Below are 57260 nucleotides of genomic sequence, written 5' to 3' on the forward strand. Positions count from 1 at the left end.
CGTAGTGCCCCTCGGGCAACACGTCGGCGTGCCGGGGCCCTGCGGGGTGCGCGGAGCGACTCATGACTGGGAGATCCCCTCAAAATCGTTCAGAGGTGTTCGGGAGCGGAGATGCCGAGCAGGCGCAGGCCGTTGGCGAGCACCGTCCCGGCGGCCTCGGCAAGGGCCAGCCGGGCACGGTGCACGGCCAAGGGTTTCTGCTCCCCGACGGGCAGCGGCGGGCAGACGTCGTGCCACCGGAAGAACGCCTCCGCGGTCGTTTCCAGATGCCGCACCGCACGGTCCGGCGCCCGCAGCCGCGCGGCGGCTTCGATGACGGAGGGGTAGGTGGCGAGCAGAGTCCTGAGGGCCTGCAGGGCCTGGGGACCCGGGAGGGACGAAGAATCGGTTGCGCCGCGCACCGGGGCCTGCTCCGGCGCGGGATCCGCGGAGGACGAGCCTCCGGCGACCGCCGTCGACGACGGCCACACGTCCCCCGGCTCGCTCACCAGCCCAAGATCCCCCGCGTTCCGCAGCAGCGCCCGCACCCTCGCGTGGGCGTACTGCACCTGGAACCGCGGATTGCTCTCCCGCTGCACGGGCCGCTCGGGCACCCGTACCTGATCATGCGCGGCGGGCCGCAGGAGCACCCAGCGCGCTTCGTCGGAACCGAGGCGGGCGGTGAGGGTGGCGAGGTCGTACGGAGCGGGCACGAGAGCGGGGTGCCCGCCGGCCTCCCGCCCCGAGATCCCGGCGACCGCGTCGATCCGCGCCAGCACCTCGGCGACCACGGCCTCCCGGGCCCCGAGCGCCACGGGCCCGTTCGCCGCCGGCCCGGCCACCGCGTCCGCGGCGCCGGGACTCCGCCCGGCGCTCGACGCGCCGTACTCCTCGCCGCGCGCCAGCACCTCCCGTATGAGCGCGACCAGCGCGCCGTCCCCGAGGGTGAAGTTCAGAAAACCCGGCCCGGCGATCTCGACCCGGGCGATTCCGGCGCTCCCGGCCAGCCGCTTCCGCAGGATCTCGGCGACCTCCCGGGCGGGCCGCCCCGCCGGCCCCGCGAGCTGCAGCGCGACATTGGAGGCGTAGTCCCCGCACCCGGGCCGCGGAGGCGGCCCGACGACGATCCGCGCCGGCACGGGCACGGAGAGCTCCTGCTCCTCCACCGCACCACGCACGGAGCGCAGGACGGTACGGGAGAGCTCAGCGGGGGTCACAGGACAAGCGTATGGGAGACCGGGGGTACCCATGCGACCCGGTTTCGCCCTGTGGACACTCGACCCGCCGGCGGACACCCCGCCCGCGGACACCTCGCACGGGGAACCGGGCCGACCGCGGCGTCCGCTCGACCCCGGTCCCGGCATACGTCTCACGACAAGCCCGGCCGGATCCGTCCCCTGCCTGCCTACTCCCCGCCCGCGTCCACCACGCCGACCCCGCCGGACGTCGCGACCCCACCACCGGACGAGGCGCCACGCCCCGCCACTCCCCCGTCGCTCTCCCCGTCCTCGTCCTCGGCCCCGCCCCCGGGCCCACGTTCCCGCTGGCGCCGCTCGCGCACCAGCATCCCCACGGTCCGCACCAGTTCCGCCGGCTCGAACGGCTTCGCCAGAAACGCGTCCACCCCGACGGACTCGCCGTTGTCCACCTCGGCCTGCGTACACGCACTGACGATGGCGATCGGGATGTCCCACGTCCGTGGATCGGAACGCAACCGCGCCGCCGTGTGCAGACCGTTGAGCCGCGGCATCACGACATCAAGGGTCACGACATCAGGTCTCACGTGGTGCACGACATCCAGACATTCGGCACCATCAGCCGCGGTCACGACCTCGAAGCCCTCCAGCTCGAGATTGACCCTGATCAACTGCCGGATCACCTTGTTGTCGTCGACGACAAGGATCCGACCGGACAAGCCAGGCACACCATGAGACTAGGACGCCGCCCGAGACTGCGTCCCGGTTTTCCCCACTTCCGCCCCCGTGCGAGGGACCTTTCCCCGACCGCCATCGCCGCTCCGCCACGATGCGCTACAAGCTCCCGCCCCGCTTTCCCGGCACCTCCCCCGCCGCCCGCGAAACCTGTTCATGAACACCCCATCAGAGCTGGTAGTGTTCTACCCGTCGCCGCGAGAACACAGGCGGCAACGCCCCCGTAGCTCAGGGGATAGAGCAACGGCCTCCGGAGCCGTGTGCGCAGGTTCGAATCCTGCCGGGGGCACTCGCCGAAGCACTTACCTCACGGGGTGGGTGACCGGAGCGGATGCCTGCAGAAGAGAGCGGGACCCAGTCTTGACGGGTCTCGCTCTTTTTCTCGTTCTTCTCTCGTTATTTCCCTTGGCCCGAACGCCGTCAGTCGACGAGGCGTGTGCGGGCGAAATGCTGACGCCGGCGGCGGTGAGGAAGACGACGGCGTGCTGCGTGATCAGAGGTGACCCGGCGCTTTCCGGCCCGGGCCTGCCGGCTCCCTGCGCCTCACCGCCGTTGCGAGGCTGACCGCCCGCGCTCATTTTTCTCCGTTTCCTCGGATTCGGCCCCAGTGGAGCGCGCCCGGCGCAGCGACCGGAGCCGGGCTCCGGTGGCATCCACGGCCCAGAACGACCAGCCGTTCCGGTGGGGGCGACCTCCGGGTGGTACGCCTGCAGGACCGCGGCCGCGGTGCCGCTCGGCGACTTGTAGCGGCCCTGGGGGTGCGCGTGGGCGGGCCGGGCAGCAGAAGACCGGGCACCCGGCCCATTGGCCGCGTGCCCGGTCAGAGGGGGCGTGGAGCTGGGGTGGTGGTCAGCCGTTGAGGTGGACCGGCAATGACTCGATTCCGTAGACGATGGAGAGCTTGCGGAATTCGAGGTCCTCGGGATTGGCGGCGAGGCGCATGTTCGGGAAGCGGCGCACCAAGGCGGGGTAGGCGGCGCGGAGTTCCATGCGGGCCAGTTCGGCGCCCACGCAGCGGTGGATTCCGTAGCCGAAGGCCAGGTGGGAGGGGACGTTGCGGGTGGGGTCGAACTGTTCCATTTCCGGGCCCAGTTTGCCGTCCCGGTCCGCACCGCTCAGGGAGCACAGCACCACATCTCCGGAGGCGATCTGGACGCCTCCGATTTCCAGGTCCTCGCGGGCGAAGCGCGGGAAAGCGACCTGCACGACGGTCAGATAGCGGAGGAGTTCCTCGACATAGCGGTCCACGACGTCATCGCCGTCGTGGAGGGCCGCGAAGTGCTTGGGGTCCTGCAGGAGGACCAGGGCGCCGAGGGCCAGCATGCTGGCGGTGGTCTCGAAACCGCCGGTGAGGACGCCGTCGGCGAGGCCCGCCAGCTCTTCGTCGCTGACCGAGTCGCCGTGTTCCTTGACGATCATGCCGAGCAGTCCGTCGCCCGGGTTTTCGCGCTGCTTCTTGACGATGTCCCGGAAGTAGGAAAGGGATTCGGATATGGCACCGAAGGAGGCATTGGCGCCGCTGAAAAGGTCGAAGCGGGCGGCGCTGAGGCGTTCGAAGTCGGCGCGGTCCTCATAGGGGACGCCGAGGAGTTCGCAAATGACGAGGGAAGGGATGGGGAGGGCGAAGGAGTGGACGATATCGACCGGGTCGCCGTTCTTTCCCGCCTTTTCCATGGCGTCGAGGCGCTCTTCGACGATCTCGTGGATGCGCGGGGTGAGCCGGCCGAGGCGACGCATGGTGAATTCGGGCGTCAGAAGACGGCGGAGGCGGGTGTGCACCGGCGGGTCGGCGAATCCGAGTCCGCCGGGATTCTGTTCGGCACCGGCGCCGGCCTTGCCGACGAGGTTGGTGAAGTCCGAACTGAAGGAATTCGCCTTTCCCAGTACCGCCTTGACCTCGTCGTAGCCGGTGACCAGCCAGACGTTGGCGGCTATCGGTACGGGAAGCTTGCTGATGGGCTCCCGCTCCCGGACGGCGGCCAGCTCGTCCACAGGGTCGAGCCCTTCGCGCCGCAAGGGCATCAGGACGGACTCGGGCAAGAAAGACATTCGAGACAGGTCGAAGCCCTTCTTCTGTGTTCTCGCCAGATACAAACGGCCGGCCCAGGCGATGATCCGGGAACGGAGAGTCGTCATGACGCTAATACTGCCTTTCGTCGAGGGGGACGGTCACGCGCGCTCCGCGGCCCACGGTGGCCCGGACGGCGCGGCACCTCCACTCGGCGTGCACGGGTGTGACGTACGCCATAGCCCCTCGCTTGCGGTGGTCATGGCGCAGGTCCATGCCGGCGACCGATGTCTTCGGTCGTCCGCATCGGCGTGACGAGCTCGGCCTCGGCCCTCTTCTTCTATTCGGTCTGGACGAGTTTACAAAGTGCCATTGGGCGCGTTCACGGAACAACCCGGAACGCCCCTGAGCGACCCCTGAGGCGCCCCTGATTCTCCCCTTGAGTGCGCCCGTGCTGTGCACCGACCAGGAAGACCGAAGTTTCCCGTCGGGCGTTCCCCGTGTTGCGGAAGTGTGCGGAAGTGGCCGAGTTGCGCGGCGGCTTGGGCGAACGGGCGCCAATGAGGCTTTGACGGGGGTGCGTTGAGGGGCATCGGGGGCCGTCGAGGGACATCGGCGAGCCTCGGCGGGCGTCGGTAGGCGCCACCGGCATGCCGATGTGGCGCCGAGAGGGCGGCGACGGGGGGCCGGGCAGAGGTGGAGGGAAGGGCGGCGGCCGGGCATCGGCACGCCCCGGCTTCGTCACCTGTCGTGACGAGTTGCGGACTCTCCGGGGTCTCTCTAGCGTGAGAGGGGAGCGAAGCAGGCGGCAGGCCCGGCGCGGTGCGAGAGAGCGGCGCGGCAGAGGGAAGCCGCACAGAGGGCGGCCACACTCGCTGCCGGAAGGGCGCGGCGGACAGCGCCCGTACCGACGGGGCGCCGGCACCGCACCCCTACCGTCAAGGGCGCAGGCCCGGACCGTCCGTCCGGTGACGCCCGGCGGCTTCGCTCACCTCACCCCGCAGGGAATCCCCTGGGACTCTCCCCTTCGCAGGAGGAAGCGCATGTTTCCGCAGTCGAAGTCCGGCAAGTTCGGCTTGCTCGCTCTGTGTGCTCTTTCCGGTGTGCTGGCCGGGGTGTTCGCGGCCGGCCCCGCCATGGCGACCGACGGCAGCGAGGGCGACAACCTGGCCGCGTACGAGGCCCGTGTGGTCGCCGAGGACGGGCTGGTGCTGCGCATCGGCCCGAGCACGCACTACCGCGTGGTCGGTTCGAAGGAGTACGGGTCCGTGGTGGGGATCGTCTGCCGGGTCAAGGCGGAGCGCATCGAGGGGAACCCCGTCTGGTACAAGCTCTCCGACGCGTCGTACGTCTGGTCCTCTCGGCGGGACATCGTGCGCGACGGGGAAGAGCCCCGCTGGTGTTGAGGCCGGCGGGCGCCCCGTAGGGCGGATCAGGGCCGGGCCCCCGCCCGCGCGGGGGCCCGGCCCTGATCCGGAGCCCGTCCCGGGCCGGGCCTCGTCCCGGACCGGCCTCAGGTCGTGGCGAACCTGGCGACGTACGTGTCGAAGGGCTCGATGCCGGCCTCGGCCCGCAGGGCGTCCATGCGCCCGGGGTCCTCGCAGGGCCACGGGACGGGCGAGCCCTCCTCGACCCCGGCGATCTGGGTGCCGTAGATCTGCTCGCGGCCCTCGTTCACCAGGGTCCGGTCGCGCAGGAAGGCCAGCTCGCGCGGGCTTGCCGCGCCCGCCGCCACCGCCTGTTCCAGGAGCCGGAGCGCACGCCGCTGTACGTCGAGCTGCCGGTCGGCGTGCTGGGCGATCAGCCAGGCGCCGCGGGCGGCCTCGTCGCCGACCAGCTCCGCCGTGGGCCAGCCGTGCGCGTCCATGATCTGGTCGAGCCGGTCGCCGTGGCGGGCGGTGAGGCGGCGCCAGGCCAGTTGTTCCGCGAAGTCCGCGCTGTTCGCGGTGGGTGCGGCCGCGTGGTCCTCCTCGGCCATGCGGATGAGTTCCGCGGCCAATGCCGCTGTGTCGTTGTCGTTCGTCACGCTTGCCCCCTGGGTCGTTCGTGGTCCGCCTGCGTCGGTTCCGGCCCACCACGCTAGGTGCTCTTCGCGGCGTGAAGATCCTTCCGGAGGAGGGTGACGGGGAGGGGTGAGCCGGGAGAGGATGGATCTACGCCGGGACACGTCGGGCAGCGCGCCGCCGCGCCACGTGCCACGTGCCGCCCGAGGCCGAGGGGCGGGCACGCCGCGAACGCGTGGTGTCCTCCCGGGGCGTACATGCCGGGCCGGGTCGTACGTGCCGGGCGGACGGGCCCCGAACGTCGTATCCGACATAACGGAAATACCGGCCGCTGCTTGCTACGTTGCCAGGCATGACGGCAATGGCAAGGGCGGCGGCCGCCGCGCGCCCGGCGGACTCTCCCCCACCCTCGCCGTCACTGCCCCGGCGGCGCGGTGTCGAACTGGCCCTCCTCGTAGGCGCCGTCGTCATCAGCGTCTGCGGCTATGTCGTCGTGGGGCTGGCCAGGTGGCATGCGCTGCCGGGCGGGGCGCTCCGCTACGGTGCCGGGCTCGGCGCCCTCGCACTGCTCGCGCACCTCGCCGTGCGCTTCCGCGCCCCGTACGCCGATCCGCTGCTGCTGCCCACCGCCGTGCTGCTCAACGGGATCGGGCTGGTGCTGATCTTCCGGCTCGACCAGGAGACGCCCGGCGACCATGCCGCGCCCACCCAGCTGCTGTGGTCGACCGTCGGGGTCGCGCTGTTCACCGCGGTGGTGGTGCTGCTGCCCGACCACCGCATGCTGCAGCGGTACGCCTATGTCTGTGCGGCGCTCGCGCTGCTGCTGATGGCGGCGCCGATTCTCTTCCCCGCCGTCAACGGCGCGAAGATCTGGATCCGGTTCGCCGGATTCTCCATTCAGCCGGGCGAGTTCGCCAAGGTGCTGATCACGGTGTTCTTCGCGGGGTACCTCGCGGCCAACCGCGGCGCGCTGGCGCACACCGGGCGCCGGATGGGGCGGCTGCGGCTGCCGACCGGCCGGGTGCTCGGGCCGATCGTCACGATCTGGCTGGTCAGCGTCGCCGTGCTGGTGCTGGAACGCGACCTGGGCACCTCGCTGCTGTTCTTCGGGATCTTCGTCGTCCTGTTGTACGTGGCCACCGGGCGCACCGGCTGGATCGCGATCGGGCTCGTCCTGGCGGGCATCGGGGCGGCCGCCGTCGGCACGCTGGAGCCGCATGTGCACAGCCGGGTCGAGGACTGGCAGCACCCGTTCGCCGGGATCGCGGCGGGCAAGGGGCCGGGGCAGCTCGCCCAGTCGCTGTTCGCGTTCGCCGCCGGCGGGATGTTCGGAACCGGTCTGGGCCAGGGCCACTCGTCTCTGATCGGCTTCGCCATGAAGTCCGACTTCATCCTGGCGACGTACGGCGAGGAGCTGGGGCTGGCCGGGCTGACGGCGCTGTTCCTGCTGTACGCGCTGCTGGTGGCGGGGGGTTACCGCGCCGCGGTCGCCGTGCGGGACCCGTTCGGCAGCCTGCTGGCCGTGGGGCTCGCGGCGCTGCCCGCCATCCAGGTCTTCGTGATCGCGGGCGGGGTGATGGGGCTGATCCCGCTGACCGGGATGGCGATGCCGTTCCTCGCGCAGGGCGGGTCGTCCGTCGTCACGAACTGGATCATCGTCGCGCTGCTGCTGCGGATCAGCAACGGGGCGCGGATGCCGCGTACGGAGGGGGCGGGTGAGGGCGGGCGGCGGGCGGGTACGGCGGGGAGGGCCGACGGGCGCCCCGCGGCGGACGAGGCCCGGAGCGGCAGAGCGCAGACGGCGGGGAGCGGGGCCGCGCCCGGTGGCAGGAGCAGCGCGGCGAACCTCCCCGGCCGGGGCGCGGGGCTCGGGGCCGGGAGCTGGGTGACCGGGTTCCTGAAGCCGGCCGTGCCCCGGACGCCGGAGGCGGAGCGCGGGCCCGGGGAGCAGGGCCGGCCCCGGGAGCGGAGCGGGACCCGTAAGGAGCAGGATCGGTCCCGGGGGCGGAGCGCGGCGCCCCGGACCCCCGGCGGGCAGTCGGCCGGGCCGCCGCCGGCTCCCGCCGATGACGCGCCCTCCCCGGAGGCCGGACGTTGATCCGCTGTATCCGGCTGACCGCCGCCTTCTCCTTCCTCCTGCTCGTGGCGCTGCTGGTCAACGCCGGGCGGGTGCAGGTCTACGAGGCGGAGAACTACGGCGCGAGCCCGGCCAACCGCCGCGGGCAGATCGTCCGTTACGCCCAGCCGCGCGGTGCCGTCCTCGTCGCCGGCCGGCCGGTCACCGGATCCCGGGACAGCGGGGGGCGGCTGCGCTACGAGCGCACCTACACCGAGGGGCCGCTGTATGCGCCGGTCACCGGCTACGCGTCGCAGACCTACGGGACGTCCCTGCTGGAGCGCGCGGAGGACGGCATCCTCTCCGGCGCCGACGACCGGCTCGCCACCTTCCCGTGGTGGGACCGGCTGACCCGCACCCACCGGCGGGGCGGCAGCGTCCGCACCACCATCAACCCCCGGATGCAGCGCGCCGCGTTCGACGGGCTGGGGGACAAGAAGGGCGCGGTGGCGGCGATCGAGCCGGCGACGGGGCGGGTCCTGGCGCTGGTCAGCACGCCGTCGTACGACCCGGGTGAGCTGTCCGGCAACGACGCCGCGGTCGGCGCGGCCTGGCGCCGGCTGAACGGCGCCGAGCAGCAGCCGATGCTCAACCGGGCGCTGCGCCAGACCTATCCGCCCGGCTCCACGTTCAAGGTCGTCACCGCGGCGGCCGCGCTGGAGAGCGGCCGGGTCACCGACATCGACGCCCCCACCGATTCGCCCGACCCCTACCCCCTGCCCGGCACCGACACCCGGCTCGGCAACGCCGCGGAGGGGTGCGAGGACGCGCCGCTCAAGGACGCCTTCCGGGCCTCGTGCAACACCGTCTTCGCGCGGCTGGGCGCACGGATCGGGCTGGCCGGCCTGGCCGACACGGCCCGGAGGTTCGGCTTCAACGACCGGATGCTGCGCATCCCCTCGCCGGTGGCGCCGAGCAACTTCGACACGCGGATGGACGCCTCGCAGGTCGCGCTCTCCGCCATCGGCCAGTACGACACCGCCGCCACTCCCCTCCAGATGGCGATGGTCGCGGCGGCGGTCGCCAACGGGGGCCAGCTGGCGTCGCCGTCGCTCGTGGACGAGGTGACCGATGCCCGCGGTGTCGTGGTCGCGGGCGGTCCGCGCCGCACCACGCGCCAGGTGACCGGTCCGGTCACCGCCCAGCAGCTCCAGGAGATGATGGTCGATGTCGTCGAGCACGGCAGCGGACGGCCCGCCGCGATCAAGGGCGTCACGGTCGGCGGCAAGACCGGCACCGCGCAGCACGGGGTGCGCAACGAGGGCACGCCGTACGCCTGGTTCATCTCCTGGGCGCGGGCGAAGGACAGTTACGAGCCGGCCGTGGCGGTGGCCGTGGTGGTGGAGGACGCGGCCGCCGACCGGGCGGACATCAGCGGCGGCGGGAACGCGGCCCCGATCGCCCGCGCGGTGATGGCGGCGGCGCTGGGCTGAGCCCTTCGCGGCGGGCCGGGCGCGGGCTGCACAATGGCCGTATGGCTGATGCGATCCCGCCCATGGAACCTGCTCCGCCCCCGCTGTTGTCCCTGGCCGAGGTGGAGGCGCTGGCCCGGCGCGCGCACTCCGGGCAGACCGACAAGGCGGGCCGCCCGTACGCCGAGCATCTGGCCGCGGTCGCCGCCGGGGTGCGCGAACGGGGCGGCAGCGACGAGCAGATCGCCGCGGCCTGGCTGCACGACGCCGTCGAGGACGCGGCGCTGACCCGGGAGTGGCTGGCCGGTGCGGCGCTGAGCGAGGCGACCAAGGAGATGATCCTGGCCGTCACCAAGCGGGCGGACGAGCCGGTCGAGGAGTACACCGCACGCATTCTGGCCACGCCCGGGGCGCTGCTGGTCAAGGAGTCCGACCTGGCGCACAACGCCGATCCGGCCCGGCTGGCGGTGCTGGACGCGCCGACCCGGGAGCGGCTGACGGCCAAGTACGCGCGGGTGCGGGAGCTGTTGGGGTTGGCCTCGGGACCCTCGGGGACGTCCGGGGCGTCCGGACAGTAGCGGCCGCCGGGGCACGGGCTGTCGGTGGCATGGTGATCGCGCCGTCCTTTCCGCTCGCCCAGGGCCCGCCGGGGTCCGCACATCGGACACCTCCGCAGAAAGGTGTCGTACACAGCTACCCTGCGGCGATGAGCCCCTCGCAGCCTTCACAGCCGCAGCCCGCCCCCGAAGCAGCCCGCGTGATCGCCGCCCTGGAAGGCGTCGGCGTCCGCCGGCACGCCACCGGCCAGGTCATCCTCGACGCCGTCGACTGGCGCGTACGGTCCGGTGAGCACTGGGCGCTGCTCGGCGCGAACGGCGCCGGCAAGACCACCGTCCTGCGTCTCGTCGGGGCGCTGATGTTCCCCACCGTCGGCACCGTCGAGGTGCTCGGGCACCGGCTCGGCTCGGTGGACGTCCGTGAGCTGCGCGCCGTCATCGGGCTGGTCTCCGGCGCGCAGAAGGTGCCGCAGGACGCGACGGGGCACACGGTCGTCCTGACCGGGGCGAGCGGCACCGTGCAGCCGCTGTGGCGCACCTACGACGCGGCGACCCGTGAGCGCGCCCATGAACTCCTCGCCGAACTGGACTGCAAGGAGCTGGCGGAGCGGCCGTACGGGGTGTGCTCGGGCGGCCAGCGGGCCAGGATCCTGATCGCCCGCGCGCTGATGGCCGACCCCCGGCTGCTGCTGCTCGACGAGCCGTTCAACGCGCTCGACCTGCCCTCCCGCGAGGACCTGATCGATGCCCTGCACCGGCTGGCCCTGGGGCGGCCGGAGTTGGCGACCGTGACGGTCACCCACCACCTGGAGGAGCTGTCCCCGTCCGTCGGCCACGCCCTGCTCCTGCGCGAGGGCCGGGTGCAGGCGCGCGGCCCGGTGGGCGAGGTGCTGACCGGAGAGCGGATGACCGCCTGCTTCGGCCGTCCGATCGAGGTGTCCCGGCACGAGGGCCGGTGGCTGGCCCGGTCCGGCAAGCGGTAGGTCCCGGCGGCCGTATCGCCCCCTAAGTGCCCAGGTACGCCGCAGGGGAGAGGGGCAGGAGGCCGACGACACCCCCTAGGGCCTGTCGTTTGGATCAGGCCGGATCAGGGAGCGGGGTCTGGTGCGTGCAGCTGCAAGGCGGAGGAGGGAGTCGACGCGGAGCGTCGGCGAGTGACGACAACGCCGCAGATGCGCGTGCCAGACCCCGCGAGCCCGGCCTGATCCAAACGACAGGCCCTAGCCCTCCCCCGCGGCGTCCCGCACCCCGCTCAGGAACCGCCGGACCGCCGCCTGTTCCCCGGGCTCGAAGGTGGCGAGGAGGTCGATGGTGCGGTCGATCAGCGGGCCGAAGAACGACCGGCCCAGGGCGACCGCGCGCTCGTCGACCTCCAGCAGGACACGGCGCCGGTCGCGGGTGTCGCGCACCCGCCGGATCAGGCCGAGCCGCTCCAGGCGGTCGATCAGCGCCGTGGTGCCGGCGGAGTTCAGCCCCAGTTGCTCACCGAGCCGTCCGGGGGTCGACTCGGTGCCGGCGCGGGCCGCGTCGAGCAGGCCGATCAGGGCCCGGAGGTCGGTGGGGTGCAGGCCGTTGCGGCCGGCGAACCGCGCCCCCGCGAGGTCGAGCCGCACGGTCACCTCGCGCAGCAGATGGACCAGGTCCATCCCCTCCGGCTCCTCCGGGCTCCCCGGCTCCCCCAGTTCCACCGGATTCCCCGGTTCTCCCGGTCCGCCGGGCTCCACCGCGCCGCCGGGCTCCACCGCGCCGCCGGGCTCCACCGCTCCACCCGGCTCCTGCCGCTTCGCCATACGCCGTCGCCTCTCTGCTCTCGCCCGCACCCGTGCTCGTGCCCGCGCCAGCCGTTCCGGTACTCGACGCCTTCCGACGCCCCTCGGGCACTCCGGAACTCACAGCGCCCTGCCCGGAATCCTGCCGTCGACATCCCGGAACTTCCCCGGAACGGCCCCGGAACTTCCCGGGGCTTTCCCGGACTCGGCCATTATTACCTCGCTCAGCGAGATACTTGCCGAGCGAGGCGATGCCCGAGCGTCTCGTTCCGCCGCTTCTCCCCGTCCCGGAGGTGCCCATGACCGCAGCCCCCGCCCCGCAGACTCCCGCGCACGCCCCCTCCCCCGCCTTCCGTGACGCCTACGAGCGGGCGATGGCGCGCTGGCCGGTTCCGGTGGAACGGCTCGACCTGGAATCGGAGTTCGGCACCACCCGGGTCACCGTCTGCGGTCCGGCCGGCGCCCCGCCACTGGTCCTGCTGCACGGCGGCGGCACGACCTCGGCCGTCTGGTACGCCCAGGCCGCCGCGCTCGCCCCCACGCGCCGGGTCTACGCGGTGGACCAGATCGGCGCGCCGGGGCTCAGCGTGCAGACGGGACGTCCGCTGCGGCGCCCTGAGGACCTGTACGTCTGGCTCGACGGTGTGCTCGACGGGCTCGGCCTGGAGTCGGTCGCGCTGCTCGGGCATTCGTACGGCGGCTGGCTCGCGCTGGGTTACGCCGTGCACGCCGCCGCGCCTCACCCCTCCGGCACCCCGGGGCCGCAACGGGAGTCCCCCCGCGCCTCGGCACCCCGGGGGCGGGTGGCGCGGCTGGTCCTGCTCGATCCGACCCAGTGCTTCGCCGGGTACCGGCCGTCGTATCTGCTGCGGGCGCTGCCGCTGTTCGTCCGGCCCGGCGAGCGGAGCACCCGGCGGTTCCTGGCGTGGGAGACGCGGGGTGCGGCGCCCGCGCCGGAACTGGTGCGGCTGATGGGCCTGGGCGCCGCCGAGTTCCGCGGCGCGAAGGTGGTCACGGGGCCGCGCCCGGACGTCACCCGGCTCGGCGCCGCGGCGCCGCCCACCCTGGTGCTGCTGGCGGAGCACAGCCGGGCGCACGACCTGCGCCGGGTCGCCGCACGGGCCGAGCGGACGCCGGGCGTACGGCTAGCGACCGTGCCGGGCGTCACCCACCACTCCATGCCGTACGACCGGGCCGGCGAACTCGGCCACCGGGTGCTGGACTTCCTGGAGGCGGGGCTTCCGGACGGGGCCTGACGGGCCCGGCCGGCCGGCGCCTCGTCGGTCCCGGCGCTCAGCCCTCGGCCGCCCCGTCCGCGATGGCCGCCGCGACCTCCGCCGTACGGGCCTCCTCCTCGGCCGCGAAGCGCTCCGCGTCGAGTTTCTCGGCGAGTTCCTCGTCCTCGGCCATGAGGAGGTCGAGGTTGGAGTCGCCCATCTCGAAGACGCCCATGCCCACGTAGGCGCGCTGGAGGCGTTCGCCCCACAGGCCGATGTCCTTCACGCAGGGCACGATCCGGCTGAAGAGGAGCTTGCGGAAGAGGTGCAGGAACTCGGAGTTCTCGGTGAACTCGGCGGCCTCGTCGTGCGGTATGCCGAAGTTCTCCAGGACTTCCAGGCCGCGCAGCCGGTCGCGCATCAGGTAGCAGCCCTCGATGACGAACTCCTCGCGTTCGCGCAGTTCGGCGTCGGTGAGCTGCTTGTAGTAGTCGCGCAGCGCCATCCGCCCGAAGGCGACATGGCGGGCCTCGTCCTGCATGACGTAGGCGAGGATCTGCTTGGGCAGGGGCTTGGTGGTGGTGTCGCGGATCATGCCGAAGGCGGCCAGCGCCAGGCCCTCGATCAGGACCTGCATGCCGAGGTAGGGCATGTCCCAGCGGGAGTCCTTGAGGGTGTCGGAGAGCAGCGCCTGGAGGTTGTCGTTGACCGGGTAGAGCATCCCGATCTTCTCCTGGAGGAAGCGGCTGTATATCTCGGCGTGCCGCGCCTCGTCCATGGTCTGGGTGGCGGAGTAGAACTTCGCGTCGAGGTCCGGGACGGACTCCACGATCCGCGCCGCGCAGACCATGGCGCCCTGCTCGCCGTGGAGGAACTGGCTGAACTGCCAGGAGGTGTAGTGCTGACGGAGTTCCCCGCGGTCCTTCTCGGTCATTTTGTCCCAGTACTTCGTGCCGTACAGGGACATGGACTCGTCGGGGGTGCCGAGCGGATCGCGGGGGTCGACCTCCAGGTCCCAGTCGATCCGCAGGGTGGCATCCCACTGCTTGTCCTTGCCCTTCTGGTAGAGGGCCAGCAGCCGGTCGCGCCCGTCGTCGTAGTCCCAGCTGAAGCGCGCCGCACCGGAGGCGGGCACCTTCCACACGGACTCACCTGGGTCCTGTACGTAGAGATCTCGGGTCGACACGGGGCCTCCTGGGCTCGCCAAACGCCCTGTCATGGGCGGTCGTTGGCAGGCTCACACGTTTCTTACCGAAGGGTCAATAAGTCGTGCGCAGGGGATTGACGTCCTTGCTGACAAGCAGTCTCATAAGTTTTGACCGCGGGTAACCCACTAGCGAGGTAGCCACAGCCATGACGAGCGCACCCACCGACATGACCGTGACGGACACCGACGTCCTGCGGGACGCCCTCGGTCTGCTCAAGGACCGGGAACAGGTCGCCGAGCGGTTGCTCGACTCCTCCGCCAAGCACTCCTTCGACCCCGACACCGAACTCGACTGGGACGCGCCCCTCGAAGAGGGCAAGTGGTTCTGGCCGCCGGAGCTGGTCTCGCTCTACGACACCCCGCTGTGGAAGAAGATGTCACCGGAGCAGCAGCAGGACCTCTCCCGGCACGAGGCCGCCGCCCTCGCCTCGCTCGGCATCTGGTTCGAGATCATCCTGATGCAGCTGCTGGTCCGGCACATCTACGACAAGCCGGTGACCAGCGCACACGTCCGCTACGCGCTCACCGAGATAGCCGACGAGTGCCGGCACTCCAAGATGTTCGCGCGCATGATCCAGAAGGGCGGCGCACCCGCGTACCCGGTCTCCCGGCTCAACCACAACCTCGCCCGCGTCCTCAAGACGGTCTCCACCACCCCCGGCTCCTTCGCCTGCACCCTGCTCGGCGAGGAGATCCTCGACTGGATGCAGCGGCTGACGTTCCCGGACGAGCGGGTGCAGACGATCGTGCGCGGGGTGACCCGCATCCATGTCGTCGAGGAGGCCCGGCATGTGCGCTACGCCCGCGAGGAGCTGCGCCGCCAGATGGTGACCGCGCCGCGCTGGGAGCGGGAGTTGACCCGCATCAGCTCCGGCGAGGCGGCCCGGGTCTTCTCCGTCGCCTTCGTCAACCCGGCCGTCTACACCCAGGTGGGGCTGGACCGGCGCGAGGCCGTCGCCCAGGTCAGGGCCAGCGGCCACCGCCGCGAGGTGATGCAGTCCGGCGCCCGGCGGCTTACCGACTTCCTGGACGAGATCGGCGTACTGCGGGGCGTGGGCCGCCGGTTGTGGCGCAGCTCGGGCCTGCTGGCCTGAAGCGGACGGCCGTGCGCCCGGCATCCCCCGAGCACCTGTACGAGCCGACATCCGGGCCGGTTACGCTGCTGTTCATGAACGGCAGCGGCACCGCCCCAGCAGTACCCCGACCCGCCTACCGCAGGCTGAGCGTGGAGCAGCGCCGCAGCCAATTGCTCACCGCCGCGCTGGACCTGTTCGCCCAGCGCGCCCCCGAGGACGTCTCCCTGGACGACGTCGCCCTGGCCGCCGGGGTCTCGCGGCCACTGGTCTACCGCTACTTCCCCGGCGGCAAGCAGCAGTTGTACGAGGCCGCCCTGCGCAGCGCGGCCGACATCCTGGAACGCTGCTTCGCCGAGCCGGAGACCGGGCCGCTCACCCGCCGGCTCTCGCGCGCGCTCGACCGCTATCTGGCCTTCGTCGACGAGCACGACGCGGGCTTCAGCGCGCTGCTGCAGGGCGGCAGCGTCGTGGGGACGACCCGTACGACCGCGATCGTGGACGAGGTGCGGCGCGCCGCCGCCGACCAGATCCTGCGGCACCTGGGCGAGCCGGAGCCGGGCCTGCGGCTGCGGATGACCGTCCGCATGTGGATCACCGCCGTCGAGGCCGCCTCGCTGATCTGGCTCGACGAGGACAAGCAGCCGTCCCTCGACGAGCTGCGGGACTGGCTGGTCGACCACTTCGTGGCGCTGCTGGCCGCCACCGCGGCCACGGACCCGCAGACCGCCCGGGTGACCCGGGCGGCACTGAAGCTGGAGACCGCCGAGGGCCCGGCCGGCGACCTGGCCCGCCGCATCCTGCCCGTCGTGGGCGACGCCACCCACCTGCTGTGACCCGGCGCCCGCGCGGCGGCGGTGTGACACTGAGGACGTGAGAAGCGAGAACACCCTCTTCGTCGGCGGCCCGCTGGACGGCAAGGTCCTGCCCGTCCTGCTCGGCGCAACCGGCCGGCCACCGAAGACGTACGAGGTCCCCGTCCCGCACGACGACGGCCGGCCACCGACGGTGCACGTCTACCGCCGCGCCCCCGCCCTGGTGAACCGCCTCGGGCTCCCCAGCGGCTGGAAGTACGAGTACGCCCCGGAGGGCAAGGACCCGGACGAGGGCCCCAAGTGGCCTTGGCGCAGGCCCCGCTGAACGGCCCCGCGCCACGAGCGAAAACCGCACCCCTCCCCCCACGGACAGCCGCCGCACCACGCGAGGGGACGGGCCTCCGGGGGTGGGTGCGGGACGTAAAGCGAAGCAGTCCCGCACCCACCCCCGGAGGCCCGTCCCCGGCACCACGACGCACCCACGCCGCGGCGGCAGCCCGCAAAAAACACCCCTCCCCACCGAAGGTGGGGAGGGGAGAGGCACGGCGGTGCCACCCGCCCACATGGGAGGCCAGCCCCCGCCACAGGCGGCTACCCCATCAACGACCCCAGATACGCATTCGTCTTCTCCGGCTCGTAGAAGAAGTTCTCGAAGTCGGACGGGTCGTTGAACCCGTTGGCGAAGCGGTCGGCGACGGGCTGCAGCTGGCCGGCCGCGCCGATGAGGTTCAGGATGTGCTCCGGCGGCGGCGCCAGCATCGCGTTCGTCCACTTGGTGACGTGCTGGGCGGTGTTCCAGTAGCGGTCGAAGGCGGTCTGCATCCACTCCGCGTCGAACGGCCGGTCGCCGTGCTCGACGATGGAGGCCAGGTAGGAGGCGGCGCACTTGGAGGCCGAGTTGGAGCCCTGGCCGGTGATCGGGTCGTTGGCGACCACGACGTCGGCGGCACCGAGCACCAGGCCGCCGGAGGGCAGCCGGCCGATGGGGTGCCGCACGGTGGGGGCGTAGCGGCCGGCCAGCGTGCCGTTGGCGTCGGTCAGTTCGACCTTGGTGGCGCGGGCGTACTCCCAGGGCAGGAACTTCTCCATGAGCTCCAGCGTCAGGGCGAGGTGCTCGTTGGGGTCCTTGACGCCCTGGAAGACGTCCAGCGGACCGCCGGGGATGCCCTCCCAGAAGAGGATGTCGGCGCGGCCGGAGGTGGTGAGCGTCGGCATGACGAACAGCTCGCCGACGCCGGGCACCAGGTTGCAGCGCACCGCGTCGAACTCGGGGTGCTCGGGGCGCGGGCCCATGCCGTGGACGTAGGCGACGGCGAGCGCGCGCTGCGGGGTGTCGTACGGGGAGCGGGAGGCGTCCCGGCCGAACATGGACACCAGCTCGCCCTTGCCCGCCGAGACCAGCGTCAGGTCGTAGCGGCTCGCGAAGAAGTCCAGGTCGGAGACGGCCGCGCCGTGGATGACGAGCTGGCCGCCGCGCTGCGCGAAGGTCTCCATCCAGCCGGCCATCTTCACCCGCTGGTCGACGGACTGGGCGTAGCCGTCCAGCTTGCCGACCCAGTCGATGGCGCGCTGCGAGCCCTCGGGCGACTCGTGGCTGCCGGGGGCGGCGACGGAGACGCCGAGGCCCTCGATGCGCGGGGCCTGGTTCTCCCAGAAGTTGATCTGGAGGTCGCGCTCGTTCTGCAGCGCGGTGTGGAACATGCACTGCGTCGACATGACCCGGCCGGCGCGGATCTCGTCGGGGGTGCGGTTGGACATGAGGGTGACCTCGTAGCCCTGGGACTGGAGGCCCAGGGCGAGCTGGAGCCCGGACTGGCCGGCTCCGACGATGAGTATCTTCCGCATGGCGGCACTCTTCTCTGCTACTGCTGGTGTTCGGGGAGGGGACGTGGGGGGTGCGGTGGCCCGTAAGGGACCGTGGCCCCGTACGGGGGCCGGTTACTCGGGCGCGGTCTCCAGGGCGTGGCCGACCAGCGCGAGCAGCGACTCGATCACCGTGACCCGCTTCCGCGCGTCCATGATCACGACGGGGACGTGCGGCGGCACGGTCAGCGCGTCGCGCACATGCTCGACGGCGAACGCCTCGGTCCCCTCGAAGTGGTTGACCGCGACGACGTACGGCAGCCCGCAGCTCTCGAAGTAGTCCAGTGCCGGGAAACAGTCCTCCAGGCGCCGGGTGTCGGCCAGAACGATCGCACCGATCGCGCCGCGCACCAGGTCGTCCCACATGAACCAGAAACGCTGCTGCCCGGGCGTGCCGAACAGGTACAGCACCAGCTCCTGGTCGAGGGTGATCCGCCCGAAGTCCATGGCGACCGTGGTCGTGGTCTTGTCCGGGGTGGCGGTCAGATCGTCCGTGTCCGCGCTGGCCTGGGTCATCACCGCCTCGGTCTGGAGCGGGGTGATCTCCGAGACCGATCCGACGAAGGTGGTCTTTCCGACGCCGAAACCGCCCGCCACCACGATCTTGGTGGCGATCGGCGCCCGCGAACGGTCCGTCTGCCAGCTCTGCAGCCCCGCGTCGGCGGCCTGGGCCGCCGGGTCGGACGGGCTCACGGAACCGGGGCTCGCCGTCGGCCCGGCCGATATCGTGTCAGAGCCTGTGAAGTCCACTCAGCACCCTTTCGAGCAGCGCGCGGTCGGGCCGGCCGGAGCCGTGCCCGGTGCCGTAGACGCGAATCTTTCCCTGGTCGGCGAGGTCGCTGAGCAGTACACGGACCACGCCCAGCGGCATCTTGAGGAGTGCGGAGATCTCCGCGACCGAGCGCATCCGTCGGCACAGTTCGACGATGGCGCGCATCTCCGGCATCACCCGGTCGCCCCAGCCGCCGGACGTCAGCTCGCGGCGCTCCTCGGGCGCCTCCAGCGCGGCCACGAACGTCTCGACGAGCAGGACGTGGCCGAATCGCGTCCGGCCGCCGGTGAGCGAGTACGGCCGCACGCGCGAGGGTTTGCGCTCCCCGCCGCGCACGGGGAGTTTGCGACTGCTGCTCATGCCGAAACCTCGCTTCGTCCGCCCTCGCACTCGCTCGGCGCGCACCTCTCCACGGTCCGCTCACTACGTTCGCTCACTGGGCGTTCTCCATCGACTTGCGCAATTCGGTGCGGAGTTCGGGGGTGAGGACATGTCCGGCCCGGCCGACGAACAGCGCCATGTGGTAGGCGATGACGCTCATGTCGCAGTCCGGGGTGGTATGCACCCCGAGCAGCGAGCCGTCGCTGATCGACATGACGAACAGGCTGCCCTCGTCCATCGTGACCATCGTCTGCTTGACCGCCCCGGCGTCTATCAGCTTCGCGGCCCCCTGGGTGAGGCTGCCCAGCCCGGACACGATGGTGGCCAGGTCCGCGCTGGATCCCCGCGGCCCGTCACCCTCGCCCGGCCTGGCCGCCGCCTCCGCCCGTCCGGGGTCGGACGACAGCAGCAGCAGGCCGTCGGAGGAGACCACCGCGACCGAGTGGATTCCCGGTACCTCGTCGACCAGATTGGTCAGCAGCCAATGCAGATTCCTTGCCTGACTGCTCAGACCTTGTCCGTAAGCAGTGGGTGCTTGCGCCTTCAATCGCGTGCCTCCTCGACAACGTGGCTCTCTCCCGGGGCCCCCGCTCCGTCGGTGTCCGTCTGTGGGGTGGTCAGCTCCGCTGTACGTTCCGCGATCTCGGCCTCGACGTCACGCCGACCGCTTCGCGCTCCCGCCTGAAATCCGCCGAGCCGGCGCCGCAGCGCCTCGGCGTTGGCCGCTCCGCTCTTGCGCGGGGCGGTCGGCGCCTGGTTCTGCGCCACGACCTTCGGGGTGCGCTTGGGCAGCCCCATGGAGGTCGTCCGTCGCTCCCCCGCGGGCGGGGTGGCGGCGGGCTGTGGGTCGGCCGGTGCTTCGGCCGGGGACGCGCCGTCGGCCGCGTCCGTGGGGATGGTGCCCGCCCCGGAGGGCGCTCCGGCGTCCGCGGGCCGCGGGGGCTCGCCGGCGCCGCCGGTGGCGGCGGCGTAGGGGCCGGGCGACTGCGGTCCGTACGGGCTCGGTTCGGACGCCGCGTGGGTGGTGGGACCGGCCGGCTGCTCCGCGGCGGAGGCCGGTTCGGCCGGGGCGCCGAGACCGGCCGCGTCGATCGCGCGCTCCGCGGCGGCGACGAACGGGTCGGCGGCGGGGTCCGCTGCCGGGGTGCCGTCGTGGCCCGGCGCGGCGGCCCGGCCGTCGGGCTGCCCGGCGGGCGTGGGCGCGGCCGGGGCCGGGGCGGCGGCGGCCGTGGGTCCGGTCACCGCCGCCGGGTCCCGCCGCGCCCCCCGGGTCGGCAGCGCGTTGGAGTTCGCCTCGGCGACCGAGCCGGGCAGGGTCGGGGTGTGCGCCACGTCCTGGGGCTTGCTCGCCGGGGAGGCCACCGGGGCCGGGCGGGTGGGCAGGATCGAGCCGGGCAGCACGATGACGGCGGTGACGCCGCCCTGCTTGGCATCCCGCAGCTGGACCCGGACGCCGTGCCGGGCGGCCAGCCGCACGACCACGTACAGGCCCAGGCCCAGGGCCTCGTCGACGGTCTCGGAGGACGAGGCGGCCTCGACGTCGGCCAGCCGCTCGTTGAGCTCGGCCATCCGCTCCGAGGTCATCCCTATGCCCTCGTCCTGGACGGAGAGCATGACCTCGCCGCTCTCCAGCAGCCAGCCGGAGAGCTCGACATGGGCGTCCGGCGGGGAGAAGGCGGTGGCGTTCTCCAGGAGTTCGGCGACCAGGTGGCTGACGTCGTCCGCGGCGAACCCGGCGACCTGGGAGTGCGGCGGCAGCGACTGGATGCTCACCCGCTCGTAGCGCTCGATCTCGCTGATCGCGGCGCGCATCACGTCCAGCAGCGGCACCGGCCCCTGGTGGTTGTTGCTGTACTGCTCCGCGCCCGCCAGGACGAGGAGGTTCTCGCTGTTGCGGCGCATCCGCGCGGCGAAGTGGTCCAGCTTGAAGAGGGTCTCCAGCCGCTCCGGGTCCTGCTCGCTCTCCTCCAGCGACTCGATGACGCCGAGCTGGCGTTCCACGAGGCCCAGGGTGCGCAGCGAGAGGTTGACGAACCGGCCGTGCACACCGGACTGCAGGGCCGCCAGCCGCTCGGTGAGCTCGGCGATCTCCTCCCTGAGGGACTCGCCCTGGTCCTGGAGCACCTCGCGCTCGGCGACCAGCCGCTGCCGGCCGCCGACCAGCCGCTTGCGCTCGCCCTCCAGTTCGGAGGTGCGCCGCGCCAGCTCGCCGACCTGGGCGTGCAGCGCGTTGACGGACCGCACGGCGGTGGCGAACTCGTCGTTGCGGCCCTTGTAGCCGATGGGCTCCTCGTGCGCCGGGTCGGCGGCCAGGCGCTTGGCGCCGATCCGCAGCGCGGCGAGCGGCTGGGTCATCGAGCGGGCGGCCCAGATGCCGGCGCCGACGGCCAGCAGCAGGCACAGCCCTTCCAGGCCGATACGGATCTCCAGCTCGGTGACGTCGTCGTCGCGCAGGACGCCCAGGTGCTGGATGTCGCCGGTGGCCATGGCGGATTCGACGCCGCGCATCAGGCCGATGCGGCTGGTCAGCGTCTCCTGGACCCGCTGGCGGTTGAGCCGCAGGTCGGTGGCGTCCAGGCGGGGCTGGTCGGTCAGCCGGGCCAGGTAGCGCTCGGCGGTGTTGACGTCGGCGCCGTTGACGGTGCGGACGTAGCGGTCCCGGGCGCTCTGGCTCGCGGTCTGCTGGAAGTCGCCCAGCGCGCCCTGTTCGCGCAGGTGCGCGACCTGGGCGAGGGTCGCGAGCCGGGGCTGGCTGCCGCCCGCGCCGAGCGCGGCGAGCAGCAGGGCGCGGGTGCCGGCGGCCTGTTCGGCGGCCCGGCCGAGGGCGGGCAGCGCGCGGGTGTCGGCGGCGGCGGAGTCCGCGCGGGCGGGCAGGCCGCGGGCGATGTCGTCGCTGATCGCACCGAGTGCCTGGATCGCCTGGGTGTAGGCGTTGTAGACCTGCTCGGCCGATCCGGCCCCGGACAGCGCCTTTTGACGGGTTTGCGGCAGGGCGGCCAGGAATTTCGCGGCGGTCTTGTAGACCGCGGTGTCGTCGGCGGTGCCCTGGGCCGCGGAGCGCAGCTCGCCGATCTGCCGGTCCACCCGGGCGCGCTGCTCGCGGGAGGCGGTGGCGTCCGTCGCGGCGCTGCCGGCGGCGTTGGCCGTGGTGTTGGCCGTGGTGTTGCCCAGCCCCTGGGCCGTACGGCTGCCGCCGCGCCCCTTGGCGGCGTAGGCGGTCATCCCGTCGCGTTCGTCGGCCAGGGAGTGCGCCAGCGCGACGGCGTGCGCGTTGACCTGGGCGAGGTCGACCAGTTGCTGGCTGTGGGTGGCGTGGTCGGCGGTGGCCGACAGCCCGGGGGCGCCGGCGCCGAGCACGGCGGCGGCCACCACGGCGACCGCCCCGACGAGCCGGTTGCGCACACGCGCGGGACGCCGTCCCGCACCGCCCTCCGTTTCGCCCGGACCCTCACCAGGACCCGAGCCCGTGCTCGGTCCCGAGACCGAACCGGCCGGTGAACCCGGCTTCCTTGCGCCGCCTCGAAGCCGCATCTTCCGCACCGCTGCTCGCATTCCTGTCTCGCCTGTCCACGCCATATGGCGTCGCGGACCCGGCTCGCTCTCCGCTCACGGGGGCGGACCTGCGCGAAGAACGCAGCAGCACACACTTCCGCGAGGGGAAACAGCCCGGCTCTGCGCGTCGCGACGAACGTCCTGGCCCCGCCCCTTGACCGGGCAACGACCCTTCCACCGGCGCCGCGCAGTGGCTCGGCAACACATGCCCGGCCACCTGAAGGAGTGAACATCAATCGGAGTTTGACCATCAACTTCCGTGCGCCAAGGTTTTCGGCCGCCACCGCGCCCCGCCCGGGAACGGGTTTGGAGATGCGTGCCGCTCCTGGAAGGATGCGCGCCCGCACGCCGCCGGGTCCGCGGTCCTTACCTCCGGTACGCCCTTGCCCCCGCCGCGCTCCGGTACCGCCGCGCGCCCCGGTGGCCGGGGGCGGAACCGGAGCCTCCGGCAGACTTGCCGCCATGCGCATCGAACTCGCCACCGAGCCGGGCGACGCCCAACACCCAAACGAGGACTACGCATCGGTAGCCCTGCCCGCCTCCGGCGACGGCGGAGCCTTCGTCCTGCTGGACGGCGTGACGCCGCCCGAGGAGGACTACGGCTGCGTCCACACCGTGCCGTGGTTCACCGCGCGGCTCGGTGGCGCAATGCTCGAACTGTCGGTTTCACACCGGGATATGACGCTCGCTGAGCTTCTCTCGGCAGCCATCTCCAGGACGGCCGATATCCATCGGGCCACGTGTGACCTTTCTCACCCCCGCACTCCGCAGGCAACCGTCGTCGCCGCACGGTGGTCCGGGGCCACCGTCGAGTACCTCGTCCTGTCCGACTCGGTGCTGCTGCTGGAGCTGGCGGACGGCTCGGTGCACCCGGTGCTCGACCGGCGGCTGGACGAACTGCCGTCCGCGGTCCGCGACCGGCGCGCCGCCGTGCGGGCCCTGCCGCGCGGCTCGGCGGAACGGGCCGCGGCGGCCCGGAAGTACGTCCGCGCGGTCGAGGCGCTGCGCAACGCGGAGGGCGGCTTCTTCACCGCGGCGGCCGATCCGACGGTGGCCGCGCGTGCGGTGTCCGGCAGCGTGCCGCGCGCCGGACTGCGCTCGCTGACCGCGCTCAGCGACGGTGCGAGCCGCTGGACGGAGGTCTTCCGGGAGGGCTCCTGGGCCGACTGCGTGGCCCAGGTGACCGGGCACGGCCCGCAGTCGCTGATCGACAAGGTCAGGGCGGCGGAGGCGGCGGACCCGCGGGGCACGGCGTACCCGCGCGGCAAGGCGCGGGACGACGCGGCGGTGATTTTCGTGGCGCCGTGATTTTTGTGGTGCCGTGACAATCACGGGCGGACGGCGGAATTTCCGCCGGCGCGGGGGAACGCCACGGCCGCCGCGCGGGTCCGGGGGCGGACGGCGGCGCCGGACACCCCCGGGGACGAAAACGCGCCCCTATGCCTCGTCGCTCTCCTGCTCCGCGTTCAGCCGGTGCAGGAGACGGGCCAGTTCGGCGACCTCCGCGCGGTCCCAGGAGGCGAGGCGGCGGGCGTACTGGGCGCGGCGGCCGGTGCGGACGCGGGTGAAGCGGTCGCCGCCCTCGTCGGTCAGGCGCACCAGGACGGCGCGGCCGTCGGCCGGGTCCGGCTCACGGGCGATGAGTCCGAGCTTCTCCAGGGCGTGCAACTGGCGGCTCATCGTGGCCTTCCCGACGCCGAAGAAGCCGGCCAGGTCGGTGGCCCGCTGGGTGCCGGCGTCGGCCAGCCGGACGAGCAGGCCGTACGCGGAGGGCTCCAGGTCGGGATGCACCTCTCGGGCCAGTTCGCCCGACGAGGCGCGGGCCCGGCGGAGAAACACCGCCAATTCGCGTTCCAGCGCCAGAAATACGTGGTCCACACCCATCGGTTCGCCGTCCGCCGTCGTCCCGCCGGCTCCGGTGTTGTGCACGTCAGCGCCCATGCCCGCTTTCCCTCACCTGAAAGTTTCCGCCCTCGGCGGCCGAAGCCGCAGCTCGGCCAGTATTTCGCAGGATTAGACCAACGGCAGCCCTCGGCCCCTCTTCTGCCCCCTCGTTCTACGCGCGTATCGTCATTTCTGGCATGGCCATACCAAATGGCCTCCGGTGTCCGCGGTCCCGCCGCGCGCCTCGCACGTCGCACCGCCGCCTCCGCACGCCCGCGCCATGCCGTCACTCCTCCCCCCTCAGGTGATCCACCGAGATCTTCGGAGGCACGTATGTCCGTGCTCAGATCCGGCTCCCCCCACCGACCCGCACGGTCCCTCGCGGCCGTGGCCGGGGTCCTCCTCGCGGTCCTCTCCCTCCTGCTCGGGCTGCCGGGCGCCGCCGGCGCCGCGGCCACCCGGCACGCACCCGAACCCAGCCACCCCGGCCAGGACTGGGCCGGTTCCCAGATCGCCCGGCACGAGGGCACCGCGGCCGGGCTCCCGCCGGCCGCACCGTCCCTCGCGGCGTCCGTCGAGGGCGTGGACGTCAGCAGCCACAACGGCAGCGTCGCCTGGTCGACCCTCTGGAACAGCGGTGTCCGCTTCGCCTACGTGAAGGCGACCGAGTCCACCAGCTACACCAACCCCTCCTTCGCGCAGCAGTACAACGGCTCCTACAACGCCGGCATGATCCGGGGCGCGTACCACTTCGCCACCCCGGACACCTCCAGCGGCGCCGCCCAGGCCACCTACTTCGTCCAGCACGGCGGCGGCTGGTCCCGGGACGGCAAGACGCTGCCCGGCGCGCTCGACATGGAGTACAACCCCTACGGCGCCACCTGTTACGGGCTGAGCGCGGCCGGCCTGGTCAACTGGATGAAGGACTGGTTCGCCACCTACAAGGCGCGCACCGGCCGGGACGCCGTCATCTACACCTCCACCGGCTGGTGGAAGCAGTGCACCGGCAACTCCACCGCCTTCGGCGCCGTCAACCCCCTGTGGATACCGCGCTACGGCTCCTCGGTCGGCGAACTCCCGGCCGGCTGGGGCTTCCACACCGTCTGGCAGTACACCTCGTCCGGCCCGACGGTCGGTGACCACAATCGCTTCAACGGCGCGCTGGACCGCCTCCGGGCCCTCGCCAACGGCTAGCGCGCCCCCGCGCACACGGCGGCGGCCGGCCCGGTCCCTCCGCGGGAGCCGGGCCGGCCGCCGTTGCCTCACGCCGCGAGCGGCACCTGCGCGGCGGCCCCGTTCGAGGCCGGGGTCAGCGCCAGCTCCAGCACCTGGCGGACGTCCGCCACGGCGTGCACCTGAAGGGTTTCGAGGATCTCGGCCGGCACCTCGTCCAGGTCGGGTTCGTTGCGCTTGGGGATCACCACGGTCGTGATCCCGGCGCGGTGCGCCGCCAGCAGCTTCTGCTTGACGCCGCCGATCGGCAGCACCCGCCCGGTCAGCGAGACCTCACCGGTCATCGCCACGTCCGGCCGGACCTGCCGGCCCGACAGCAGCGAGGCCAGCGCCGTCGTCATCGTCACGCCCGCGCTCGGCCCGTCCTTGGGGACGGCGCCCGCCGGTACGTGCAGATGCACCCCGCGCTCCTTCAGGTCGGCGACCGGGAGCTCCAGTTCCGCGCCGTGGGAGCGCAGGAAGGACAGCGCGATGTGCGCGGACTCCTTCATCACGTCGCCGAGCTGGCCGGTCAGCTGGAGCCCGGACGCCCCGGTCTCCGGATCGGCGAGCGAGGCCTCCACGTAGAGCACGTCGCCGCCGGCACCGGTGACCGCGAGACCGGTGACCACACCGGGCACCGCGGTGCGCCGCTCGGCCGGGTCCTGCGCCGACTCGGGGGTGTGGTGCGGCCGCCCGATCAGCGGGCGCAGCTGGTCCGTGCCGACCGTGAACGGCAGCTCCTGCTGTCCCAGTTCGTGCTGGGCGGCGACCTTGCGCAGCAGCCTGGCGACCGTGCGCTCCAGGTTCCGTACGCCCGCCTCGCGGGTGTACTCGCCCGCCAGCTTGCGCAGCGCGGCGTCCTCCAGCGTCACCTCGCCGCTCTCCAGACCGGCCCGCTCCAGCTGGCGCGGCAGCAGGTGGTCGCGGGCGATGACGACCTTCTCGTCCTCGGTGTAGCCGTCCAGGCGGACCAGCTCCATCCGGTCGAGCAGCGGCTCGGGGATGGCTTCGAGGACGTTGGCCGTGGCCAGGAAGACCACGTCGCTGAGGTCGAGTTCGACCTCCAGGTAGTGGTCGCGGAAAGTGTGGTTCTGCGCCGGGTCGAGGACCTCCAGGAGGGCGGCGGCGGGGTCGCCGCGGAAGTCGGAGCCCACCTTGTCGATCTCGTCGAGCAGCACCACCGGGTTCATCGACCCGGCCTCCTTGATCGCGCGGACGATCCGGCCGGGCAGCGCGCCGACGTAGGTGCGCCGGTGGCCGCGGATCTCCGCCTCGTCCCGGACGCCGCCGAGCGCGACCCGGACGAACTTCCGGCCCATGGCGCGGGCGACGGACTCCCCGAGCGAGGTCTTGCCGACGCCGGGCGGGCCGACCAGCGCCAGCACCGCGCCGCCGCGGCGGCCGCCGATCAGCCCGAGGCCGCGCTCGGCCCGGCGCTTGCGGACGGCCAGGTACTCGGTGATCCGCTCCTTGACGTCCTCCAGGCCCGCGTGGTCGGCGTCGAGGATCTCCTTGGCGCCCGCGATGTCGTAGGCGTCCTCGGTGCGTTCGTTCCAGGGCAGCTCCAGGACGGTGTCGAGCCAGGTGCGGATCCAGGAGCCCTCGGGGCTCTGGTCGCTGGACCGCTCCAGCTTGTCGACCTCCTTGAGGGCGGCCTTGCGGACGTCCTCGGGCAGGTCGGCGGCCTCCACCCGGGCGCGGTAGTCGTCGCCCTCGTCCTCGGGGTCGCCGTTCAGCCCGGCGAGTTCCTTGCGGACCGCCTCCAGCTGCCGGCGCAGCAGGAACTCCCGCTGCTGCTTGTCGACGCCCTCCTGGACGTCCTTGGCGATGGATTCGGCGACGTCCTGCTCGGCCAGGTGCTCGCGCAGCGTCTCGGTGGCGTACTTCAGGCGGGCGACCGGATCGGTGGTCTCCAGCAGCCGGACCTTCTGTTCGGTGGTCAGGAACGGCGAGTAGCCGGAGTTGTCGGCCAGCGTCGGGACGTCCTCGATCTGCTGGACGCGGTCGACGACCTGCCAGGCGCCGCGCTTGCGCAGCCAGCTGGTGGCCAGCGCCTTGTACTCGGTGACGAGTTCGGCCACCGCGCGGGGCAGGGGGTCGGGGACCGTCTCCTCGACGGTCGTGCCCTCCACCCAGAGCGCGGCACCGGGCCCGGTCGTGCCGGAGCCGATCCGCACCCGGCCCAGGCCCCGGATCAGCGCCCCGGGGTCGCCGTCGGACAGCCGCCCGACCTGCTCGATCCGCCCGAGGGTGCCGATGCCGGCGTAGGTCCCGTCGACGCGGGGAACGAGCAGCACCCGCGGCTTGTTGCCCGGCGTGGCGGCGGCCTGCGCGGCCTCCACCGCCGCCCGGACGTCCGGGTCGGACAGGTCCAGGGGCACCACCATGCCGGGGAGCACGACCTCGTCATCGAGGGGCAGCACGGGCAGAGTGAGCGATGTGGACGTCGAAGCCATGATCTCCCCTTCGGCAAACAAGTTGAGCTGTACTCACTCAATGCGGCCGGGGTGGGAGATGTTCCCCCGGAGCCGTTCGCTGTGAGCGATCACCCGGGCTGCCAGTGGGCGGGGCGGGACAGGGCCGCCGGCAGCCGGGTCGCCGCGTCGCCCCGGGCCGCGTCGAGCTGCGCCCGGGTGAGGAAGAGGGCGCCGGTGAGGTCGGCGCCGGAGAGGTCCGCGTCCCGCAGGTCGGCACCGATCAGGTCCGCCGTGCGCAGATCGGCGCCGGTGAGGTCGGCCGCGACGAGGCAGGCCCCGCGGAGGCTCGCGCCCCTCAGGCGGGCGCCCTTGAGGCGGGCCCCCAGGAGATCGGCGCCGCGCCGGTCCTTCTTGCGGCCCGGGACCTCGGCCCGTACGAGCTCGCTGGCGCGCAGCAGCAGGGCGTTGACCTCGCTCCGGTGGGCCGGCACGTCGAGGGCCGTGAGCTCCTCGGCACCGCCGCGGGTGAGGGCCTCGGTCTTCTCCAGCGCGGCCCGCAGACCGGCGTGCACCGGGCGGGCGGCCGGCCGGGCCAGCGCCTCGGCCAGGTACCACAGGAGTTCGTGCAGCTGCCGCATGACGGGGAAGACCTCGAACATCTGCCGGGCGGTCCCCGGGGCCCCTCGCCAGTCCTGCCCGCCGAAGGTGACCTGGGAGACCTTCTGGCCGGCGCCGAAGCAGTCGAAGACGGTGCAGCCGGAGAAGCCGCGCGGGCGCAGCTCGGCGTGGATGCCGCAGCGGAAGTCCGTTTGCAGGTTCGGGCAGGGGCGGCCGGCGTCCTTGTCGATCGCGAAGTCCGCGGAGGCCGCGAACGGCAGCGCGACACAGCAGAGCCCGAAGCAACTGCCGCAGTCGGACCGCAGGCCGAGAGCGGCGGTGTCCGAAGCGGCTTCCTGGTGGTCTGGGGACACGGTGCGCGCACTCCTGGGGCCGGCGGGCGCCCGCGGGGCCCGCGGGCGGAAGGAACCGCCATTCTCCCAGGTGCCGGCGGGGCGCCGCGTTCTCCGGGTGCGTGCGCCGCGAGCGGCCAACGGCCCGTTCGCCGACCGGCGTTGTCAGTGGTCGCCCCTAGCCTCGGAACCATGAGCATGATCGGAGCGTATGCACGCGTCACCCCCGCCGAACTCCACCGCGCCCTGGACGATCCCGAGTGGGCGCTGGAGCTGGTCGGCGGGCGGATGGAGGCGGAGGCCCAGGAGTGTCCGCGGCCCGCGCCGGCGCGCTGCCTGGATGTCGACACAGCCTGGGACGCCCTCGGGTTCCTGCTGCGCCGGGCGGCCTTCCCGGTGGACATCGTCCACGGCGAGGAGCCCGTACCCGGCGCCGACGACTGGGGCTACGGCCCGCCCCGCTACCTCACCCCCGAGCGGGTGCGGACCGCCGCCGGGGCCCTGGCGGAGATATCGGGCGAGCGCCTGACGGCCGGGGTCGGTCCCGGGGATCTGGCCGCGGCGGAGGTCTACCCGGCGATCGTCTGGGAGCGGGGCATGCCCCTGGACTTCGTGAGCGAGCACTACGAGCTGCTGCGGCCGTTCTTCCGCGCGGCGGCGGACGAGGGGGACGGCATGCTGATGTGGCTCGGATAGCGGCGCGGCCGGGTCCGGCGGGGCCGCGCCGGGAGCTCTTCGAACACGTCCTCACACCGCGTCAGGACTGCTACCTTCACGGCATGTTGCAGCGGATGTCGGGGGTTTTCATCGGCGCATTCTTCGGGACGGTCTTCGTGGTCGCGAACGCCCACGAGCCGCTGAGTCCCGCGATCGGCCTCGCCCTGCGGGTGCTCGCGGTGCTCACCTTCGCCGGGCTGGTGGCGCTCGCGCTGCGGGCCGGGCGGCTCGACGGGCCCGAGGCTCAGGACGCCGAGCCCGCCCGTGCGGACTGGTTCCGGGGGCGGTTCGCGTTCGTCGTGGGGGCCGAGGCGGTGCTGCTGGTCGGCGGCAATCTCGCGCTGCGGGCCGCGGGCGCTCCGCCGGAGACCGCCGTGGCCTGGATCGCGCTGATCGTCGGTCTGCACTTCGTCGCGCTGATGGCGGTCTGGAAGCAGCGCAGCATCGCCGTTCCCGGTGTCGCGCTGACCGCGCTGGGCGTGACGGGACTGGGCATGGCGGGCACCTCGGCCGTGGCGTGGGTGCCGTTCGTCAGCGGGGTGCTGTCCGGTGTGGCGCTGCTGGGCGGCTGCGCCTACGCCATCGCGGGCACCTACCGCTCGGCGGTCCGCTCCGGCCGGCGGCTCCCGGACGCTCAGTAGGTCCGCATGCCCCGCAGCGCCGGATGACCCAGGTCGCCCAGGAGCGGCGCGGGCCGGGCGAGGGCGGTGCGCCAGCGGCGGAGCAGCGGCCAGCTCGCGACGCCCAGGGCGAGCGAGAGCAGATGGCCCCATTCGGTCATCGGGTCGGCGTAGGCGAGCAGATCGGTCACGGCCAGGTAGCCGACGCCGGCCAGCAGCGGCCAGCGCAGCCAGCCGGGCAGCAGTCCGGCGAGGGCTCCGATGCTGGTCATCACGCCGAAGCTGATGCCGTAGTCGAGACGGTGCAGCGAGCTCTCCGGCAGCCGGCCGGCGGCGACGGAGAAGGCGACCGGCACCTCGGTGGCGAGGGTGGCCAGCACATGTCCGCCGAAGAAGACGGCGGCCGTGCGCAGTGGGCCGATCCGCCGCTCCAGCGCGGTCAGGACGAAGAGGAAGCCGAGGGCGTACGCGGAGGTCATGCCGCCCGCGATCCACAGCGCGCTGGCGACCAGCACCAGCAGCGGGGCCTGCGCGAGATGGGCGACGTCCGTGCTGGAGCCCTGGAGCAGGTCGGAGACGAGCGCCGGGTCGGCGTACTCGGCGAAGAGCGAGGTGGCCACGAGGAGCAGGGCGTAGCCGAAGGTGAAGGGGGTGCCGAGGGGCGTGGGCAGCAGCCGCCCGGCCCGCCGCCGCGGGGGCACCGGCGCCGCGGCGGGCTCCGCCTCCCGCGCGCGGACCGTGCGGGGCACGCGCTGGCGGGGGATGCCCGCCAGCAGGCCCGGCGCGAGGGCCGGTGACGCGTCCGGGCCGCGGTCCGGCCCCGGTATGACGGAGGGGGCGCGATCGGCCCGCGCTCTCCCGGCGGATCCCAGCCAGCTCACTTGTCCGAGGCCCCTTCCGTCCCTGGCGCGTCCGGTCAGCCACGTCCATGTCCCGGCCGTGGTTCCCCTGCCCCGCCCTACGTTCCGGACCAGCCTGCACGCTCAACCCATGAGGAAGCTGTGCGAGTGACATCCCTCACATGAGGCAACCCCGGTGAGGAGCCTCACGTCCGTAACCGGGGCCGGTCCCCCCGTCGCATTCCGTTGGACCGGCACGGCCCGTATTGGCCACCATGGGCGCCATGGCTCCCGTGACTCCGACCCAGGAAACGACCGGCCTCCCCGAGGCCCCGCGCACGCTCGACCGCCGCGAGGGCCCGTACGGCGAGGTGGTGCTGCGCCGGCGGGGCGGACCCCCCGCCAAGACCGGAGTTGACGGCTCCGGCACCCCCTCCGCACCCGTGATCTACGAGATCATCGCCAACGGCTGCTTCCTGATGGACACCTCCGACGGCCGGTCCGAGCGGCTGCTGATCGACGCCGCGCTGGACGCGCTGCCGGCCGAGCGGGACCGGCCCTCCGTGCTGATCGGCGGCCTCGGCGTCGGGTTCTCCCTGGCCCGCGCCGCCGCCCGGCCGCGCTGGGGCCGGATCGTCGTCGTCGAGCGCGAGGAGGCGGTCATCGACTGGCACCGCAGGGGCCCGCTCTCGGCCGTCTCGGCGGCCGCGCTGGCCGATCCGCGCAGCGAGATCCTGCACACCGACCTGGTCGCCCACCTGCGGCCGGAAAACACCCAGGACACCTACGACGCCCTGTGCCTGGACATCGACAACGGCCCCGACTGGACCGTCACCGAGGACAACGACAGCCTCTACTCCCCCGCCGGACTCGCCGCCTGCCGCGACCGCCTGACACCCGGCGGCGTGCTCGCCGTCTGGTCCGCGCAGCCGTCCCCGGCGTTCGAGGAAGCCTTGCGAAATGCCGGTTTCCACGGGGTACATACGGAAGAGATCCCCGTTGTCCGAGGCGTCCCTGACGTGGTCCATCTCGCGCGCAAGGGCGCGTAGCCGACACTCGCGCCATGCCCGTACGCTGCTGCCCAGCAATACGCGACCACGCAGGGGCGGGCGATGGACCAGACTCAGACAACGCAGGGCGGCGCCGCCGCCACGCCGGGCGCCCAGCGCCGGGTACTGGTCGTGGAGGACGACCCGACGATCGTCGACGCCATCGCGGCCCGGCTGCGCGCCGAGGGCTTCCAGGTGCAGACGGCGACCGACGGGCCGGCCGCGGTGGAGACCGCGGAGGCATGGCAGCCGGACCTGCTGGTCCTCGACGTGATGCTGCCGGGCTTCGACGGCCTGGAGGTGTGCCGCCGGGTCCAGGCCCAGCGCCCGGTGCCGGTGATGATGCTCACCGCACGGGACGACGAGACCGACATGCTCGTCGGCCTCGGCGTCGGCGCCGACGACTACATGACCAAGCCGTTCTCCATGCGGGAGCTGGCCGCCCGGGTACACGTCCTGCTGCGCCGGGTCGAGCGCGCCGCGCTGGCCGCACACACCCCGCGCAGCGGCATCCTGCGGCTGGGCGAGCTGGAGATCGACCACGCCCAGCGCCGGGTGCGGGTGCGCGGCTCGGACGTCCACCTGACGCCCACCGAGTTCGACCTGCTGGTCTGCCTGGCGAACACCCCGCGCGCGGTGCTCTCCCGTGAGCAGCTGCTGGCCGAGGTGTGGGACTGGGCGGACGCCTCCGGGACCCGTACGGTCGACAGCCACATCAAGGCCCTGCGCCGCAAGATCGGCGCCGAGCGCATCCGTACGGTCCACGGCGTCGGCTACGCCCTGGAGACCCCGGCCGCATGACGCGGCGGTGGTGGCACACGCCGGTACGCGAGCTGGGGCGGCGGGTCTGGGAGGGCCTGCGCCCGCTCGACCCCTACCGCTCGGTCAAGGCCGCGCTCGGGGCACTGGTCAGCGTCTCGGTGATCATCACCACGCTGCTGGTCTTCGTCGCGATGCACTCGGCGACCGAGCTGCGGGTGATCACGATCTTCTCGATCATCGCCTCGCTGCTGATCACCCAGTTCGTGGCCAACAGCCTGACCGCCCCGCTCGACGAGATGACGGACGTCACCCGCTCGATGGCGCACGGCAACTACAGCCGCCGGGTCCGGGCGGAGCGCCGCGACGAGTTCGGCGACCTGGCGACCGCCTTCAACCGGATGGCGGCCGACCTGGAGGCGGTGGACACCCACCGCAAGGAGCTGGTGGCCAACGTCTCGCACGAGCTGCGCACCCCGATCGCCGCGCTCCGCGCCGTCCTGGAGAACGTGGTCGACGGGGTCAGCGAGCCGGACCCGGAGACGATGCGGACGGCGCTGAAGCAGACCGAGCGGCTCGGCCGCCTCGTCGAGCACCTGCTGGACCTGTCCCGCCTCGACAACGGGGTGGTGCCGCTGCACGCCCGGCGCTTCGAGGTCTGGCCGTACCTGTCCGGGGTGCTCAAGGAGGCCAACATGAGCCGGGGCGCCTCCACCCTGTCGGGGCCGTCGGGGGTCGCCGGCTCCGGCACCCACACCCGTACGGACGTCCACCTCCACCTCGACGTCTCGCCGCCGGAGCTGACCGCGCACGCGGACGCCGAGCGGCTGCACCAGGTCGTGGCCAATCTCATCGACAACGCGATCAAGCACAGCCCCCGGCACGGCCGGGTCACGGTGCACGCGCGGCGCGGCGAGGGCCCCGAGAGCCTGGTGGTGGAGGTGCAGGACGAGGGGCCCGGCATTCCGGAGTCGGAGCGCTACCGGGTTTTCGAGCGGTTCAACCGCGGCGGCCCGGCGCCCTCGGGCCCCGGCTCCGACGGGGGCACCGGCCTGGGCCTGGCCATCGCGCGCTGGGCCGTGGACCTGCACGGCGGACGCATCGGCGTGGCCGAATCCCCGCGCGGTTGCCGGATCCGGGTCACTCTTCCGGGGTTGGAGTCAGCTCGAAGCTGACGCCGCTGACGTAGGGTCGGTGGTTGGGAGCACTCCCGCGGCGATCACGCCTACCCGGATACAGGCAAACCTTGCGTGTTTCCCGTCCGGTCGTGTCCCGAAACACGTCCGGGAATGTGACGTACACGACGAGTACCCCTCCCAGCCTGCATCGAGGGTCACAACAGGCGTAGCCTTTATTCCCGCTGTCCACCACCTTAGGAAGCGGAAGAGGGCGGTTGCCGCCGTGTCGCTACAGTCCCCCAACAGCTCGAGCATCTCGACCGACCACGAGGGGCAGGGGAAGAACCCTGCCGCCGCGTTCGGTCCCAATGAGTGGCTCGTCGACGAGATCTACCAGCAGTACCTCCAGGATCCGAACTCGGTAGACCGAGCCTGGTGGGACTTCTTCGCCGACTACAAGCCGGGCGGTGCCACCGCGCCGGGCCAGCCGGCGGAGGGCTCCCCCGGTGCAAGCACCGGCTCCGCTGGAGCGGCTGGCGCCGCGCAGCCTCCCGCCCCGGCCCAGTCGACCCCGGCGCCCGCCGCCGAGCCCAAGCCGTCAGCCGCCGCGCCGGCGACCCCGGCCAAGCCGGCCGCGAGCGCACCGGCCCCGGCGAAGGCCGCACCGGCCAAGCCGGCCGCCAAGGCCGCCGCCCAGAAGGCCGACGGCGAGGTCACCGCCGGTCCCGAGTTCGTCACCCTGCGCGGCCCGTCGGCCGCCGTTGCGAAGAACATGAACGCCTCCCTGGAGCTGCCGACGGCCACGTCCGTCCGCGCGGTCCCGGTGAAGCTGCTCTTCGACAACCGCATCGTGATCAACAACCACCTCAAGCGCGCCCGGGGCGGGAAGGTCTCCTTCACCCACCTCATCGGGTACGCGATGGTGCAGGCCCTCAAGGCCATGCCGGCGATGAACTACTCCTTCGCGGAGAAGGACGGCAAGCCGACGCTGGTCAAGCCGGACCACGTCAACCTCGGTCTGGCCATCGACCTGGTGAAGCCGAACGGTGAGCGCCAGCTCGTCGTCGCCGCCATCAAGAAGGCCGAGACGCTGACCTTCTTCGAGTTCTGGCAGGCCTACGAGGACATCGTCCGCCGGGCCCGCGACAACAAGCTGACGATGGACGACTTCACCGGGGTCACCGCGTCGCTGACGAACCCGGGCGGCATCGGCACCGTCCACTCCGTGCCGCGCCTGATGCCGGGCCAGTCCATGATCATGGGCGTCGGCGCGATGGACTACCCCGCGGAGTTCCAGGGCACCTCGCAGGACGCCCTGAACAAGCTGGGTGTCTCCAAGGTCATGACGCTGACCAGCACCTACGACCACCGGGTGATCCAGGGCGCCGCCTCCGGCGAGTTCCTGCGGGTCATGAGCCAGCTGCTGCTCGGCGAGAAGGACTTCTTCGACGACATCTTCAAGTCGTTGCGGATCCCGTACGAGCCGATCCGCTGGATGCGCGACATCGACGCGTCGCACGACGACGACGTCACCAAGGCCGCGCGGGTCTTCGAGCTGATCCACTCCTACCGGGTCCGCGGCCACGTCATGGCCGACACCGACCCGCTGGAGTACCACCAGCGCAAGCACCCCGACCTCGACATCACCGAGCACGGCCTCACCCTGTGGGACCTGGAGCGCGAGTTCGCGGTCGGCGGCTTCTCCGGCAAGTCCATGATGAAGCTGCGCGACATCCTCGGCGTGCTGCGCGACTCGTACTGCCGCACCACCGGCATCGAGTTCATGCACATCCAGGACCCGCAGCAGCGCAAGTGGATCCAGGACCGGGTCGAGCGCTCGCACAAGTCGCCCGAGCGCGAGGAGCAGCTGCGCATCCTGCGCCGGCTGAACTCCGCCGAGGCGTTCGAGACGTTCCTGCAGACGAAGTACGTCGGCCAGAAGCGCTTCTCGCTGGAGGGCGGCGAGTCCGTCATCCCGCTGCTGGACGCGGTCATCGACTCCGCGGCCGAGTCGCGCCTGGACGAGGTCGTCATCGGCATGGCCCACCGCGGCCGCCTCAACGTCCTCGCCAACATCGTCGGCAAGTCCTACGCCCAGATCTTCCGCGAGTTCGAGGGCAACCTCGACCCGAAGTCGATGCACGGCTCCGGCGACGTGAAGTACCACCTGGGCGCCGAGGGCACCTTCACCGGTCTCGACGGCGAGCAGATCACGGTCTCGCTCACCGCCAACCCCTCCCACCTGGAGGCCGTGGACCCGGTCGTCGAGGGTGTCGCCCGCGCCAAGCAGGACATCATCAACAAGGGCGGCACGGACTTCACGGTCCTGCCGATCCAGCTGCACGGTGACGCGGCGTTCGCCGGCCAGGGTGTGGTCGCCGAGACGCTGAACATGTCGCAGCTGCGCGGCTACCGCACCGGCGGCACGGTCCACGTCGTCATCAACAACCAGGTCGGCTTCACCGCCGCCCCGGAGTCGTCGCGCTCGTCCATGTACGCCACCGACGTGGCCCGCATGATCGAGGCGCCGATCTTCCACGTGAACGGCGACGACCCCGAGGCCGTCGTCCGCGTTGCCCGTCTGGCCTTCGAGTTCCGCCAGGCGTTCAACAAGGACGTCGTCATCGACCTGATCTGCTACCGGCGCCGCGGCCACAACGAGTCCGACAACCCGGCCTTCACCCAGCCGCTGATGTACGACCTGATCGACAAGAAGCGCTCGGTGCGCAAGCTCTACACCGAGTCCCTCATCGGTCGCGGCGACATCACGCTGGAGGAGGCCGAGCAGGCGCTGCAGGACTTCCAGGGCCAGCTGGAGAAGGTCTTCACCGAGGTCCGCGACGCCACGACGACGCCGGCCGCCCCCGAGGTCCCGCAGCCGAAGGCCGAGTTCCCGGTCTACGTCGACACCGCGATCTCCCAGGAGGTCGTCAAGCGGATCGCCGAGTCGCAGGTCAACATCCCCGAGCGGGTCACCGTCCACCCGCGTCTGCTGCCCCAGCTGCAGCGCCGCGCGGCCCAGGTCGAGGACAACACCATCGACTGGGGCATGGGCGAGACCCTCGCCATCGGCTCGCTGCTGATGGAGGGCACCCCGGTCCGGCTCGCCGGCCAGGACTCCCGCCGCGGCACCTTCGGCCAGCGCCACGCGGTGCTGATCGACCGCGAGACCGGCGACGACTACACCCCGCTGCTCTACCTCTCCGAGGACCAGGCCCGCTTCAACGTCTACGACTCGCTGCTGAGCGAGTACGCGGCGATGGGCTTCGAGTACGGCTACTCCCTGGCCCGCCCGGAGGCGTTGGTCATGTGGGAGGCGCAGTTCGGTGACTTCGTCAACGGCGCCCAGACCGTCGTCGACGAGTTCATCTCCTCGGCGGAGCAGAAGTGGGGCCAGACGTCCGGCGTCACCCTGCTGCTGCCGCACGGCTACGAGGGCCAGGGCCCGGACCACTCCTCGGCCCGGATCGAGCGCTTCCTGCAGCTGTGCGCGCAGAACAACATGACGGTCGCCGCGCCGACCCTGCCGTCGAACTACTTCCACCTGCTGCGCTGGCAGGTCCACAACCCGCACCACAAGCCGCTGGTCGTCTTCACCCCGAAGTCGATGCTGCGTCTGAAGGCCGCGGCGTCGAGCACGGAAGAGTTCACGACGGGCGGCTTCCGCCCCGTCATCGGCGACTCCACGGTCAAGCCCGAGGACGTCCGCAAGGTCATCTTCTGCTCCGGCAAGGTCTACTACGACCTGGAGGCCGAGCGCGAGAAGCGCGGCGCGAGCGACACCGCGATCGTCCGCATCGAGCGCCTCTACCCGCTTCCCGGCAAGGAGCTCCAGGCGGAGATCGCCAAGTTCCCGAACGCCGAGAAGTACCTGTGGACGCAGGAGGAGCCGGCGAACCAGGGTGCGTGGCCGTTCCTCGGCCTCAACCTGATCGACCACCTCGACCTGGCCGTCGGCGCCGATGTCCCGCACGGCGAGCGCCTGCGCCGCATCTCGCGGCCGCACTCCTCGTCGCCGGCCGTCGGCTCCGCCAAGCGCCACCAGGCGGAGCAGGCACAGCTGGTCGCGGAGGCCTTCGACGCCTGAGGCGCCGAGGTGCCGGGGTGACCGGTGGAGAACAGCGGAAGGGCCCGTCCCCGGTGGGGGCGGGCCCTTCCGCGTGCCGGGGGCCGGGCGCCGTGGCGGCGCCCGCCGGACGCCGTCGCCGGACTCCGGTCCTAGACGGGCTGCGGTTCGAAGTCCCAGTACGGGCGGCGGCGGCGCCGGGCGGACAGGGTGTGCGGGTGCTCGGGGCCCAGCGTCTCGGAGAGCTGCCCGATCGCCTCCTGCTCCAGCTTCGCCGCCTCCTGGCCACGGCGCAGCGCCCGCAGGTCCTCGGCGAGCGCCGTCTTCGCGGAGAGGGTCAGCGGATGGGTGTCGCCCAGCGCGGCCTTGGCGCGCGCGAGGGTGGCGCGGCCCAGTTCCACCGCCCCCTCCTCGTCGTCCACCCGGTTGCGGGCGGCGCCGGCGTTCAGCGCGCAGCCCAGCGTCCAGGGGTGGTCGGGACCCATCGCCTCGGTCATCCCGCCGAGCGCCCGGTCCGCGAGGGCCAGCGCCTCGGCGGAGTCCCCGAACTCGGCGCGGACCAGCCCGACGTTGCCGAGGGTGCCGACGGTGTAGGGGTGGCGTTCGCCGGCCAGGGCGCGGTAGCGCTCGGCGACCTCCTCGGCGAGGTCGCGGGCGTGCCCGAGGTCGCCGTGCTCCCGCAGGAAGGTGGCGTGGTCGGCGCGCACCATCAGCGTCTCGGGGTGGCGGGGCCCCTGCACCCGGCGGGAGCGCTCGACGAGGTCGGCGAGGAGCGCGGCGGCGCGGGCGGTGTCGCCGGAGCGGCGCAGGCACAGCGCGAGGTTGTGCTCGGCGCGCAGGGTCTGCGGGGTGTGCGCGCCCATCACCTGCAGGTGCAGCCGGGCGTTGAGTTCCTGGCCGGAGGTGGCGTCGCGGTAGCGGCCGAGCAGGCGCAGCGTACGGGCGTAGGCGGTGCCGGCGTTGAGGGTGAGGTGGTGGCGGGCGCGCAGTTCGCGCTCCCGGAACGCCAGCACCTCGCGGTGGGTGACCAGCGCTTCGTCGTAGCGTCCGAGCAGCGCCAGGACAGTGGCGAGGTTGTGCCGTGAGGAGAGGGTGCGGGGTGCCTCCGGGCCGAGCAGGGCGGCGTAGGTCCGCCAGACGGCGTCGAAGAGGTCGTAGGCCTGCCCGTACGCGCCCAGGGCGATCAGGGTGCCGGCCAGGCCGTCCTGGGCCCGCAGCAGGTCGGCGTCGGCGGGGTCCCGCTCGGCGGTGAGCTGGTCGACGACGGCGCTGCCGACCGCCTCGGCCTCGCGGTAGCGGCCGAGCCTGCGCAGCATGTTGGCGTGCTGGTGGGTGAGGACGAGCATGGTGCGCTGGGTGGCCGCGAGCCGGGTGCGCCAGCGGGACATGAACTGTTCGCACAGCCGCAGGCCCATGCGGTACTCGCCGCGGACCCGCAGGTATTCGACGCAGTTGAGCAGCAGCTGCTGGACCGCGGGCTCGGGGCTGTCGAGGACGCCGGCCGGCTCCAGGTGCGGGATGAGCGCGGCGTAGCGCTCCCAGTAGCGGGTGTCGGCGGGGTCCTGCGGGTCGGCGGTGACCAGCACCCGGCAGGCCGTCGCCGCCATCAGGTCGCGCTCGTCCTCGGTCATGTCGCTGCGCAGGAACCGGTGGTAGAGCCGGTGCATCAGCGCGGTCTCCACGGCCGGTTCGGCGTCCTGGGAGGCCTGGTAGTCGAGGCGTACGGCGGTGGACTCGGTCAGCCGGCGCAGCGCGGTGTTCCAGCTGATCGGCTCGGCGGCCAGGTCGGCGAGGTGTTCGGGCAGGTCGCCGCGGCGGGCCTGGGCGAGCATCGGGACGGGGATGGCGTCCGGGGCGAAGAACGCGAACAGCTTGAGGAGTTCGACCGCGGCGGGGCTGCGTTCGCGCAGGGTGTTGAGGGTTATGGCCCAGCTGGTCTGGAAGGCCATGGGGTAGTCGGAGGAGATGCGGATGCCGACCAGGCTGGGCTCGCCGCGGCGGATCAGCTCGATGTACTCCTTGGGCGACATCGGGTTGGCGTCCAGCCAGGCGGCGGTCTGGGCGAGCAGCAGCGGCAGGTCCTGGACGGCGTCGGAGAGCAGGTCGGCCTCCATCGGCGTCAGCCGCGGGGCGCGGCGCCGGGCGTAGGCGACGCTCTCGACGCGGTCGAAGGGCAGCACCTCGATCTCCTGGGCGCTGCCGGAGCCCGACCAGTCGCGGGTGAGGGTGGTGATCAGGACGTGGCCGCGGCCGTCCGGCACCAGGTCCTCGATCTGCTCCATGTCGTCGGCGCTGTCGAAGACCAGCAGCCAGCGGCGGTAGGGGCGGCCGACGCGGAGCGCTTCGTGGACGGCGCGGATGCGGTCGCCCAGCTCCCGGCCGACGGGCAGGCCGAGCCGGGTGGCGAGTTCGGCGAGCTGTTCGCGGGCGGCGCCGCGGTTGGTGGCGCTGATCCACCACACCACGTCGTAGTCGTTGCCGAAGCGGTGGGCGTACTCGGCGGCGATCTGGCTCTTGCCGACGCCGGAGGTGCCGTACAGCGCGATCCGGGTCTCCAGCGGCGGGCCCGCGCCCGCGCCGGAGCCGGCCAGCTTGCCGTGCAGTTCTTCCAGGACGCCGTCGCGGCCGGTGAAGCGGTTGTTGCGGCGCGGGATGTTCCACACCTCGGGCGGGTTGTTCGGGAAGCGGGGCGCGCCGGGCGCCTCCTCGTCCACGGCCCGGCCCGCTCCCGCGATGCCGAGCCGCTGCAGCACCCGGCGGTTGGCCTCCTGGGCGTCCAGGTCGCGCAGGTCGGCGGGGCGCAGCAGGGAGGCCGTGGCGGGCAGGGACTGGGTGGCCACGCTCACCGCGGCGAACCGGTCGGCGTGCGGGGAGACCACCTCGCGCAGGGCGGCCGTCCACTCCTCCTGCGTCTTGGGGCCCAGCCGGAAGTACCAGTCGTCCAGCACGATCAGCAGCCGGCCCTCGGCCTCCAGCAGCCCCGACAGCTCCTCCACCAGCGCGGTGTCCACCTGGGGGTCCCACCGCAGCAGGGTGGTGCCGTGGCCCTGCGCCTCCAGCTGGTGGGAGATCCACGCCGCCCAGGGCCGGGTGAAGCCGGCATAGCTGATGGTGATGTGTTCGCCGGAGCCGGTGGGACCGGAAAAGGTGGCCTGATCGACCATGCGACCGTCTCCCTGGGATGCGATGGTGCGCGCGTCGGAGGCTGGCTCATCGGGCACGCCCTGGCTCTTCGGCACGATAGCCCAAGTGTCCCCCCATATGACGACAGTGCGTCAGGTCAGCTCGGCGGCACCTCGGTTGAGGGCGACGGCGGCGTCCAGCCGGGCCGCGATGTGCCGTATCAGGCGTTCCAGGTCGGCGCAGTAGACGGACGGGTTGGTGAATCCGCCGGCGTCCGCGCGGTAGCGGTGGGCGTAGTTGCCGCCGCCGCACACCTCCACCAGGGCGCAGCCGCGGCACTGCGCGGCGAGGCCGTCCCGGCCGCTGCGGCGGGCGGCCATCCCGGGGTGGGCCAGGGCCTCGTCGAAGGTGTGGCGGAAGACGTCGAGGCCGGTGGCGGCGGCGCCCTCGTAGGCGGACTTGAGCGAGTCCACCTGTTCGATGGCGCCGTCGGTGTCGACGACCAGGGCGACGACGGGCGAGAGCCCGACCGCCTCGCTGGAGCTGGGGCGGCCCAGCAGGAGGCCGAGGATCTCGGTGAACACCCGCACCCGGGGTCCGGGGCCGCCGTCCCACCACAGGTCGAAGACGGTGCACAGCCAGTCGCCGTACGGGGTGCGGCCGGCCTGCCCGGGGACGGCGGGGCGGGAGCGGCCGGCGGTGGTGGCCGGCGGCGGGCTGGTCCAGTTGGCGTGCGGGAGGAGGAAGTCGACCATCGGGGGGTCCAGGGCGCGCAGCGAGTCGTGGACCTCGGCGGGGTCGGCGGTGATGTCGACGGTGCACAGGATGCCGGCGAACACGTCGGGCCGGTCGCGGAGCAGGCGTGCGGCGCGGGAGACCGCGGGCCAGGAGGACCGCCCCGCGTGGTCGACACGGCGGCGGTTGAGGCCGGGGGTGCCGCCGTCCAGGCTGAGGCCGAGGCGGAACCCCGCGGCGGCGAGGGTGTCGATCGTCTCGGGGGTGAGCAGTGTCCCGTTGGTCTGGACGCCGAACTCGGCGGTGCAGCCGGCGGGCAGCGCGGCGCGGATCGCGGCGGCCTGCTCCAGGAGCGGTCCGGGGCCGGTGAGCAGCGGCTCGCCGCCGTGCAGGTCGATCCGGACCTCGCGCAGCCCGTGGGTGCGGGCGTGTTCGGCGATGCGCAGGGCGGTCTGCCGGACGGTGGCGGCCGGGACGGCCGGCGGGCGGGCGCGCCAGCTGCGGTCGGGGCCGGTGTAGATGTAGCAGTAGGTGCAGGCGAGGTTGCAGCGGCTGTGGACCTTCAGGACGAACTGCCGGAAGGGCACCACCGGGGTCCGGCCGGTCTTCTCCCCCGCCACGGCGTCGCCCCCTGCACTCGTCTGCCTGCGTCGAGGTGCGGGATCGACAGCTCCCGCCCGCTGACTGGTACATGGCTCGGCCCTCGGCCGAGGAACCAGATCCCTGAGGCAACTGGCCGGTTCCCTTGCACGTTTGCCCAAAAACCGCCGTTCTCGCCTGTCAATGCAAGGCTTTTTCCGGGCCGTCCTCGTAATACGCCACGGCGTCGTCCGCCGACGGCCAGTTGCGCAGCAGCAGCGCCGCCACCTCTCCCAGCACCGCGTGGTCCGTCCGCGCCGCGAGAACGCCCACGTCGACCCCGGCGAAGTCCGGCAGCCGCTCGGCCGACGGTCCCGGCGGGGCGGCCACCGCCGGTTCGGTGCGGGGGGTAGTCGCCACGCTGCTCTCCTCAGGCCGGCTGGACGGGTGTGTTCCCGAACTCCCGTCCACAGAAACACGATCCGGGACGGACGGCCAGGCAGCCGGCCCGGCGCGCGGGGCGGTCAGGCGGTGGCGTCGAGGGCGCGCATGCGGGCGCGGGTGCGCTGGGCCTCCGCGCCGGACTCCTCCGCCGCGCGCTGCCACTGCTCCCAGCTCTCGCGGTAGGCGTGCAGCGCGGAGCGGGGCCCCGCGGTGACCTCCAGGACCTCGCCGCGGCGGTGGTGGGCGCGGGCGGCCAGCACGGGGCTGTCGGCCCGCCGGGCGGCCGCGGCGGCCCGGCGGAAGCAGGCGGCGGCCCGGTCGTGGCGCTCGCGGGAGTCGAAGCGGCGGTCCAACAGCAGCTGGACGTCGCCGACTTCGAGCCATGCCTCGGCCGACACCGCGTCCGGTACGTCCGCGCCGCGGGCGGCCAGCTCCAGGATCCAGTCGGCCTCGTGCAGGTCGGCGAGGGAGGGCTGGCGTTCGTAGCGCAGGCGCAGGGCGCGGCCGAACAGCAGGCGGTGCCGGCCGAGGCCGGGGTCCTGCGGCCCGGCCCGGCCCAGTGCCTCGCGCAGTACGTGTACCGCCTCGTTGGCCAGCCGTCTGCCCGGCCCGTCGGCCGGCTCCAGCCGGGCGCGCAGCAGCAGCGCCGCGCCGCGCTCGGCGAGCAGCGCACTGTGCTCGGGCGAATCGGGGGTGGCCAGGCGGAGCGCGGCGGCCAGCGCGGCGACGGCGGCGTCGAGGGCGGCCAGGTCGCCGGTGCGGGTGTGCAGGGCCTGCTGCACGGCGGCCGTACGGCGCAGACCGGCCACCTCCAGGGCCGGGTCGCCGAGGGCGCGGGCCATCGCGCGGGCGCGTTCGAGGGTGGGCAGCACGGACCTCAGCCCGGGGCCGTCGTGGAGCTGGCGGGCGGCCGCCAGGTCGAGCAGCGTCCGGCACACCAGCCGGTCGGCGGCGCTGCCGCGGCGGCGCAGCAGGACGACGGCGGTGTCGAGGTCGTCGGCGGCGCGCAGCGCGAGCGCCCCGGCGGGGTGTCCTGCCGCGGGACGGCGGGCGGCCCGGCGGGCCGCGTCGAGCAGCACACCGCCCCGGGCGGCGTAGACCTCGCCGGGCACCTGCTCGCCGCTCGGCCACCGGTCGAGGAGGGTGGTCAGGGAGCGTTCCGCCTCGTCGAGGGGGTCGTCGGCGGCCGCCTCGTCCCGCTCCGGCGGGCCGGCGGTCCCGGGCGGGCCGGCGGCGGGCAGGGCGGCGAGGCGGCGCAGGACCTCGGTGCGGAGCACCATGCTCTCCAGGACACGCGGGTCGAGCAGGCTCATCAGCCCGCAGGCGGCGTGCAGCCGGCGGGCGGCGTCGGCGAGCGCGGCGCGCTCCTCGTCTGCGGTCCCCGCGCTTTGCCGTTCCTGTGCGCGGGCGTGGGCGACCCGGCCGAGCACGATCAGCGCCCGGGTGCGCTCGGCCTCCCGGCCCGCCTCGGCCGCCTCCCGGTCGCCGGGCGCGCCCTGCGCCGTGGCCCGTTCCGCGGCGCGGGCCGCGCGCTCGGCCTCCTCCAGGGCGTCGGGCTGGCGCCAGGTCGCCCAGGCGTGCAGCAGGGCGCGCGCGAGGTCGGTACCGGCGACGGGCAGGCGGGCGGTGGCGGCGCGCAGCAGCCGGACGGCCTCGATCAGGTCCCGTACGGCCCGGTCCTGTTCGTAGCGCTCCAGGAGGGCGGCGCCCTCGGCAGCGGGGCCGTCGGCGGCGTACGGCCGCCGGTCGGGCGGGCGCAGGGCCGGCTCGAAGCGGCGCAGCACCCGCTCCGAGACTCGGGCGAAGGGTTCGGGGACGGCGCGCTGGCCGGTCTCGGGCTCCCGGCCGCTGCCGGAGAGCATGGCGACCGCGACGGCCGGGAAGTTGCGGGCGCTGCGGCCGAAGGTGCGCTCGATGTAGAGCGAGCAGTGCTTGAGGACCAGGGCGGCCTCGCCGGCGCTGAGCCGGCCGAGGAGTTCGTCGCGCACGCCGGGCACGAACTCGTACCACGGGCCGCCGCCGGCCTGCTCCGCCGCCGGCCGCTCGTCCAGGGGGAGCTGGGTGACCAGGCCGCTGAGCAGCACCTCGGCCAGCTCGGCCGGGCCGGTCTGCGGCAGCATCGCGCGCTGGACCAGCTGGATGACGGGCAGGGCGAGCGGGACGGCCGAGAGGTGGACGGCGAGCAGCCGGGCGGCGGGCGAGGACTGCTGGTCGAACGCGCGGACCAGATGGGCGGGGGTGGCGCGCTCGGACACCGGCGGCGGCCCGGCCGGCTGCCCGGCGCCGTGGTCGGCCCGGACGACGCAGGCCGCGCCGCGCAGCGAGAGGCCGGCGTCCGCGGCGGCCAGCCGGGCCCAGGCGCCGAGGGCGGAGGGGGTCGCGGACAGGACCGGAACGGCGCGTTCACGGGGCGCTTCGGGCGGGCCGCCCGGTGCCCCGGCGGGCCGGCGCCTGCGGCGGGCGGGCCGGAAGCCGAGGGCTTGGTAGGGGCCCTGGCGGCGTACGAGGGTGCCGGCGACGGCGGGCAGCAGGGTGCGCGCCCACATCCGCTGGGGCAGCGGCTGGACCACGGCGAGCGGGGCGTCGGCCGACCAGCGGTAGAGCAGCCGCTGCAGCCGGCCGTCGCGCCACAGCGGGCCCGCGCAGTCGCTGACGACGAGGGTGAGGTGGTGGCCCGTCGGGTCGTGCAGCTGGTCGGCGGGGCGCAGCGGGCGGCCGGGTCCCGGGGCCGCCGCGACGCCGATGTCCGGGCCGTGCGGGTGGAGGTAGTGCACCGTCACGTCGCGGAAGGCGCCGACCCGTTCGCAGACCTGGCGCAGGTCGTGCAGCATCTGTTCCCAGACGGCCATCGACGACGAGCCGTCCATCAGCAGCCGCAGCGCGGCCGCCCTGCGGTGCACCCCGCGCAGCACCGGGATGATCATTTCGGCGTGGGCGGAGAGCTCGGCGGTGGCGGGCTCGTCCAGCTTCCGGCGGGCCGGGGCGACCGGCGGGCGGTAGCGCTGGATGGGCCGCAGCGCGCGCTGCAGGGGCAGCAGCCCGGGGAACGCGGAGGCGATCGGGACCGCGACCTCGCCCAGGCGCTGCCGGTCCGGGTCGGGGAGCCGCTCGTCGCCGGTGGGCAGCAGCTCCGCGACCCGGCGCCGGGCGCCGTCGCGGAGCGCGGACGAGGCGGGGTCGGCGTCCGGGGAGCCGGGGCCGCGGGCGTCGTCCGGCGAGGCCGCGCGGGCACCCGGGGACTCCGCGGACACCGCAGGTCCCACCCGGAATGTGGCCGGATCTGGACCGTCGGGTTCCTGCCCGCGGGCGGGCTCCCCGTCCGCGGGCCCACCGGCCCGGGACGCGTCCGGGGTGATCCACTGGGCGAGCCAGAGGGCGTCGGCCATCCCGCGGGCGTCGGCCGGCACCCCCGCCGCGGTCAGCCGGGCGACGAGTTCGTCGAGGGGGCCTGGGCCGGGCTCCCCGAGGGGCACCGCACTCACCTCGTCCGATCAAGAGGCCGCATCAGCTCCGCCGTCAGACGCCGCCGGGTCTCCTCCTCGTCCTCGTCCGTCCAGCCCGCCTTCTGGGTGAGGTGGATGGCGTTGAAGAGCTGGTCGACGGCGCGGACATCGCCGGGTTCGCGGTCCAGGAAGCGGTCGATCACCGCTTCGTAGCGCTCGGCCGCGCCCTCGCCGAAGTGCGCCCGCACCATCGCGGCGAGCCGCTCCTTGTCGGGCGCCGGGATGTGGAGGTGGATGCAGCGGCGCAGCAGGGGGGCGGGGAAGTCGCGTTCGCCGTTGCTGGTGAGGACGATGAAGGGGAAGGCGTGGCAGCGGACCCGGCCGTCGCGCACCGTCACCCGGGCGCCGTCGTCGCTGAGCACCTCCACCTCGGGGGCGGATCCGGCCAGCCGCTCCAGCTCCGGAATCCGGAACTCCCCTTCCTCCAGCACGTTGAGGAGGTCGTTGGGCAGGTCGATGTCGCTCTTGTCGAGTTCGTCGACGAGCAGGACGCGGGGCCGGGCGGCGGGCAGCAGGGCGGTGCCCAGCGGGCCGAGGCGGATGTAGCGGCCGATGCCGCCGCCGGGTTCGTCGGTGGGATCCGCGCCGTCCGTCTCCGCGTCGTCCGCGGCGCCCGGCGCGGCGCGGGCGATCTGGAGGTCCTGGAGGCGGCCGATGGCGTCGTAGTCGTACAGGCCGTCGCGGAGCGTGCTGCGGCTGACGACCGGCCAGCCGAGGACCCGGCCGAGGCCGAGTTCATAGGCGACGGAGTGCGCCAGGGTGCTCTTGCCGCTGCCGGGCGCGCCGGTGACCAGGAGCGGGCGGCGCAGGTAGAGGGCGGCGTTGACCAGTTCGCGCTCGGTCTCGCCGGGGCGGTGGTGGCTGGCCTCCCGGTGCTGCACGCCGAGCCTGCGCTCGGAGGAGGGGTCGAGGGCGGCCGGCGGCGCCACGAGCGGCCCGCCGTCGAAATCACGCCACGGGGGAGGCGGCGGAAGGTGCTCGATTCCGTCGTGCGGTGCCCCCGCGCCGCGGTAGATGAGCCAGTCGCTCACGTCGGAACTCCTCGTCGCCGGCCAGGCCCTCGGTCAGGAGCGATGATCATGGCGGGCCGCCGGAGACGTCGGCACCGTCCAACCCCGGCCTCCCCCGCGTCCGCCCCCGCGATCACGCTGTACGCCATCACGGGCACGTCCTCCACGACGCTATGCCAGGACCCAGCCGGACGGAAGCGCGCGGGGCGGTTTCCGGTCTCGCACGGGGGCGTCGCGGGGGCCAAGTGCCCTGCGCGGGGCGCCACTTGCGGCACGAGGGGCGGAGGCGGCCGGAGCGGGCACCGGGCGCGTGCGAGGCGCTGGGGGGCGTGCGCGGCGCCCGGATCACCGGGGGGCGGCTCCGGGCTCCGCTCATCGCGGGGACAGCTGGGGACGGTCGGCGAACAGCGGCGGGATCGGGTCCTCCGGATCGTCGTAGAGGAGCACCAGATCGCGGGCCCAGTGGGTGCCCTCCCCGGCGGCCTCGGCGGCCTTGGCGCGCAGCTGCCGGACCAGTTCGGGGAGGCGGACCAGCCCGCCCGAGCCCTGGAGCAGCTCCCGCACCCCGCGGTGGAACTCCTCGCACCGGGCGTCGCAGTCCCGCTCCTCGCCGTGGCCGCCGGCCGGCCACAGCCCGGCGGGGAAGCCGGTGTCCAGCACCGCGCCGACCGCGTCCCGCCCGAACCCGTCGGCGACCGTGTGGCACAGCGCGGGCAGCGCGCCCTCGCCGGCCGTCTCCAGCAGCCGCCAGACCGCCTCCGCCGAACCGGACCCGGCGCCGTCGCCCGCCTGCGGCGCGATGCGCAGCGCCCGCAGTTCCCCGGCGGCGGCCAGGCCCTGCCAGCGGCGCAGCCAGGCCGGGTCGACCTGCTCGCGCCGCCCCTGGTCGCGCAGGATCACCGCGCGCCCGGAGCCCACCGGCCGCAGCCGGGCGGTGCGCCGGGTGGAGGCCGCCACCTCCCACCGGCCGGCGGCGGTGTGCCAGTGGCCTTCGGGGACGGCGACCTCCAGGCGCACCCGGGCGCCCGGTCCGGCGTCGCCGTCGGCCCGCAGCAGCCGCCCGCCGAGCCGGCACAGCACCTGCTCGCGCGCCTGCTCGAACGGCACCCCGCCGGCCGACTCCTGGACGTCCACCCGCAGCCACTGCCCGCGGCCGTAGCCCTCGCTGACCGACCAGTTGAAGAGCTCCGGTCCGCCCTCGTCGTAGAACAGCGGCTCGAACTCGACGAGCACCGAGCGCGGGCGGCGGCGCACCGGTCCGATCCTGCGGCGGTCCTGCGGCTGCAGCACCACCGCCTTGGCCTGCACGAACTCCGCGAGGCGGGCGGCCTGTCCGCGGACCGCGGCGGCCTCGTCGCCCGGTACGTCGCGCGCCTCGTCGGCGGTCAGCTGCGCCACGATCCGCAGGTAGTGCACGAAGGCGCGCAGCTCCGTGTAGGGGTCGCTGCCCTGGTAGAGCGCGCCGTGGCCGTCCCGCCAGGTGCGCAGCGACCAGGCCCCGGGCCCGTCCCCGCGCTCCAGCACCTCGCCGACCGCGGCCTCCACGACCAGCGGATCGCGGGGTGCGGGCAGGCGGGCGAGCAGGTCCAGCGCCTGCAGCCGCTCCTGCACGCCCCACAGGCGGCCCCGTCCTGACATGATCGCGTGCTGGGCGTCGAACCAGGTCGGCCCGGCGGCGCGGCCGAGTTCCTGCCCGGCCCAGTGCCAGCGGTCGTGCAGGCTCATCAGCGCGTGGTACGGGTCGGGCCCCAGGCCCTCGGCGCCCGGGACGAGGTGTTCGGGTCCCAGCCCGCGCAGCGCGGTCACCGGCACCGCGAGCCCGACGTGGTCCTGCTGGTGGCGGCCCTTGACGATGCCGACCACCTCGCCGCGGTCGCAGTCGATCAGCGGTCCGCCGGAGGCGCCGGGGGTGACCCGCACATCACTGCCGAACTGCAGCCCCCGGGCGTCGCGGGCGCCGAAGCGGACCGCGATGAAGGGGTCGACGGGGGCCCGCGGCGCGGCGGGCGTCTCCCGTGCCGCGCGCCCGGCGCGCCCCCCGGACCGGCCCGCGGCCGCGCCGCCGCGCGCCCCGCCGTTCCCAGGGGCCTCCCCGCCCCCCGGACCCGGCTGATCGTGCCCGCGGAAGATGTAGGCGTCCTCCAGGAGCGTCGCCGGCTGGTCGCTGAGCCAGGCGCAGGGGTGCTCGGGCTCCGGGTCGAGCAGCCGGACCAGCGCGAGGTCGGCGCGGGCGGCGGGGCCGGCGTCCGGGTCGGGCCGGCTGAGGTCGTACGCCGGGCGCGCCGGCACCACCCGGCCGCCGAACGCGACCCCGAGGACGCCGTCCGGCCCGGTGTCGCGGCGCCGCCCGTCGCTCGCCGCGAGCACATGGGCGCAGGTCAGCACCCATCCCGGGGCGATCAGCACACCGCTGCCCCAGGGCCGTCCCGCGGTGGCGCCCGGCCGGGCGCGCAGGGAGACGGTGGTGCGTCCGGCGTGGTCGAGGAGCTGTGCGTAGTGGGCGGCGCGGTCGCCGCGCCCCGCGGGCTCGGAAGTCGTCATCAGCGGCTCGCGTCGTCCGGCTCCCGGCGGCCGGCCGCGTCCCGCCGGTGCGGTTCCGCCGGCGGCGCCGCGTCCTCGCGCCGCCAGGTGAGCGTGACCGAGAGGTTGGCCTTCGCCTCGCCGTCCGCGAGCAGGGCGACGGCCTTGCCGGGCTTGGCCGAGAGCTCCACGCCGAAGGTCACGCTGGTCTCGTGCGGCGCGACCCGCTCGGTGGCCCGGCGGACGCTGGCGGCGACCCCGCCGATCACCTCGCGGAGCCCCTCGACCCGGGCGCCGAGCGCGTCCCAGGCGCCGACGTCCTCGAATTCGCCGTCGGCCTCGTCCGCGTCGCCGGGCCCGGCGAGCCCGGGGGCGTCGAGCCGGGAGACCCGGGCCCAGACCTCCGTGCCGTCGGGCAGCTCGATCCGCTGCGGGCGCTCGTGCATCACGGCCTCCTGCTCCCCGTGGGCGGCAATTCCCCCCTTGCCGCGGGACCGTTGACAGGTGATCAGGCTAGCCCCCGGCCGCCTGTGGCGCGAGAGGTCCGTGAGCCTGCCTATCCTGGCCGGGAATGACCCATGACCCCTGGTGGAGAGCGCGTGTATTTCACTGACCGTGGCATCGAGGAGCTGGAGAACCGGCGCGGCGAGGAGGAGGTCACCCTCGGCTGGGTGGCCGACCAGCTGCGTACGTTCGTCGACCTGAACCCGGACTTCGAGGTGCCGGTGGAGCGGCTGGCCACCTGGCTGGCCCGGCTGGACGACGAGGACGAGGACGAGTAGCGGTCCGGTCCCGCCCCGGCGTACGGGGCGGGCCGGCCCTGCGCGGCGGATGCCGCGCGACTTCCCGTGCGCAGGGCCCACCGCCGCGCGGGCGGCGGGCCGTACGCGAACAGTCCCGGGTCAGACGTAGCGCAGCGCGTTGCGCATCCGCATCTTCACGTCTTCCTCATCGTTGAACGCCGCCCGCCCGGCCCGCGCGTCGTGCTCGGCGTGGGCCCGCTTGTTGTTCAGCTCGGCCCTCCGCGCCCCCTGCTGGGCGGCACGGAGCGCGTCCCGGATCTCCTCCGCGTGCCGCGCGTGCCGGCAGGCCCCCTGCCCCTGGACGGCGTACTTCTGGGTGGCCTGGTTGTGGCCGATGGCCTTCTTGTAGCTGTGGGCGCGGTCGGCCGACAGCGCCTTGTCGTTCGCCGAGTTCGTCTTGACGACCAGGCTGTGACAACTCGCGGCGGCGGAGACCGGAGCGGGGGCGGGCGCGGCCTGTGCCGACGCGACCGGCCCGGCCACCGCGGCACCGAGCATCAGAACCGAGAGCAACCCCGTTGTTTTACGCACGTGTTCGACTCCTCCATGGCATGCGCCACGACATCGATGGACACCCCCGAGGACGCCGGCACCGCACCGGACGGTTGCGCCGGCCGCACCCGGAAAGATCAAGGACGCACGGCACAGCGCGCACATGGGACACACCCCCGAACACGGCACTTGACTTGCCCCATCCGCGATATATCGTGTGTGAAGTGAACGCGATATGTTGCGTTGCAGCCGTCCAGGGGAGGCAGGCATGTCCACGGGGACCGAGTGGTCGCACCGACCGACGCAGGTCAGCTCACCACGCACGCTGGAGATCACCGAACCCTTCGACGCCGTGACCGTGCGCCTGGTCAACGGCACGGTCAACGTCGTCGGCACCACGGACGACGGCCCGGCCCGGGTCGAGATCAGCGAGCTGCACGGCCCGCCGCTGACCGTCTCGTGCACGCACGGCACCCTGTCGGTCGCCTATGACGACCTCCCGTGGAAGGGCTTCTTGAAGTTCTTCGACCGCAAGGGGTGGAACCGCAGCGCGGTGGTGTCGGTGACCGTGCCCGCCGCCACCCGCGTCGAGGTCGGGGTGGTCGGCGCCGCCGCGATGGTCTCCGGCATCACGGGGCGCACGGACGTCCGCGGCGTCTCCGGCGACAGCACGCTGGTCGGACTGACCGGCGAGGTGCAGGCCGACACCGTCTCCGGCAACGTCGAGGTCCAGTCGGTCAGGGGCGCGCTGCGCTTCCACTCCGTCTCGGGCGATCTGACGGTCGTCGACGGCGCGGGCGGCGCGGTGCACGCCGACTCCGTCAGCGGCGACATGGTCCTCGACCTGGACCCCGGGCAGGACGCCGACATCGCGCTGACGACGGTCTCCGGGGAGGTTGCCATCCGGCTGCCCGACCCCGCCGACGCCACCGTCGAGGCCAACACCGCGAGCGGCACGGTCTCCAACGCCTTCGACGACCTGCGGGTCAGCGGTCAGTGGGGCGCGAAGCGGATCACCGGTTCGCTGGGCGCGGGCAGCGGCACCCTCAAGGTCACCACCGTCTCCGGCGGCCTGGCCCTGCTGCGCCGCCCCGCCGCCGAGGACGGGGGCGGCCGGGCCGCCGCTCCCGGAACGGGCCCCGCCCCCGGCCCGCACGACGACTCCCCCGCCGGCCCGCCCTCCGGGAAGAAGGTGCTCTGAGCATGCCCCCCGTCTTCGCCCACGGCCGCCTGCGCCTCTACCTCCTCAAGCTGCTGGACGAGGCGCCGCGGCACGGCTACGAGATCATCCGCCTCCTGGAGGAGCGCTTCCAGGGCCTCTACGCCCCCTCGGCCGGCACGGTCTACCCCCGGCTGGCGAAGCTGGAGGCCGAGGGCCTGGTCACCCACGCGACCGAGGGCGGCCGCAAGGTCTACTCGATCACCGACGCCGGACGCGCCGAACTCGCCGACCGCGGCGGCGAGCTGGCCGACCTCGAACTGGAGATCCGCGAGTCGGTCGCCGCGCTGGCCTCCGACATCCGGGAGGACGTGAGCGGCTCGGCGCGCGATCTGCGCCGCGAGATCCGGGAGGCCGCCCAGCAGGCCCGCAAGGACGCGGGGACGCCGGGGAAGGCGGGGCGGAAGGACGGCGGGGCGCCGGACGCGGAGCGGGACGCGGCCGGGCGGCACTTCGCCGAGGCAGCCGACTACCTCGACGCCGCGTTCGGCGACAAGGAGTCCTGGCGGCAGGCGAAGGAGGACTTCCGGCGCGCCAGGGAGGAGTGGAAGGAGCAGGCCCGGCGGGCCAAGGAGGAGAGCCGCCGCGCCCGGCAGGACGCCCAGCGGGCCCGTAAGCAGGCCAGGGACGCCCAGGTGTTCGCGCGCGAGGAGGTCCAGCGGGTCATCAGGCGCGTACAGGAGCAGACCCAGGAGGCGGTGCGGTCCGGCGACTGGTCGGGGGCGGTGCGCGAGGCACTGTCCGAGGTGTCCCGCGAGGCCGGGCGCTTCACCGGCGGCCCGTCCGGCGCCGGGCGGGGCGACGCTCCGCAGGGCGCCGGGCGGGACCGGGCGGACGACGGGACCCGGGTGACGGTCGAGCGTGTCGACCTGGCCGAGGAGGGCCCCGAGGAGGGCCCCGGGGCGGGCCCCGGGGCGGGCCCCGGGGCGGGCCCCGGGGCGGGCCCGGCGGCCGCGTCTCCCCCGGCCCCGGAGTGGGCAGGGGAGCCGGCGGGCGACGATCCGGCCCGCGACTTCGACCGGCTGCTGGACCGCTTCCGCGACGACCTGAGGGACGCCGCCCGCGATCACGGCGTCACGGCCGAGCAGCTGAAGGAGTCCCGCCACCGGCTCTCCGCGACCGCCGCCCACATCGGCGCCCTGCTGCGCCACCCGGAGCGGTACGGGGGCAATGGAGGGCGGGAGGACTGAGGGGGCGGGGCGGACGAGGCGGACGGAAGGGCTGGGCGGCCGGGGTGGCGCGGCTTGCCCCGGACCTGTGGGCCGGAACCGGCACCCCGGCCGCCGCCACCCCGCCACGCCGCGCAGGCCGGGCGCCCTTGGGAAACACACCCCCGCCACGCGGCCGGGCGCCTCCCGGGGCGCGCCCGCCGCCCCTCCGTCGGCTCAGCCCCCGGCCCCCGCCACCTCCGGCGCCCCGACGCACGAGCGCAGTGCCTCGATGAGCCGTTCGGCGCGCTGGTCGCCGCGGCCGCCCATCCGGTTGGCGGTGTAGGCGAACCCGACGCCGAACTCGTCGTCGCCGAAGGCGAACTGGCCGCCCGCGCCGCTGTGGGCGAAGGAGCGCGGCCCGAGCAGCCGGCGGAACGCCGAGTCGAGGAGGAAGCCGCTCCCCCAGCGCGCGCCGAGGTCCGGGAAGCCGGACCAGGAGGGCCCGCCGGACAGCTGCCGGACGGCGTCGGTGACGGTGTCCCGGGACAGCAGCCGGGGCCCGCCGTCCAGGCCGGTGGCGACCGCCGCGTACAGGGCCGCCAGACCGCGCGCCGACGAGACGCCGCCCGCGCCGGGGAATTCGGCGGTCAGCAGGGCGGGGGAGTTGTAGCCGTGCGGGTCGTCCAGTCCGGGGAAGGGCACGACCCCGTTCATCGTCAGGGCCCGCATCGGCAGCAGGTCGGCGCTCGGCAGCGCCGGCCGGTCCGCCGCCTCGACGAGCCGCGCCATCCCCGGCACCTCCTGCGGCGGCACGCCGATCCAGGTGCGCAGCCCCAGCGGGTCGCCGATGACCTCGCGGAAGCGGGCACCGGGCGTACGGCCGGTGCGGCGCCGGATCACCTCGCCGACGAGGAAGCCGAAGGCATGGGCGTGGTACTCGAACGCGGTGCCGGGCTCCCACAGCGGCCGCTGTTCCTCCAGCGCGCGGATCACCGGCGTCCAGGCGGTCAGCTCCTCGAACGCCAACCGCCGCTCGACCAGCGGGATTCCGGCGGTGTGGGCGAGCACCATCCGGGTGGTGATCCGCTCCTTGCCGTGCCGCCCGAACTCCGGCCAGCAGTCCGCCACCGGGGCGTCGAGGTCCCACTCCCCTTCCTGTGCGAGCTGGTGGGCCAGGATGGTGACGACGGCCTTGGTGAGGGACATGACGGGAAGGACGGTGTCCCGCGCCCACCGGCGCCCCGTCCGGTCGTCGGCGACACCGCCCCACAGGTCGACGACCTTGCGGCCGTCCACGAACACGGCTGCCGCGGCGCCGAGTTCACCGCGTTCGGCGAAGTTGCGGGCGAACTCGTCGGCGAAGGCCCCGAACCCCTCGTCGGCCCATCCGTGGTACGGCATGCGGCGCTTCCTCTCACAGACGCAATGGCCCCCCGTGGGCCGTCGGCCGGGGCACCCTACGCACGGAGGCCGCCCGGACTCGATCGAATATCCGGCGCACCGGGGGACGCCGGCGCCTCCCGGCCGCGGCGGCCGGAACCGGTGGGACCCAACCCCGCTCCAACTACGGACAGTTGTCATCTGCGGCCTGGATTCACGCGGCGTAATCGGGGAAGTGACTACTTCGCACGGCTTTTCACCCGGCACCGGCCTCCGGGGAGCCCCGGCCGCCCGGCGCCGCGGGCCGACGGCCGTGCTGCGGACCACGGTCCCGCCCCCCTTGTCTGCGCACGCATCGTGAAGGCCATGAGGTAAAGCGATGTCGGAATACCCTTCGGTCGCCCGCCGGATGTGGCACCTGCTGGAGCCGCTGCACGCCACGCTGTACTTCGCCCCCGAAGCCCGCCAGGTCGCCGCCGGCCTCGGCCATGACGTGTCCTCCCGCTGGCCCAGCTACTTCGCCTGGCGCACAGCGCCGCTGGGCGCCGCGGGCCCCGAGCTGGTGGCCGCGACGTACTACAGCTTCAGCCCGCGGATGATCGCCCGGTACCTCCCGCGGATCTGGACCGTCGCGGACCCGGCCAAGGTCCTGGACGCGCGGCTGCTGGCCATGGACCGTGCGCTGACCGCCCTGACCGGCGGCCGGCTGAGCGCCGCGCAGCTCGCCGAGGCGGCCCGGCTCGCCCGGCAGGCCGCCGAGAACGCCGGCCCGGCCGCCCGGCCGCTGGCCGCCGCCAACCGCGATCTGCCGTGGCCGGACGCCCCGCATCTGGTGCTCTGGCAGGCCGCGACGGTGCTCCGCGAACACCGCGGCGACGGCCATCTGGCGGCGCTGCTGACCTGCGGGCTCGATCCGTGCGAGGCCTTGGTGTCGTTCGCCGCGGTCGGTGCCGCGCCGGCCGCCGACTTCGCGGGGCGCGGCTGGAGCGCTCAGGAGTGGCGCGACGCCCGGCACCGCCTCGCCGCCCGCGGCTGGATCGCCCCGGACGGCACCGCGACCGAGCGCGCCCGGACGGAACGCGGGGCGATCGAGCGGACCACGGACCGGCTGGCGGCCGGTCCGTGGCGGGCGCTGGGCCACTCCCGCGCCGAACGGCTGGCGCAGCTCCTCCACCCCGTCGTGGGCGCGGTGTTCGAGGCCGGCTACCTCCCCCGGCGCAGCACCCTGGGCATCGGAACGGTCAAGGTCGGCTACCCGTAGCGCGTTTCAGCCGCCGCACCGGGCGACCCGCCGCCTCAACTCGCGCGCCGCCCCCGGGACTCCTCGAGCACCCGCACCACCTCGCCGTGGGTCACCCCGTGATCGGCGAGCACCGCGGCGGCCGGTCCGCGCCCGGCGGCCAGCGCCAGCAGCAGATGCTCGTCGCCGAGGCAGCGCTCACCGCGGCCGACCGCGATCCGCAGGGCCCGCTCCAGCACGGACTTCGCCTCCGCGGTGAACGGCCGGCGCAGCCGCCCGCGGCGCCCGGCCCGTCCGTCGGCGGCCAGCGCGCCCACCCCGTGCTGCCGCTCGACCCGCGCCACGACCGCGTCGACATCGATCCCGAGCCCGGCCAGCGCCGCCGCGTCGGCCGTGGACACCCCGCCGCGCCGGCGCACCGTCGCGAGGGCGTCCACCACCGACGCCCGCCGCTCGTGGACACCGAGCGCGCCGAGCACCGCGGCGGCCGGTGAGTCCCTACGGTCCAGCAGTGCGAGCAGCAGCTCCGGTTCGCCGACCGTGCCGCTGCCCGTACGGTCCGCCTGCTCCGCCGCCCCGCGCACCACCGCACGCGCCCCGGCCGTGAACTTCTCGAACATCAGCGCCTCCCGTGCTTCTTGTGCACCGCCTGCCGGCTGATCCCCAGCTCCGCCGCGATCTCCTGCCACGACCAGCCCTTCGCACGGGCGCTGCGCACCTGCACGGCTTCGAGCTGCTCCAGCAGCCGGCGGAGCGCGGCCACGGCGCGGAG

General features: G+C 73.7%; 47 protein-coding genes, 1 tRNA gene and 1 pseudogene (2 of these 49 running past the window's edge). 22 read left to right on the forward strand and 27 right to left on the reverse strand.

Going from position 1 to position 57260, the window contains the following annotated elements; all coding sequences use genetic code 11:
- The 3 genes from lysA to K7396_RS11780 all read right to left on the reverse strand — a co-directional run.
- Positions 1–64, reverse strand: partial view of a diaminopimelate decarboxylase gene (gene lysA, locus K7396_RS11770; protein WP_086716395.1) — the 5' end (the start) only. Its footprint begins 1328 nt before the window's first position; the window shows 64 of its 1392 coding nt (coding positions 1–64); it begins with the start codon at positions 62–64; the stop codon falls past the left edge of the window.
- Positions 65–89: 25 nt separating this feature from the next.
- Positions 90–1196 (reverse strand): ArgS-related anticodon-binding protein NrtL, encoded by a 1107-nt coding sequence (gene nrtL, locus K7396_RS11775; RefSeq protein ID WP_152104584.1) that lies wholly within the window; start codon positions 1194–1196, stop codon positions 90–92.
- A 188-nt stretch (positions 1197–1384) separates the two neighbouring features.
- Positions 1385–1894 carry a response regulator gene (locus tag K7396_RS11780; RefSeq protein ID WP_152104583.1) on the reverse strand — a complete coding sequence of 170 codons (510 nt, stop codon included), beginning with the start codon at positions 1892–1894 and terminating at the stop codon, positions 1385–1387.
- A 233-nt stretch (positions 1895–2127) separates the two neighbouring features.
- On the opposite strand from K7396_RS11780, the gene K7396_RS11785 reads away from it, so the two are divergent.
- Positions 2128–2199 (forward strand) — tRNA-Arg (locus tag K7396_RS11785).
- 560 nt (positions 2200–2759) lie between these two features.
- On the opposite strand, the gene K7396_RS11790 is transcribed toward K7396_RS11785, so the two are convergent.
- Positions 2760–4046 carry a cytochrome P450 gene (locus K7396_RS11790; protein WP_086721764.1) on the reverse strand — a complete coding sequence of 429 codons (1287 nt, stop codon included), beginning with the start codon at positions 4044–4046 and terminating at the stop codon, positions 2760–2762.
- Positions 4047–4961: 915 nt separating this feature from the next.
- Between K7396_RS11790 and K7396_RS11795 the strand changes: the two genes are divergently transcribed.
- Positions 4962–5324, forward strand: coding sequence for a hypothetical protein (locus K7396_RS11795; protein ID WP_086721763.1), 363 nt, complete (start codon positions 4962–4964; stop codon positions 5322–5324).
- 107 nt (positions 5325–5431) lie between these two features.
- Here K7396_RS11795 and K7396_RS11800 read toward each other — a convergent pair whose 3' ends face one another.
- A complete protein-coding gene (locus tag K7396_RS11800) occupies positions 5432–5896 on the reverse strand; it encodes a DUF6624 domain-containing protein (RefSeq protein WP_086721765.1) in 465 nt (154 codons plus the stop codon).
- A gap of 386 nt (positions 5897–6282) precedes the next feature.
- On the opposite strand from K7396_RS11800, the pseudogene K7396_RS11805 reads away from it, so the two are divergent.
- From K7396_RS11805 to K7396_RS11820, 4 genes and pseudogenes are all read left to right on the forward strand, one after another.
- A pseudogene (locus K7396_RS11805) lies at positions 6283–7644 on the forward strand (FtsW/RodA/SpoVE family cell cycle protein); the annotation flags it as partial.
- A gap of 371 nt (positions 7645–8015) precedes the next feature.
- Complete coding sequence (locus K7396_RS11810) at positions 8016–9470, forward strand: penicillin-binding transpeptidase domain-containing protein (protein WP_086720498.1); 1455 nt, start codon at positions 8016–8018, stop codon at positions 9468–9470.
- 41 nt (positions 9471–9511) lie between these two features.
- On the forward strand, positions 9512–10027 hold the full coding sequence (locus K7396_RS11815; protein ID WP_223659883.1) for an HD domain-containing protein: 516 nt from the start codon (positions 9512–9514) through the stop codon (positions 10025–10027).
- Positions 10028–10155: 128 nt separating this feature from the next.
- Positions 10156–10989: an ABC transporter ATP-binding protein gene (locus K7396_RS11820; RefSeq protein WP_086720500.1), complete on the forward strand. Its 834-nt coding sequence runs from the start codon at positions 10156–10158 to the stop codon at positions 10987–10989.
- 237 nt (positions 10990–11226) lie between these two features.
- On the opposite strand, the gene K7396_RS11825 is transcribed toward K7396_RS11820, so the two are convergent.
- On the reverse strand, positions 11227–11652 hold the full coding sequence (locus tag K7396_RS11825) for a MarR family transcriptional regulator (RefSeq protein WP_086720501.1): 426 nt from the start codon (positions 11650–11652) through the stop codon (positions 11227–11229).
- 422 nt (positions 11653–12074) lie between these two features.
- On the opposite strand from K7396_RS11825, the gene K7396_RS11830 reads away from it, so the two are divergent.
- Positions 12075–13031, forward strand: coding sequence for an alpha/beta fold hydrolase (locus tag K7396_RS11830; RefSeq protein WP_152104582.1), 957 nt, complete (start codon positions 12075–12077; stop codon positions 13029–13031).
- A gap of 37 nt (positions 13032–13068) precedes the next feature.
- Here K7396_RS11830 and K7396_RS11835 read toward each other — a convergent pair whose 3' ends face one another.
- Positions 13069–14178, reverse strand: coding sequence for a ferritin-like domain-containing protein (locus tag K7396_RS11835; RefSeq protein ID WP_086720947.1), 1110 nt, complete (start codon positions 14176–14178; stop codon positions 13069–13071).
- 167 nt (positions 14179–14345) lie between these two features.
- Between K7396_RS11835 and K7396_RS11840 the strand changes: the two genes are divergently transcribed.
- The 3 genes from K7396_RS11840 (at position 14346) to K7396_RS11850 (ending at position 16412) form a co-directional block, all read left to right on the forward strand.
- On the forward strand, positions 14346–15293 hold the full coding sequence (locus K7396_RS11840; RefSeq protein ID WP_086720946.1) for an AurF N-oxygenase family protein: 948 nt from the start codon (positions 14346–14348) through the stop codon (positions 15291–15293).
- A gap of 74 nt (positions 15294–15367) precedes the next feature.
- Positions 15368–16108, forward strand: a complete 741-nt coding sequence (locus tag K7396_RS11845) for a TetR/AcrR family transcriptional regulator (protein ID WP_086720949.1) — start codon at positions 15368–15370, stop codon at positions 16106–16108.
- Between the two features lie 37 nt (positions 16109–16145).
- The gene (locus K7396_RS11850; RefSeq protein ID WP_086720945.1) at positions 16146–16412 is read left to right on the forward strand and encodes a hypothetical protein; all 267 of its coding nucleotides are present in this window, start codon (positions 16146–16148) and stop codon (positions 16410–16412) included.
- Positions 16413–16678: 266 nt separating this feature from the next.
- Here the strand turns inward: K7396_RS11850 and K7396_RS11855 are convergent, their stop codons facing one another.
- The 5 genes from K7396_RS11855 to K7396_RS11875 form a co-directional block, all read right to left on the reverse strand.
- The gene (locus K7396_RS11855; protein ID WP_086720129.1) at positions 16679–17932 is read right to left on the reverse strand and encodes a styrene monooxygenase/indole monooxygenase family protein; all 1254 of its coding nucleotides are present in this window, start codon (positions 17930–17932) and stop codon (positions 16679–16681) included.
- A gap of 93 nt (positions 17933–18025) precedes the next feature.
- On the reverse strand, positions 18026–18643 hold the full coding sequence (locus K7396_RS11860; protein ID WP_086720130.1) for a GTP-binding protein: 618 nt from the start codon (positions 18641–18643) through the stop codon (positions 18026–18028).
- 37 nt (positions 18644–18680) lie between these two features.
- Positions 18681–19082, reverse strand: coding sequence for a DUF742 domain-containing protein (locus tag K7396_RS11865; protein WP_086720132.1), 402 nt, complete (start codon positions 19080–19082; stop codon positions 18681–18683).
- 73 nt (positions 19083–19155) lie between these two features.
- Positions 19156–19650: a roadblock/LC7 domain-containing protein gene (locus tag K7396_RS11870; RefSeq protein ID WP_086720134.1), complete on the reverse strand. Its 495-nt coding sequence runs from the start codon at positions 19648–19650 to the stop codon at positions 19156–19158.
- Positions 19647–22505 carry a nitrate- and nitrite sensing domain-containing protein gene (locus K7396_RS11875; protein WP_152104581.1) on the reverse strand — a complete coding sequence of 953 codons (2859 nt, stop codon included), beginning with the start codon at positions 22503–22505 and terminating at the stop codon, positions 19647–19649. The genes K7396_RS11870 and K7396_RS11875 overlap by 4 nt, the downstream gene beginning before the upstream one ends.
- 612 nt (positions 22506–23117) lie before the next feature.
- On the opposite strand from K7396_RS11875, the gene K7396_RS11880 reads away from it, so the two are divergent.
- The gene (locus K7396_RS11880; RefSeq protein WP_086721273.1) at positions 23118–23963 is read left to right on the forward strand and encodes a hypothetical protein; all 846 of its coding nucleotides are present in this window, start codon (positions 23118–23120) and stop codon (positions 23961–23963) included.
- 129 nt (positions 23964–24092) lie between these two features.
- Here K7396_RS11880 and K7396_RS11885 read toward each other — a convergent pair whose 3' ends face one another.
- On the reverse strand, positions 24093–24596 hold the full coding sequence (locus tag K7396_RS11885; protein ID WP_086721274.1) for a MarR family winged helix-turn-helix transcriptional regulator: 504 nt from the start codon (positions 24594–24596) through the stop codon (positions 24093–24095).
- 276 nt (positions 24597–24872) lie between these two features.
- On the opposite strand from K7396_RS11885, the gene K7396_RS11890 reads away from it, so the two are divergent.
- The gene (locus K7396_RS11890; protein ID WP_086721275.1) at positions 24873–25733 is read left to right on the forward strand and encodes a lysozyme; all 861 of its coding nucleotides are present in this window, start codon (positions 24873–24875) and stop codon (positions 25731–25733) included.
- A 68-nt stretch (positions 25734–25801) separates the two neighbouring features.
- Here the strand turns inward: K7396_RS11890 and lon are convergent, their stop codons facing one another.
- Together lon and K7396_RS11900 are read right to left on the reverse strand one after the other, a co-directional pair.
- The gene (gene lon, locus K7396_RS11895; protein ID WP_152104580.1) at positions 25802–28210 is read right to left on the reverse strand and encodes an endopeptidase La; all 2409 of its coding nucleotides are present in this window, start codon (positions 28208–28210) and stop codon (positions 25802–25804) included.
- Between the two features lie 89 nt (positions 28211–28299).
- Entirely contained in the window at positions 28300–29142 is an 843-nt protein-coding gene (locus K7396_RS11900; RefSeq protein ID WP_086718591.1) for a pentapeptide repeat-containing protein, read from the reverse strand.
- Positions 29143–29319: 177 nt separating this feature from the next.
- Between K7396_RS11900 and K7396_RS11905 the strand changes: the two genes are divergently transcribed.
- Together K7396_RS11905 and K7396_RS11910 are read left to right on the forward strand one after the other, a co-directional pair.
- Positions 29320–29817: a YfbM family protein gene (locus tag K7396_RS11905; RefSeq protein ID WP_086718592.1), complete on the forward strand. Its 498-nt coding sequence runs from the start codon at positions 29320–29322 to the stop codon at positions 29815–29817.
- Positions 29818–29900: 83 nt separating this feature from the next.
- Positions 29901–30479, forward strand: a complete 579-nt coding sequence (locus K7396_RS11910; RefSeq protein ID WP_086718593.1) for a hypothetical protein — start codon at positions 29901–29903, stop codon at positions 30477–30479.
- Here K7396_RS11910 and K7396_RS11915 read toward each other — a convergent pair.
- Positions 30473–31339 (reverse strand): rhomboid-like protein, encoded by an 867-nt coding sequence (locus tag K7396_RS11915; protein WP_174886912.1) that lies wholly within the window; start codon positions 31337–31339, stop codon positions 30473–30475. The genes K7396_RS11910 and K7396_RS11915 overlap by 7 nt on opposite strands.
- Before the next feature lie 242 nt (positions 31340–31581).
- On the opposite strand from K7396_RS11915, the gene K7396_RS11920 reads away from it, so the two are divergent.
- From K7396_RS11920 to K7396_RS11935, 4 genes are all read left to right on the forward strand, one after another.
- Positions 31582–32346 (forward strand): spermidine synthase family protein, encoded by a 765-nt coding sequence (locus K7396_RS11920; RefSeq protein WP_086718594.1) that lies wholly within the window; start codon positions 31582–31584, stop codon positions 32344–32346.
- Positions 32347–32409: 63 nt separating this feature from the next.
- Positions 32410–33147 carry a response regulator transcription factor gene (locus tag K7396_RS11925; RefSeq protein ID WP_086718595.1) on the forward strand — a complete coding sequence of 246 codons (738 nt, stop codon included), beginning with the start codon at positions 32410–32412 and terminating at the stop codon, positions 33145–33147.
- Positions 33144–34280, forward strand: coding sequence for a sensor histidine kinase (locus K7396_RS11930; protein WP_086718596.1), 1137 nt, complete (start codon positions 33144–33146; stop codon positions 34278–34280). The genes K7396_RS11925 and K7396_RS11930 overlap by 4 nt, the downstream gene beginning before the upstream one ends.
- 226 nt (positions 34281–34506) lie before the next feature.
- Positions 34507–38310 (forward strand): multifunctional oxoglutarate decarboxylase/oxoglutarate dehydrogenase thiamine pyrophosphate-binding subunit/dihydrolipoyllysine-residue succinyltransferase subunit, encoded by a 3804-nt coding sequence (locus K7396_RS11935; RefSeq protein WP_158101133.1) that lies wholly within the window; start codon positions 34507–34509, stop codon positions 38308–38310.
- A gap of 131 nt (positions 38311–38441) precedes the next feature.
- On the opposite strand, the gene fxsT is transcribed toward K7396_RS11935, so the two are convergent.
- The 7 genes from fxsT to K7396_RS11970 form a co-directional block, all read right to left on the reverse strand.
- The gene (gene fxsT / locus K7396_RS11940) at positions 38442–41453 is read right to left on the reverse strand and encodes an FxSxx-COOH system tetratricopeptide repeat protein (RefSeq protein WP_086718598.1); all 3012 of its coding nucleotides are present in this window, start codon (positions 41451–41453) and stop codon (positions 38442–38444) included.
- A 111-nt stretch (positions 41454–41564) separates the two neighbouring features.
- The gene (locus K7396_RS11945; protein ID WP_086718599.1) at positions 41565–42767 is read right to left on the reverse strand and encodes an FxsB family cyclophane-forming radical SAM/SPASM peptide maturase; all 1203 of its coding nucleotides are present in this window, start codon (positions 42765–42767) and stop codon (positions 41565–41567) included.
- Between the two features lie 160 nt (positions 42768–42927).
- Positions 42928–43146 (reverse strand): YxD-tail cyclophane-containing RiPP peptide, encoded by a 219-nt coding sequence (locus K7396_RS11950; protein ID WP_086718600.1) that lies wholly within the window; start codon positions 43144–43146, stop codon positions 42928–42930.
- Positions 43147–43250: 104 nt separating this feature from the next.
- Entirely contained in the window at positions 43251–46643 is a 3393-nt protein-coding gene (locus K7396_RS11955; protein ID WP_223659884.1) for an SAV_2336 N-terminal domain-related protein, read from the reverse strand.
- Positions 46644–46648: 5 nt separating this feature from the next.
- Positions 46649–47704, reverse strand: a complete 1056-nt coding sequence (locus K7396_RS11960) for an AAA family ATPase (RefSeq protein WP_086718602.1) — start codon at positions 47702–47704, stop codon at positions 46649–46651.
- A 351-nt stretch (positions 47705–48055) separates the two neighbouring features.
- Positions 48056–50224 carry a VMAP-C domain-containing protein gene (locus tag K7396_RS11965; RefSeq protein WP_086718603.1) on the reverse strand — a complete coding sequence of 723 codons (2169 nt, stop codon included), beginning with the start codon at positions 50222–50224 and terminating at the stop codon, positions 48056–48058.
- Positions 50224–50649, reverse strand: a complete 426-nt coding sequence (locus K7396_RS11970) for a CU044_2847 family protein (protein ID WP_086718604.1) — start codon at positions 50647–50649, stop codon at positions 50224–50226. Before K7396_RS11970 ends, K7396_RS11965 begins: the two co-directional genes overlap by 1 nt.
- A 153-nt stretch (positions 50650–50802) precedes the next feature.
- On the opposite strand from K7396_RS11970, the gene K7396_RS11975 reads away from it, so the two are divergent.
- Positions 50803–50985 carry a DUF6104 family protein gene (locus K7396_RS11975; RefSeq protein ID WP_030081126.1) on the forward strand — a complete coding sequence of 61 codons (183 nt, stop codon included), beginning with the start codon at positions 50803–50805 and terminating at the stop codon, positions 50983–50985.
- A gap of 120 nt (positions 50986–51105) precedes the next feature.
- Here the strand turns inward: K7396_RS11975 and K7396_RS11980 are convergent, their stop codons facing one another.
- Positions 51106–51537 carry a hypothetical protein gene (locus tag K7396_RS11980; RefSeq protein ID WP_143589121.1) on the reverse strand — a complete coding sequence of 144 codons (432 nt, stop codon included), beginning with the start codon at positions 51535–51537 and terminating at the stop codon, positions 51106–51108.
- A gap of 229 nt (positions 51538–51766) precedes the next feature.
- On the opposite strand from K7396_RS11980, the gene K7396_RS11985 reads away from it, so the two are divergent.
- The gene (locus K7396_RS11985) at positions 51767–52699 is read left to right on the forward strand and encodes a DUF4097 family beta strand repeat-containing protein (protein ID WP_152104579.1); all 933 of its coding nucleotides are present in this window, start codon (positions 51767–51769) and stop codon (positions 52697–52699) included.
- A gap of 2 nt (positions 52700–52701) precedes the next feature.
- Positions 52702–53907: a PadR family transcriptional regulator gene (locus K7396_RS11990; protein ID WP_152104578.1), complete on the forward strand. Its 1206-nt coding sequence runs from the start codon at positions 52702–52704 to the stop codon at positions 53905–53907.
- A 195-nt stretch (positions 53908–54102) separates the two neighbouring features.
- On the opposite strand, the gene K7396_RS11995 is transcribed toward K7396_RS11990, so the two are convergent.
- Positions 54103–55269: a serine hydrolase domain-containing protein gene (locus K7396_RS11995; RefSeq protein WP_152104577.1), complete on the reverse strand. Its 1167-nt coding sequence runs from the start codon at positions 55267–55269 to the stop codon at positions 54103–54105.
- A gap of 358 nt (positions 55270–55627) precedes the next feature.
- Between K7396_RS11995 and K7396_RS12000 the strand changes: the two genes are divergently transcribed.
- Complete coding sequence (locus K7396_RS12000) at positions 55628–56509, forward strand: SCO6745 family protein (protein WP_086720707.1); 882 nt, start codon at positions 55628–55630, stop codon at positions 56507–56509.
- A gap of 35 nt (positions 56510–56544) precedes the next feature.
- On the opposite strand, the gene K7396_RS12005 is transcribed toward K7396_RS12000, so the two are convergent.
- Both K7396_RS12005 and K7396_RS12010 read right to left on the reverse strand, forming a co-directional pair.
- Positions 56545–57108, reverse strand: coding sequence for a Clp protease N-terminal domain-containing protein (locus K7396_RS12005; RefSeq protein WP_086720708.1), 564 nt, complete (start codon positions 57106–57108; stop codon positions 56545–56547).
- Positions 57108–57260, reverse strand: the 3' portion of a protein-coding gene (locus K7396_RS12010) for a helix-turn-helix domain-containing protein (protein WP_086720709.1). The gene runs 57 nt beyond the window's last position; only the last 153 of its 210 coding nucleotides appear in the window; the start codon falls outside the window, past its right edge — the gene reads right to left on this strand; it ends in the stop codon at positions 57108–57110. The genes K7396_RS12005 and K7396_RS12010 overlap by 1 nt, the downstream gene beginning before the upstream one ends.

Origin of the sequence: Streptomyces angustmyceticus (assembly GCF_019933235.1) — a bacterium.
GTDB lineage: Bacteria > Actinomycetota > Actinomycetes > Streptomycetales > Streptomycetaceae > Streptomyces > Streptomyces angustmyceticus.

Coding starts and splice junctions, on each gene's coding strand:
- K7396_RS11790 (WP_086721764.1), bottom strand. CDS start 4,046: ATGACGACTCTCCGTTCCCGGATCATCGCCTGGGCCGGCCGTTTGTAT.
- K7396_RS11795 (WP_086721763.1), top strand. CDS start 4,962: ATGTTTCCGCAGTCGAAGTCCGGCAAGTTCGGCTTGCTCGCTCTGTGT.
- K7396_RS11800 (WP_086721765.1), bottom strand. CDS start 5,896: ATGGCCGAGGAGGACCACGCGGCCGCACCCACCGCGAACAGCGCGGAC.
- K7396_RS11815 (WP_223659883.1), top strand. CDS start 9,512: ATGGCTGATGCGATCCCGCCCATGGAACCTGCTCCGCCCCCGCTGTTG.
- K7396_RS11820 (WP_086720500.1), top strand. CDS start 10,156: ATGAGCCCCTCGCAGCCTTCACAGCCGCAGCCCGCCCCCGAAGCAGCC.
- K7396_RS11825 (WP_086720501.1), bottom strand. CDS start 11,652: ATGGACCTGGTCCATCTGCTGCGCGAGGTGACCGTGCGGCTCGACCTC.
- K7396_RS11830 (WP_152104582.1), top strand. CDS start 12,075: ATGACCGCAGCCCCCGCCCCGCAGACTCCCGCGCACGCCCCCTCCCCC.
- K7396_RS11840 (WP_086720946.1), top strand. CDS start 14,346: ATGACGAGCGCACCCACCGACATGACCGTGACGGACACCGACGTCCTG.
- K7396_RS11845 (WP_086720949.1), top strand. CDS start 15,368: ATGAACGGCAGCGGCACCGCCCCAGCAGTACCCCGACCCGCCTACCGC.
- K7396_RS11855 (WP_086720129.1), bottom strand. CDS start 17,932: ATGCGGAAGATACTCATCGTCGGAGCCGGCCAGTCCGGGCTCCAGCTC.
- K7396_RS11865 (WP_086720132.1), bottom strand. CDS start 19,082: ATGAGCAGCAGTCGCAAACTCCCCGTGCGCGGCGGGGAGCGCAAACCC.
- K7396_RS11880 (WP_086721273.1), top strand. CDS start 23,118: ATGCGCATCGAACTCGCCACCGAGCCGGGCGACGCCCAACACCCAAAC.
- K7396_RS11885 (WP_086721274.1), bottom strand. CDS start 24,596: ATGGGCGCTGACGTGCACAACACCGGAGCCGGCGGGACGACGGCGGAC.
- K7396_RS11890 (WP_086721275.1), top strand. CDS start 24,873: ATGTCCGTGCTCAGATCCGGCTCCCCCCACCGACCCGCACGGTCCCTC.
- lon (WP_152104580.1), bottom strand. CDS start 28,210: ATGGCTTCGACGTCCACATCGCTCACTCTGCCCGTGCTGCCCCTCGAT.
- K7396_RS11905 (WP_086718592.1), top strand. CDS start 29,320: ATGATCGGAGCGTATGCACGCGTCACCCCCGCCGAACTCCACCGCGCC.
- K7396_RS11910 (WP_086718593.1), top strand. CDS start 29,901: ATGTTGCAGCGGATGTCGGGGGTTTTCATCGGCGCATTCTTCGGGACG.
- K7396_RS11920 (WP_086718594.1), top strand. CDS start 31,582: ATGGCTCCCGTGACTCCGACCCAGGAAACGACCGGCCTCCCCGAGGCC.
- K7396_RS11925 (WP_086718595.1), top strand. CDS start 32,410: ATGGACCAGACTCAGACAACGCAGGGCGGCGCCGCCGCCACGCCGGGC.
- K7396_RS11930 (WP_086718596.1), top strand. CDS start 33,144: ATGACGCGGCGGTGGTGGCACACGCCGGTACGCGAGCTGGGGCGGCGG.
- fxsT (WP_086718598.1), bottom strand. CDS start 41,453: ATGGTCGATCAGGCCACCTTTTCCGGTCCCACCGGCTCCGGCGAACAC.
- K7396_RS11965 (WP_086718603.1), bottom strand. CDS start 50,224: ATGACGACTTCCGAGCCCGCGGGGCGCGGCGACCGCGCCGCCCACTAC.
- K7396_RS11970 (WP_086718604.1), bottom strand. CDS start 50,649: ATGCACGAGCGCCCGCAGCGGATCGAGCTGCCCGACGGCACGGAGGTC.
- K7396_RS11985 (WP_152104579.1), top strand. CDS start 51,767: ATGTCCACGGGGACCGAGTGGTCGCACCGACCGACGCAGGTCAGCTCA.
- K7396_RS11990 (WP_152104578.1), top strand. CDS start 52,702: ATGCCCCCCGTCTTCGCCCACGGCCGCCTGCGCCTCTACCTCCTCAAG.
- K7396_RS11995 (WP_152104577.1), bottom strand. CDS start 55,269: ATGCCGTACCACGGATGGGCCGACGAGGGGTTCGGGGCCTTCGCCGAC.
- K7396_RS12000 (WP_086720707.1), top strand. CDS start 55,628: ATGTCGGAATACCCTTCGGTCGCCCGCCGGATGTGGCACCTGCTGGAG.
- K7396_RS12005 (WP_086720708.1), bottom strand. CDS start 57,108: ATGTTCGAGAAGTTCACGGCCGGGGCGCGTGCGGTGGTGCGCGGGGCG.